This window comes from Pontibacter sp. E15-1 (assembly GCF_022601975.1).
In the GTDB taxonomy this organism is placed as follows: Bacteria; Bacteroidota; Bacteroidia; order Cytophagales; family Hymenobacteraceae; genus Pontibacter.
Genome location: NZ_JAKVIR010000011.1, coordinates 115,344 through 165,958 on the forward strand (window position 1 = coordinate 115,344; position 50,615 = coordinate 165,958).

49 protein-coding genes and 1 tRNA gene (1 of these 50 only partly in view) are annotated in these 50,615 nt (G+C 50.4%); 25 read left to right on the top strand and 25 right to left on the bottom strand.

The window, feature by feature from the left end:
• Positions 1–1,014, top strand: partial view of a mechanosensitive ion channel family protein gene (locus MKJ04_RS09455; RefSeq protein ID WP_241641371.1) — the 3' portion only. Its footprint begins 336 nt before the window's first position; the window shows 1,014 of its 1,350 coding nt (coding positions 337–1,350); its start codon lies beyond the left edge, outside the window; the stop codon is at positions 1,012–1,014.
• A 12-nt stretch (positions 1,015–1,026) separates the two neighbouring features.
• Here MKJ04_RS09455 and MKJ04_RS09460 read toward each other — a convergent pair whose 3' ends face one another.
• Positions 1,027–1,791, bottom strand: a complete 765-nt coding sequence (locus MKJ04_RS09460) for an oxygenase MpaB family protein (RefSeq protein WP_241641372.1) — start codon at positions 1,789–1,791, stop codon at positions 1,027–1,029.
• A gap of 145 nt (positions 1,792–1,936) precedes the next feature.
• Here MKJ04_RS09460 and MKJ04_RS09465 point away from each other — a divergent pair, with 145 nt between their 5' ends.
• Positions 1,937–2,203: a hypothetical protein gene (locus MKJ04_RS09465; protein WP_241641373.1), complete on the top strand. Its 267-nt coding sequence runs from the start codon at positions 1,937–1,939 to the stop codon at positions 2,201–2,203.
• 82 nt (positions 2,204–2,285) lie between these two features.
• Positions 2,286–3,020, top strand: coding sequence for an EcsC family protein (locus tag MKJ04_RS09470; RefSeq protein WP_241641424.1), 735 nt, complete (start codon positions 2,286–2,288; stop codon positions 3,018–3,020).
• A 27-nt stretch (positions 3,021–3,047) separates the two neighbouring features.
• On the opposite strand, the gene MKJ04_RS09475 is transcribed toward MKJ04_RS09470, so the two are convergent.
• Positions 3,048–3,905 (bottom strand): DNA/RNA non-specific endonuclease, encoded by an 858-nt coding sequence (locus MKJ04_RS09475; RefSeq protein ID WP_241641375.1) that lies wholly within the window; start codon positions 3,903–3,905, stop codon positions 3,048–3,050.
• 296 nt (positions 3,906–4,201) lie between these two features.
• On the opposite strand from MKJ04_RS09475, the gene MKJ04_RS09480 reads away from it, so the two are divergent.
• On the top strand, positions 4,202–4,528 hold the full coding sequence (locus tag MKJ04_RS09480) for a hypothetical protein (protein ID WP_241641376.1): 327 nt from the start codon (positions 4,202–4,204) through the stop codon (positions 4,526–4,528).
• A gap of 238 nt (positions 4,529–4,766) precedes the next feature.
• The gene (locus MKJ04_RS09485; RefSeq protein WP_241641377.1) at positions 4,767–5,597 is read left to right on the top strand and encodes a Cof-type HAD-IIB family hydrolase; all 831 of its coding nucleotides are present in this window, start codon (positions 4,767–4,769) and stop codon (positions 5,595–5,597) included.
• 19 nt (positions 5,598–5,616) lie between these two features.
• On the opposite strand, the gene MKJ04_RS09490 is transcribed toward MKJ04_RS09485, so the two are convergent.
• A complete protein-coding gene (locus MKJ04_RS09490; protein ID WP_241641378.1) occupies positions 5,617–7,053 on the bottom strand; it encodes a pyridoxal phosphate-dependent decarboxylase family protein in 1,437 nt (478 codons plus the stop codon).
• A gap of 287 nt (positions 7,054–7,340) precedes the next feature.
• Between MKJ04_RS09490 and pulA the strand changes: the two genes are divergently transcribed.
• Entirely contained in the window at positions 7,341–9,278 is a 1,938-nt protein-coding gene (gene pulA / locus MKJ04_RS09495) for a type I pullulanase (protein ID WP_241641379.1), read from the top strand.
• Positions 9,279–9,302: 24 nt separating this feature from the next.
• On the opposite strand, the gene MKJ04_RS09500 is transcribed toward pulA, so the two are convergent.
• Entirely contained in the window at positions 9,303–9,761 is a 459-nt protein-coding gene (locus MKJ04_RS09500; RefSeq protein WP_241641380.1) for a Crp/Fnr family transcriptional regulator, read from the bottom strand.
• Between the two features lie 4 nt (positions 9,762–9,765).
• Positions 9,766–12,507, bottom strand: coding sequence for an MFS transporter (locus MKJ04_RS09505; RefSeq protein ID WP_241641381.1), 2,742 nt, complete (start codon positions 12,505–12,507; stop codon positions 9,766–9,768).
• Between the two features lie 392 nt (positions 12,508–12,899).
• Here MKJ04_RS09505 and MKJ04_RS09510 point away from each other — a divergent pair, with 392 nt between their 5' ends.
• The gene (locus MKJ04_RS09510) at positions 12,900–13,370 is read left to right on the top strand and encodes a DUF4126 family protein (protein ID WP_241641382.1); all 471 of its coding nucleotides are present in this window, start codon (positions 12,900–12,902) and stop codon (positions 13,368–13,370) included.
• A 148-nt stretch (positions 13,371–13,518) separates the two neighbouring features.
• Here MKJ04_RS09510 and MKJ04_RS09515 read toward each other — a convergent pair whose 3' ends face one another.
• Positions 13,519–13,956, bottom strand: a complete 438-nt coding sequence (locus MKJ04_RS09515) for an acyl-CoA thioesterase (protein ID WP_241641383.1) — start codon at positions 13,954–13,956, stop codon at positions 13,519–13,521.
• Between the two features lie 252 nt (positions 13,957–14,208).
• A complete protein-coding gene (locus MKJ04_RS09520; RefSeq protein ID WP_241641384.1) occupies positions 14,209–14,646 on the bottom strand; it encodes a nucleoside deaminase in 438 nt (145 codons plus the stop codon).
• A gap of 397 nt (positions 14,647–15,043) precedes the next feature.
• On the opposite strand from MKJ04_RS09520, the gene MKJ04_RS22950 reads away from it, so the two are divergent.
• Complete coding sequence (locus MKJ04_RS22950) at positions 15,044–15,271, top strand: helix-turn-helix transcriptional regulator (RefSeq protein ID WP_410896818.1); 228 nt, start codon at positions 15,044–15,046, stop codon at positions 15,269–15,271.
• Positions 15,272–15,404: 133 nt separating this feature from the next.
• Here MKJ04_RS22950 and MKJ04_RS09525 read toward each other — a convergent pair whose 3' ends face one another.
• The gene (locus MKJ04_RS09525) at positions 15,405–16,115 is read right to left on the bottom strand and encodes a response regulator transcription factor (protein WP_241641385.1); all 711 of its coding nucleotides are present in this window, start codon (positions 16,113–16,115) and stop codon (positions 15,405–15,407) included.
• A gap of 41 nt (positions 16,116–16,156) precedes the next feature.
• A complete protein-coding gene (locus tag MKJ04_RS09530) occupies positions 16,157–16,405 on the bottom strand; it encodes a hypothetical protein (RefSeq protein WP_241641386.1) in 249 nt (82 codons plus the stop codon).
• A gap of 108 nt (positions 16,406–16,513) precedes the next feature.
• Here MKJ04_RS09530 and MKJ04_RS09535 point away from each other — a divergent pair, with 108 nt between their 5' ends.
• The 8 genes from MKJ04_RS09535 to MKJ04_RS09570 all read left to right on the top strand — a co-directional run bounded on the left by MKJ04_RS09535 (position 16,514) and on the right by MKJ04_RS09570 (position 23,742).
• The gene (locus tag MKJ04_RS09535) at positions 16,514–17,197 is read left to right on the top strand and encodes a peptide-methionine (S)-S-oxide reductase MsrA (RefSeq protein WP_262918069.1); all 684 of its coding nucleotides are present in this window, start codon (positions 16,514–16,516) and stop codon (positions 17,195–17,197) included.
• 114 nt (positions 17,198–17,311) lie between these two features.
• The gene (locus tag MKJ04_RS09540) at positions 17,312–17,695 is read left to right on the top strand and encodes a hypothetical protein (protein WP_241641388.1); all 384 of its coding nucleotides are present in this window, start codon (positions 17,312–17,314) and stop codon (positions 17,693–17,695) included.
• 248 nt (positions 17,696–17,943) lie between these two features.
• Positions 17,944–18,156, top strand: a complete 213-nt coding sequence (locus MKJ04_RS09545) for a hypothetical protein (RefSeq protein WP_241641390.1) — start codon at positions 17,944–17,946, stop codon at positions 18,154–18,156.
• 255 nt (positions 18,157–18,411) lie between these two features.
• Complete coding sequence (locus MKJ04_RS09550) at positions 18,412–19,431, top strand: endonuclease/exonuclease/phosphatase family protein (protein ID WP_241641391.1); 1,020 nt, start codon at positions 18,412–18,414, stop codon at positions 19,429–19,431.
• Positions 19,432–19,741: 310 nt separating this feature from the next.
• On the top strand, positions 19,742–20,122 hold the full coding sequence (locus MKJ04_RS09555; RefSeq protein ID WP_241641393.1) for a hypothetical protein: 381 nt from the start codon (positions 19,742–19,744) through the stop codon (positions 20,120–20,122).
• Between the two features lie 254 nt (positions 20,123–20,376).
• Entirely contained in the window at positions 20,377–21,543 is a 1,167-nt protein-coding gene (locus MKJ04_RS09560) for a sigma-54-dependent transcriptional regulator (protein ID WP_241641394.1), read from the top strand.
• 196 nt (positions 21,544–21,739) lie between these two features.
• Positions 21,740–23,083: an MATE family efflux transporter gene (locus MKJ04_RS09565; protein ID WP_241641395.1), complete on the top strand. Its 1,344-nt coding sequence runs from the start codon at positions 21,740–21,742 to the stop codon at positions 23,081–23,083.
• Between the two features lie 83 nt (positions 23,084–23,166).
• A complete protein-coding gene (locus MKJ04_RS09570; protein ID WP_241641396.1) occupies positions 23,167–23,742 on the top strand; it encodes a DUF922 domain-containing protein in 576 nt (191 codons plus the stop codon).
• 742 nt (positions 23,743–24,484) lie between these two features.
• Here the strand turns inward: MKJ04_RS09570 and MKJ04_RS09575 are convergent.
• On the bottom strand, positions 24,485–26,014 hold the full coding sequence (locus MKJ04_RS09575) for an FAD-dependent oxidoreductase (protein WP_241641398.1): 1,530 nt from the start codon (positions 26,012–26,014) through the stop codon (positions 24,485–24,487).
• A 214-nt stretch (positions 26,015–26,228) separates the two neighbouring features.
• Between MKJ04_RS09575 and MKJ04_RS09580 the strand changes: the two genes are divergently transcribed.
• The 6 genes from MKJ04_RS09580 (at position 26,229) to MKJ04_RS09605 (ending at position 32,058) form a co-directional block, all read left to right on the top strand.
• A complete protein-coding gene (locus tag MKJ04_RS09580; protein ID WP_241641399.1) occupies positions 26,229–27,290 on the top strand; it encodes a PA0069 family radical SAM protein in 1,062 nt (353 codons plus the stop codon).
• Positions 27,291–27,527: 237 nt separating this feature from the next.
• Positions 27,528–28,322 carry an FRG domain-containing protein gene (locus tag MKJ04_RS09585; protein ID WP_241641400.1) on the top strand — a complete coding sequence of 265 codons (795 nt, stop codon included), beginning with the start codon at positions 27,528–27,530 and terminating at the stop codon, positions 28,320–28,322.
• Positions 28,323–28,689: 367 nt separating this feature from the next.
• Complete coding sequence (locus MKJ04_RS09590) at positions 28,690–29,694, top strand: hypothetical protein (protein ID WP_241641401.1); 1,005 nt, start codon at positions 28,690–28,692, stop codon at positions 29,692–29,694.
• Positions 29,695–30,064: 370 nt separating this feature from the next.
• Positions 30,065–30,958: a transglutaminase gene (locus MKJ04_RS09595; protein WP_241641402.1), complete on the top strand. Its 894-nt coding sequence runs from the start codon at positions 30,065–30,067 to the stop codon at positions 30,956–30,958.
• Positions 30,959–31,100: 142 nt separating this feature from the next.
• Positions 31,101–31,175: transfer RNA gene (locus tag MKJ04_RS09600), tRNA-Glu, on the top strand.
• A gap of 466 nt (positions 31,176–31,641) precedes the next feature.
• Entirely contained in the window at positions 31,642–32,058 is a 417-nt protein-coding gene (locus tag MKJ04_RS09605; protein ID WP_241641403.1) for an integrase core domain-containing protein, read from the top strand.
• A gap of 668 nt (positions 32,059–32,726) precedes the next feature.
• Here the strand turns inward: MKJ04_RS09605 and MKJ04_RS09610 are convergent.
• The 5 genes from MKJ04_RS09610 to MKJ04_RS09635 form a co-directional block, all read right to left on the bottom strand.
• The gene (locus MKJ04_RS09610) at positions 32,727–34,487 is read right to left on the bottom strand and encodes a hypothetical protein (protein WP_241641404.1); all 1,761 of its coding nucleotides are present in this window, start codon (positions 34,485–34,487) and stop codon (positions 32,727–32,729) included.
• Between the two features lie 51 nt (positions 34,488–34,538).
• A complete protein-coding gene (locus MKJ04_RS09615; RefSeq protein ID WP_241641405.1) occupies positions 34,539–35,612 on the bottom strand; it encodes a DUF4297 domain-containing protein in 1,074 nt (357 codons plus the stop codon).
• Positions 35,613–36,013: 401 nt separating this feature from the next.
• On the bottom strand, positions 36,014–36,364 hold the full coding sequence (locus MKJ04_RS09625; RefSeq protein ID WP_241641406.1) for a tyrosine-type recombinase/integrase: 351 nt from the start codon (positions 36,362–36,364) through the stop codon (positions 36,014–36,016).
• Positions 36,253–36,564 carry a phage integrase N-terminal SAM-like domain-containing protein gene (locus tag MKJ04_RS09630; RefSeq protein ID WP_241641407.1) on the bottom strand — a complete coding sequence of 104 codons (312 nt, stop codon included), beginning with the start codon at positions 36,562–36,564 and terminating at the stop codon, positions 36,253–36,255. The genes MKJ04_RS09625 and MKJ04_RS09630 overlap by 112 nt, the downstream gene beginning before the upstream one ends.
• Positions 36,565–36,588: 24 nt before the next feature.
• On the bottom strand, positions 36,589–36,741 hold the full coding sequence (locus MKJ04_RS09635; protein ID WP_241641408.1) for a hypothetical protein: 153 nt from the start codon (positions 36,739–36,741) through the stop codon (positions 36,589–36,591).
• Between the two features lie 500 nt (positions 36,742–37,241).
• Here MKJ04_RS09635 and MKJ04_RS09640 point away from each other — a divergent pair, with 500 nt between their 5' ends.
• Both MKJ04_RS09640 and MKJ04_RS09645 read left to right on the top strand, forming a co-directional pair.
• Complete coding sequence (locus MKJ04_RS09640; RefSeq protein WP_241641409.1) at positions 37,242–39,671, top strand: TonB-dependent receptor; 2,430 nt, start codon at positions 37,242–37,244, stop codon at positions 39,669–39,671.
• A gap of 44 nt (positions 39,672–39,715) precedes the next feature.
• Positions 39,716–40,531, top strand: coding sequence for a hypothetical protein (locus MKJ04_RS09645; RefSeq protein ID WP_241641410.1), 816 nt, complete (start codon positions 39,716–39,718; stop codon positions 40,529–40,531).
• 239 nt (positions 40,532–40,770) lie between these two features.
• Here the strand turns inward: MKJ04_RS09645 and MKJ04_RS09650 are convergent, their stop codons facing one another.
• On the bottom strand, positions 40,771–42,327 hold the full coding sequence (locus MKJ04_RS09650) for a hypothetical protein (RefSeq protein ID WP_241641411.1): 1,557 nt from the start codon (positions 42,325–42,327) through the stop codon (positions 40,771–40,773).
• A gap of 169 nt (positions 42,328–42,496) precedes the next feature.
• Between MKJ04_RS09650 and MKJ04_RS09655 the strand changes: the two genes are divergently transcribed.
• Positions 42,497–42,688, top strand: coding sequence for a cold-shock protein (locus MKJ04_RS09655; protein ID WP_241641412.1), 192 nt, complete (start codon positions 42,497–42,499; stop codon positions 42,686–42,688).
• Positions 42,689–43,337: 649 nt separating this feature from the next.
• On the opposite strand, the gene MKJ04_RS09660 is transcribed toward MKJ04_RS09655, so the two are convergent.
• The 9 genes from MKJ04_RS09660 to MKJ04_RS09700 all read right to left on the bottom strand — a co-directional run bounded on the left by MKJ04_RS09660 (position 43,338) and on the right by MKJ04_RS09700 (position 50,450).
• Positions 43,338–43,535, bottom strand: coding sequence for a hypothetical protein (locus MKJ04_RS09660; protein WP_241641414.1), 198 nt, complete (start codon positions 43,533–43,535; stop codon positions 43,338–43,340).
• A 49-nt stretch (positions 43,536–43,584) separates the two neighbouring features.
• A complete protein-coding gene (locus MKJ04_RS09665) occupies positions 43,585–45,840 on the bottom strand; it encodes a xanthine dehydrogenase family protein molybdopterin-binding subunit (protein ID WP_241641415.1) in 2,256 nt (751 codons plus the stop codon).
• A gap of 21 nt (positions 45,841–45,861) precedes the next feature.
• On the bottom strand, positions 45,862–46,317 hold the full coding sequence (locus MKJ04_RS09670; protein ID WP_241641426.1) for a (2Fe-2S)-binding protein: 456 nt from the start codon (positions 46,315–46,317) through the stop codon (positions 45,862–45,864).
• A gap of 223 nt (positions 46,318–46,540) precedes the next feature.
• The gene (locus tag MKJ04_RS09675; RefSeq protein ID WP_241641416.1) at positions 46,541–47,038 is read right to left on the bottom strand and encodes a cupin domain-containing protein; all 498 of its coding nucleotides are present in this window, start codon (positions 47,036–47,038) and stop codon (positions 46,541–46,543) included.
• An 11-nt stretch (positions 47,039–47,049) separates the two neighbouring features.
• Entirely contained in the window at positions 47,050–47,907 is an 858-nt protein-coding gene (locus tag MKJ04_RS09680; protein ID WP_317246711.1) for an alpha/beta hydrolase, read from the bottom strand.
• A complete protein-coding gene (locus MKJ04_RS09685) occupies positions 47,862–48,134 on the bottom strand; it encodes a hypothetical protein (RefSeq protein ID WP_241641418.1) in 273 nt (90 codons plus the stop codon). Before MKJ04_RS09685 ends, MKJ04_RS09680 begins: the two co-directional genes overlap by 46 nt.
• A 2-nt stretch (positions 48,135–48,136) precedes the next feature.
• Positions 48,137–48,871 carry a carboxymuconolactone decarboxylase family protein gene (locus MKJ04_RS09690; RefSeq protein ID WP_241641419.1) on the bottom strand — a complete coding sequence of 245 codons (735 nt, stop codon included), beginning with the start codon at positions 48,869–48,871 and terminating at the stop codon, positions 48,137–48,139.
• A 43-nt stretch (positions 48,872–48,914) separates the two neighbouring features.
• Entirely contained in the window at positions 48,915–49,493 is a 579-nt protein-coding gene (locus tag MKJ04_RS09695) for a flavodoxin (protein WP_241641420.1), read from the bottom strand.
• A 495-nt stretch (positions 49,494–49,988) separates the two neighbouring features.
• The gene (locus tag MKJ04_RS09700) at positions 49,989–50,450 is read right to left on the bottom strand and encodes a nuclear transport factor 2 family protein (protein WP_410896819.1); all 462 of its coding nucleotides are present in this window, start codon (positions 50,448–50,450) and stop codon (positions 49,989–49,991) included.
• Between the last annotated feature and the right edge of the window lie 165 nt (positions 50,451–50,615).

A 50,615-nucleotide genomic window follows, 5' to 3' on the forward strand; every position in this document is an offset into this window, starting at 1 on the left:
GACACCATAGAAAAAAGCACGTCGATAGGTATGGCCAGCAAAGAGTCGGCCGACGAGGCGCTTGGCGCGCTGAGCAAGCTTTGGGAGAGCTTTTACTTCAACCTACCCAAGTTGCTCATCGCAATCGGCATCCTGGTGCTGGCTTGGCTCCTGACGCGGTTGCTGCGCATGGTCCTCCAGAAGACCCTGGGCCGCTGGCAAAGCTCCAATGCCATCACCACCCTCGTGCTCATTTCGGTATGGCTTCTGGCCATCGGCCTGGCGGTGAGCGTGGTGGCCGGCGACATCCGGGCGCTAGTCGGTTCCTTTGGCCTGATTGGCCTTGCCCTCTCCTGGTCGCTGCAAACGCCGATCGAGAGTTTCACCGGGTGGCTCCTCAACTCTTTCCAGGGCTACTACAAGGTGGGGGACCGCATCCGGGTAGGCGAGGTTTTCGGGGATGTATACCGCATCGATTTCCTGACCACCACCGTCTGGGAGATCGGGGCCCCGTACCAGCCCGGCTTTGTGCAGGCAGAGCAGCCCACGGGCCGCATGGTCACGTTCCCAAACAACGAGATCCTGACCGGCACCGTCATCAACCTGACCGGTGATTTTGCCTTTGTATGGGACGAGCTGAGCGTGGCCATTGCCAACGAATCGGACATGAAGCTGGCCATGGCGGTGCTGGAGCAGGTGGCGACGGGGCTCCTGGGCAATTACATGATGGAGCCCGCCCGCCAGTATGCGCAGTTGCTGCGGCGTGCAGGCTTGCAGGACGAGGTGGCCGAGCGCCCACAGGTGTTCGTGTCGTTGGAGGACTCCTGGACGAATGTCACGATCCGGTACCTTGTAGGCGCGCGCGAACGCAGAAAATGGAAAAGCGAGCTGACGTATAAGATAACCCAGGAGCTGTCAAAGGACGAGTATTTTGAGAAAATCATACCGGTATACCCCCGCCAGCAGGTGCAGTTCATCAGTCCGCAGGGCGTGCCTGTCGGCTCTTCCTACTTCAAAGGGCCAGGCGAAGCCTAAAGCCGCACTTTTTCAGGAGGGGATGGTATCGAGTTCTTTGATCTGCGCTTTATACGATGCGGGGAGTATGGCCGCTTTCAGGAGCCACGCCATCCGTAGCTTTCTGCTGAATTTATACAGCGCGAGCACGGGCGTGAGCAGCGAAACAGACCCTAGCCGCAGCATTTTGTTAACAGTGGCAGGCACCACCAACACCTGCCCTTGCAGCAGCAAGGCATACCGCACCAGCCCCAGGTGCTTGCGGTACTGCCGGTACAGGTCTGCGGTATAGGGGCCGTGGAGCAGGTTCTGCCGGAGGTGCTCTTCCCGCATCAGCAGCCAGTCGGGGTAGGTGGCCGGAAGCCCCGAGATGCCCATCCGGCTTCCCATTCTGTTGAAGACAGCAAACACCTCGATTTTTTCGGCCTCGGTCAGTCTGCGCTCCAGCAGCTCCTGCGACCGGATGGAGTAATCGATTAGCATAAAAAGCACATCGCGGTAGGCCCAGTCCGGAATGGCCATACCCCGGCTCGCCTCCACGCTGGCATGGATGGCCGCCATCTGGTCGATGGCGCGTTGGGCTCCATCCAAATCCGAGAACACGATTCGCCGGGCGTAAGCCACCGTCGAGAAAAGCCTGCCCAATGGGTCAGCCGGAAGCCTGCCGGTATAGTAAAGCCAGTCCACTGCCTTGTTTAGGGCGAACTCAGCAGAAGCACCGGCAAAAATAAAGAGAATAGTGTCGCTCTTGCCCCAAATCTCCCGTACCACTGAGCCCTTGTCTACAAAATAACGCATGCCTGTTAAACAACCTCCCTGCGTAAAATGTGCAATGCTTTTGAATAATAATTCTGTTGCCTCCCACGGATTTTGTTTGGGGCATAGGCATCCCGGCAGGTGCGTTTCCTGTAAGTGTAGTTGTACCTAACCTTGATATACCCCAATGACACAGCGCGACATAACCGACACCCAAGCCACAACCTGGACCTGTGTGCAGGCGTATGGCGGACTCACAGACGAGAAAGCCGAAATAGCAGCCTCACTCACAGAAACCGACTCCGGCCACGTGCCGGTTGTTTGCACCCCGAGTGGCGGCGCCCAATCAGTACGTATAGAATTGCCCAAAAACTGGCTGGAGGACACAACGGATGAGGCGTTGCTGGCGTCCATCGCTGAGGCCCAAACAACAGCATCGCAGGAACAGGAATAGCCTGAATAAGTGCGTGGCTAAAGAGCAAAATTCGTCTGGCCTACTACGCCCGTCTATCACATCAAACCCGACCGAAATGCGCATGCAAATGTATGAGGAACGTGCCTTACAGGAGTTGGCAGAATGGCAGCAGGACATGCAGCGGCCTCCCTCGCTGACCAGCAAGTTAACCAGCCGGGTACAGCAAAAGCTCAACGGGTATATTCCGGAGAAGGTGCACGCCCTGATCACTTCCACCATCAAGCAGATGATCCGGGGTGTGCTGTTTGGGGCTGAGTACACTACCCGGATACCCGAAAAAAGCTCCACCCTGTTGATAAAAGAGGCGCTTGTGCAGGAGCGCATCCGGTTTTACAAGCGTGCGGCGGCGGCTGAAGGGGGCATCACGGGGATGGGCGGAATTCTGATGGGCTTCGCCGATTTCCCCTTGCTGCTGGGGCTCAAGCTTAAACTGCTGTATGAGATTGCCGCCCTGTATGGCTACGATGTCGCGGATTACCGTGAGCGGCTCTACCTGCTACATGTATTCCAACTGGCCTTCAGCAGCCAGGAGCAGCGCGCACGGGTATACCGCCGGATGGAGCACTGGAACGAGAGAAAAGCGCACCTGCCCGACGACATCCACCAGTATGACTGGCGAACCTTTCAGCAGGAATACCGCGACTATATCGACATTCCGAAAATGGCCCAGATGATACCGATCGTGGGTGCACCGATTGGGGCGCTCGTCAACTACAAACTTCTACAGAAACTTGGGGATACGGCCATGAACGCATACCGCATGCGCTGGCACGATGAACAGCACCTGATCGGATAAAGCCGCCGGCTGGGCCTGTGTTCCGGGTCAGTTCGTAAACGGCCCTTCGTCCTGCTGGCTTTCCAGCACCTCCTCCAGCGCGTCGGGCAATGCCGAGAGCAGGTTATAGCCGGTTGCCTTCTCAATGGCGTCCACGGTGGTGATGTAGCTCGTCCAGTCATCGCGCACAGTCATGACGTTGGGCATGTTGACGGCGATGACACGCGTGCTTGTGTTGATGCGGGCCAGGTCATCGTTGCCTTCGGGCAGCACAACCAGCACTTTCCATACCCGGCTGGGCACCGTTATATGCCCGTTGTCTATTTTCTTCGCGGTGCCCTCGCTGCCGGTGCCCCCTACCCCATAGCTGCCCATCACCACATACACTTCCTGGCCCTGCGCCACCAGGGAACGGGTATAGTCTTCCATGCGGGCCCAGGTTTCGCGGTTCAGATTGGGAGCCTGCGGAATCATGTTGGTCATCAGAAAGGTGGCTGAGTTGTCGTCCAAGGTCTTGGTGCGGTCGGCGGAGGGCGCGTTGTGGCCCCGGTCGAACCCGCTGCCAGAATAGCTGGTGCTCGTCACGCGGTACCACCCCTCGGGCAGCGAGGCGTCGCTGCGGAAATTGTCCTGCCGGGAAGCATCGCCAAGCCATGCCGCGCTCACGTGCCAACTCACCCAATTGGGGGTGCCCCGGTCGCGGCTATACGACAGCACATACTGGGGCTTCAGGAGCAAGTAGTTATTATAGTTGGCTAAATCGGTGGTCGCGCCGCTGGGATTGCCCAGCAACAGTTGTTCCTCGGCTAAAGACTTGCGCGGAATAAGTTCGGTTTGCTGGCAACTGTTGCAACCAACCGCAACGACACAGACAAAAAGGAATTGATAGAGAAAACGAAATCGCATAGGACAGATAAACTAAAAGCCGAAGATATACCCATACTTCTAAACGCAGCCACAAAAGCCTTGTTATGACTTAATAAACGGGTTTAAACACCAACCGCCTTCCGCTCACTCTTCCTGAGGCGCACCCCTCCCTTTCGCTTCTGCCCCATCACAATTCGAACTAAAAAACTGCCTGCTCGATATGTATAATTTCCTGACGGATAACGCTTTTACCATTTGACAATCATACATGGCAGTTTTAGTGCTGCGGGTGGATATAAAAAATCCGTGGCGCACGCCTGCTCATCAGTCGATTGATGAGCGCTTGTTTAAATTTCTTTTTTTGGCAGCGAGAATTGTTCGGGGTGGGTTCTGACAAAGCTTTTTTTAAGCAGCAGAGCGACGGGATAGAGGCACCAAAAAACTGCTTCAGGTTCTATTTTGGACAATTTGCGACCCAAAAGATGAATTTTACCCAAGCTCTTAGTATATTGGGAGGAGCATGGATGCTCACTCATAAAAATTTAAACAGCACAGCTATGGGAAAGTCACAAGACTCCAAAAAAGAGGTTAAGAAAAAGCCTGCCAAAACCGAAAAGGAAAAGCGCGCCGCGAAGCAGGAAAAAAAGAAAGGCAAAGAGTAGCGTTTCGCTTGTCCTGCTTAGGATAGAAAACAAATGGGTATGGGGACCTGGCTTTAAACCGGCGGGTCCCCATACCTGTTTTTAGGCATGAGCCGGTATGCTTTCTGCTGGCATTTCCAGTTTGTCCCGGATTGGATGAAGCGTGTTTGCCCCGCACCGGTTTGCTTTAAATGGATTTATACCTTATTGTTGCCCTATAAACCCAGCATTGCGCTGAATTTCCTGAGATCACATCACGATGAACATAAACGCTATTTGCTCTGATATAGACGGCACGCTGCTGGATAGCCAGCGCGGCCTCTCTCCCCGTACCATCCGTACCATCCGCAGCCTGGAGAATAATTTTCCTGTGATCCTGGCCTCCGCGCGGATGCCCAGTGCCATGCGCCACCTCCAGGACGAGCTGGGCATCCTGCACCACCCCATGATCTGCTTTAACGGGGGCTACGTGCTCCTCTACAACGAGGGGGCTGACACGCCGGACGTGGTGGATTCGGTGCAAATCCCGCTGGCCACCTGCTTCGACATCGTGGCAATGGCCCAGGGCAGCGCTATCCATATCAGCCTCTATACCGAGGATAACTGGTATGTGCCACAGTTTGACCAATGGGCCGAGCGGGAGGAGCTGCATACCAAGGTCTCGCCGGAGGTTTCCTCGCTGCAAATGACCCTGGAAAACTGGCAAAAAGCGGATACTGGCGCGCACAAAGTCATGTGCATGGGCCCGGAGGACGAGATTGCAGCCCTGGCCGATAAACTGACACACAAGCTGGGCGACGAGATTTACATATACCGCTCCAAGTCTACCTACCTGGAACTCGCTCCGCGCTCCATCTCGAAGGCCACCGCGCTGGAAATGATCTTAAAAGCCAACTATGGCATTGCGATGCCCGAGGTGATGGCCTTCGGCGACAATTACAACGACATTGAGATGCTCCGCGCCGTGGGCAAGGGCATTGCCGTGGGCAATGCGCGCCCGGAAGTGAAAGCCGCTGCCGACGAGCTGACGCTCAAAAGCACGGACGACGGGGTTGCCGTGGCCATTGAAAAATACCTTCTGCAGAAGTAAGGCGCCGGGCGCTTTGCTCTTATCCTGCTGCCTGAACCACGGCCGCCTTTTCCTGTATATGCTGCAGCAGTTCATGCAGTTCCGTGGCGGTGGTAAAGGGGTTCATTAACGTGACGCGCAGGAAAAACCCGGACTTCAGGATGGTTTGCACAATATAAAACCGTCCGTCCTCGACCACAAGCCGCCGGATGGCCTGGTTAAGTTGCTCGGGGTTGTCCGCTGCACGAAGTCGGAAACAGACGATGTTGCACGCCGGCTCGTAGGCCAGCTCAAAGGCTTCGTCTGTGCGCAGGATGGCGGCCAGTTCGGTGGCCAGCCCATACAGCCGTTCGATGTTCTGCCGGAAAACATCCCGCCCGTGCGTTCTGTATATGGCATACACGTTCAGGGCCGACATGGCCTTGGTGCATTCAAAAGAGCGTTTTCCGCCGTTATACCATTCCTCAGACTCCTGTTCTGCCCAAAGGTATTGCGCCCGTTGTGAGAAGGTTTTGTACGCATCGCCGCTCCGTTTAAAGAGCAGGGCCGTGGACAGCGAGGGGGTCATCATCATCTTGTGGTAATCCACCACCACCGAATCGGCCTGCTCAATCCCGCTCACCAGGTGCCTGTATTTTGGCGACCAGGCCGCTGGTGCCCCGTGCGCCCCATCCACATGGAACCAGATGCCGTGACGCTGGCTGAATCTGGCAATCTCCGCGAGGTTATCGTAAGAGCCTGTCGAGGTGGTTCCCGCGCAGCCAATCACACAAATAATCTGCTTGCCATCAGCTTTGGCTTTCTCTAGGTATTCCTCCAGCAAATCGGTGCGCATCTGAAACGCATCGTTTACCGGCACCTTGATTACGCCTTCCTCTCCCATACCCATGATGCGCGCCGCCCTATCAACACAATAGTGGGCCTCCTCTGAGACCAGTACTGCCAAACTGCGATTCTCCGGATTGCCCTTGTGCCATACCTCCGTGGAATGTGCCCGTGCAGCCAGCAGCGCGGTCAGGTTGCCCAGCGAGCCGCCGGACGTGATAAATCCGGAAGCCTCGCCGCCGAAACCAAGCAGACGCGCCAGGTCCTCGGTCAGGATTTTCTCCAGCGTGTTCCCCACCATCCCCATCTCATATACCCCCATCCCCTGGTTCAGGAGGGCCGCCACTGCCGACGACAGGATGGTAACGGGTAGTGTGGGTGTTGTCTGGTGGCCCATAAACCGTTTCTGATGAATCTGCACCGAGTTGGCCATCACATCCTCAAAAAGGCTGAGCGCCGACTGCAGGACGGGCTGCTCAAAGTCGTCTTGCCAGTAAGCCAGTTGCGCTTCGGGCGCTTTCCACGGCATAACCCTGTCGCCCGGTTGGGCCGCAGTAGCCCCGGCGAGGTAATCAGAAATCATGTCGATGAGTTGATGCCCCTCGCTGCGGAAGCGCTCTGCGTCGAAGGCCTGCTCTAAGGTGTCTGCCATAGGGATGCGTTATGAAGTGTCACTGCAAAAGAACTAAATCTACTGATACGGGATATGATTTCCCGCCTGAATCTTCACAAATTCGGACGGAGTACTTTTTTGGCTTGAAGCGATAAGCGGCCACACCGCAAAACGCGGTTGCCTCAAGACCTCTGTCAATGCCATACAAATCGAGAATCACGCTTATTTCTTGCTAACGGATGAAAGACTTCACGATGGCTTGCCTTCAATCTGCCTGAATTCGTAAATCCGAAAATGCATAAATCCAATCCATACCTCTCTTCCATATGAGCATCTCCCCCACTGCAACACCGAAGCCCCTGAAAGGTTACGACGACTATCCTGTATACCCGGATGAAAACCTTTGGACCAGCTATACGCCTGCAGGCACCGCGTTTAAGCTGTGGTCACCGGTGGCCACGGAGGTCGCCGTTAATTTTTATGCTGAAGGCGACGGCGGGTCCTTGCTGGACAGGTTCATGATGGCAGAAAAGAAGGCGGGGCTCTGGCAGTTATACCTCACCAAAGACTTGCAGGGCCTCTATTATACTTACCAGACAAAAGTGAACGGGGTATGGCTAGAGGAAACGCCCGGCATTTACGCCACCGCGGTCGGGGTTAACGGCAAGCGCGCGATGGTGCTGGACCTGGCTTCCACAAACCCGGACGGTTGGGAGACGGACAGCGGCCCTGCCCTCGCCTCCCCCAATGATGCTGTGCTGTATGAGGTGCACGTGCGGGACCTGACCATATGCAAAAATGCCGGCAACCGGACGCCCGGCAAGTACCTTGGATTGGTGGAGGCAGGCACGCGCAACGCCGAGGGGCTGGCTACCGGCCTCGACCATATGAAAGAACTTGGCATCACGCATGTGCATTTGTTGCCCGTGTTCGATTTCTGCTCTATCGACGAGTCCGCCCTGGAGCGGCAGCAATACAACTGGGGTTACGATCCGCTGAACTACAATGTGCCCGAAGGCTCATACTCCTCCGACCCATACCACGCGCCTGTCCGCATCCGGGAGTTTAAGGCCATGGTGCAGGGCTTGCATCAGAGCGGGCTGGGTGTGATTATGGATGTGGTGTACAACCACACGGGTACCACCGACGACTCCAACTTTAACCTGGAGGTGCCGGGCTACTACTACCGGCATACAGGCAGCGGCGGCTGGTCCGACGCCTCGGGCTGCGGCAACGAGACGGCCAGCGAGCGCACCATGATGCGCAAGTTCATCATCGAGTCGTGCCTGTTCTGGGTACAGGAATACCACATCGACGGGTTCCGCTTCGACCTGATGGGCATCCATGACCTGGAGACCATGAACCAGCTTTCTGACACGCTCCGTCGCGTGAGGCCCGACATCCTGCTGTATGGGGAGGGCTGGACGGCGGGAGCGAGCCCGCTGCCCGAGGAGGAGCGGGCCATCAAGGCTAACACGTATAAAATGAGGCAGATTGCGGCATTCAGCGACATGCTCCGGGACGGGTTGAAAGGCTCTGTGTTTGATGCCCGTGACAAAGGCTTTGTGAGTGGCGCCCGGGGTATGGAGGAACGGATAAAGTATGGCGTTGTCGGCAGTATCCGGCACCCCGGGGTGCACGCCGACAAAAGTCCCTGGGCAGGGGCTCCCTGGCAGGCGGTTTCCTATGTGGCGTGCCACGACAACCAGACGCTATACGACAAACTGAAGGCCTCCACCGAAAAAGAACCGGAAACCGATATCATCAGCATGCACCTGCTGGCCAACGCTGTCGTGCTCACGTCGCAGGGCATCCCTTTCCTGATGGCTGGCGAGGAAATGCTGCGCACCAAGCGGGGCGAGCACAACAGCTACAACCTCCCGGACTATATCAACCAAATCGACTGGGCCTGGAAGACCGCGCATCCGGATGTTTTTGGCTATTATACCGCCCTGATCGCCCTCCGGAAAGCCCATCCGGCGTTCCGGATGCCCACCACAAGCATGGTGGCCGAGCACCTGCGCTTTGTTCCGTCAGCGCCTGGCTTTGTGGGGTACTACATCGAGGGCCACGCGAACAGCGACAGCTGGAAAAACATCGCTATTTTTTACAATGCGAACAAAACGCAGGTACGCGTCGAGCTGGAGGGGACATGGCAGGTGGCGGTGGCAGGCAGGTCCGTGCATGCGGAAGGGATGCAACAGGTGCACGGCCCCGTTTTGATGCAAGGCCTGTCGATGTTGCTGCTTTTTCAGGAAGACTAGGTATGGCCGCGTGTTAGCTATTAGCTATAAGGATGGCATGCTGGGGAAGGTCGCTTTTTGGGATGACACGCTTTTGTCGTCCATGATGCGGAGACGGCGGCAAAGGGTTTTTAAGATGCCTCGCAGCACTTCCACGTTGTTCATCATGATTTCGTAGAAGGGCTCCTGCTCCAGTTTCAGTAGCACGGTTTCCTCCATGGAGGTAGCGCTGGCAGACCGGCTTTCGGCGTCCAGCACCGAGAGCTCGCCCACAATGTCGTTATCTTCCAACACCGCGAGGGTATGATCGCCATCGTGCACCCGTATGCTGCCTTTGTATATAAAATACATGCAGGTTCCTTTGTCTCCCTTGGCAAACAGGCTTGTGTCGGCCTCCAGATACACCTCCTCCAATATCCCGGCAAGCCCCACCAGTTCCTGCTCCGGCGTGTTCCGGAATATGTCGGTAGAATGCAGTATAAGTACTTTCTCAATCAGTAGCATCGTCTTATTCGTTTAGCGTAGCCAAAACATACTCCCTGGTTTCCTGAAACAGCGGGTCTTCCGGCCCTGCCGCAGGTGCCAGGGCCTGCACGGGGAAGCCCCCGCTCTGTAGTCGCGGGATCATGTAGCAGGCCACCGACTTTGTCCATCCCCGAAAGCCTGCCTTGTTCTGCACCAGTATCTCTTCTATAATTTCTCCGGCCGACATTTCCCGCTGTTGGTACCGGTATACCTGCCCTTTGCCGATGTCCTGCTCCAACTCCATCAACATGTTAAGCCCGGTAAAGTACTTTTGCGGGATCACCAGCTCCAGCATTTCAATCGCGTTGTACACTTTCGCGTCGTTTCCCTGCGTGTAGAGCTCCATCACCCGTTCAATCCGTTTGCGGTCGTATACCAGGGCCAGGCCCTTGCACAGGGTCTGGATATCCTGGCGGATCTCGGAGCACACAGCTTCCTGAAGAGGTTTTACGGTGTCGTGCGCCACTAATTGCAGGTAATAGCTCGCTTTGAGCTGGCTCTGCCGCAGCAGGTGCAAGATGCGTTTCTTGAGCAAGCGCTGTGTAGCCCCTGATACGCCGGTTTTTTTCTGCCACAGGGCATCCAGTATTTCGGGCAGGTCTTCGTGGTTTTCCTGTACAAGCCGCTCCAGAAAGCCTGTCGAATAGTTTCCGCTCGTTTTGGAAGCCACTTTAATCAGCACCGACACAAGGGCTTTGGACAAAGCGCCTTGCCTGATTTGAGGTGCGGCAAACACAGGGTCGCCGTAAAGCAGTAGTGCCTTTTGCAGCGTAGCCGCAGCTTTGCGGCCCAGCCCTACCTGAACCGCCTGCTCCAGCAGGTGCAGATCCCTAACCTTGCCCACCCCCTCAAGGGCCTTTTTATACACAGCCGGTGTTTCGTCGTGGAGCAGGGTCTCGAGCACTTTCTCGTAGTCGCCGCGCTGGGTGTCGGCCACAATCTCAATGGCGGCCAGTTTGTCGGCTGTGTCGCTGCCATGGGCCATGCGGAGCAGCTCTCTCGCCACGACTGCGTCAGCGGCGTTTTCACGGCGAGACAGGAGCCCGGTGAGGGCCGCTTTTTTGTTTTCCTTGCTCAGGGTGTGCATCGCGGCAGTGTCTTCGGCTAAGCCGACAGGCTCAAACTGGTAAACAGCTTTTGTCAGCAGGGCCTGCACCATTTCGTCGGTCTCCTGCAGCAGTTGCTCCCGAAGGGAAGGCAGTGCGCTCTTGAGGTTTAGCTCCAATATGCGAAGGACCGCGTACTCCCGAAGCTCGCGCGCGCCGTGCTGCAGTTGCCGGAGCAGCAGCGCAGGCAACTCCGCATACCCCGACTGCTCCAGCAGGTGCAGCGCATGGATGGCCACCTTCGGGTCTTTGCTTTTCACTTTCTCCACCAACACCTCTTTTACAGACTGCTGGTGCAGAAACAGCTCGCTGCCCGTAAAATACCCTCTCCGGATCACGCTCTCCAGCGTGCGCCGGTAGGCGCGCCGCACCAAAAAGACACTCGCCCCCCACCCCAGAATCATAAAAAACAGCAACTGGCTCACGAGGGGTATGGCCAGGTGCTCGTGCCCGAAATACTGCAGGTAAACGATCAGAAAAACACCCACAAAGAAAAGCGCGAAAGGCAGCGTATACCCTTTCGCGATTAAATGCCCTTTGAGGCGACTGTGCGGGTGGAGCGGCTGAAACAGCACAAAAAACACCGGCTCCTGCAGCGTGGACCGCAGAATCTCAGATAAAAGCACCATCACCCCAAAGGCATACAGGTGCATTTCGAGCGTGCCGTCTGACAGCAGGATAAAGCCGACAACGGTCAGCATCAGCGCAGGGGCAATCAGCAGGCAGTTCGCAAGCCCCAGCCGAGCGATTACCCGACTGCTGAAAAGGACTTTAAACCCCAGGGCAAGCAGCCGCCCAAAGGCAAAGAACACCGCGATGAAAGTGGCCAGCTCATGGTCGGTGGTATAGCGACGCTTTATCTCCGACAGGAAGGTAAAATCGATAAAGGCATAGATGGTATAGGCCAGCAAAGACCAGAAAGCGATGTATAGAATGAGGCGATTGTGGAAGTAGCGCTTCACCACTGGCTGCCGCGAAGCTTTGTCGGGTGCGTGGGAGGCCATGTGGTGTAGCGCTATCATTCTGTCTTTGTAGTTGAACCTGCGCAACAGCACCAGCACCACGACAAAAGACAGAATGGAAACCCAGAGCAGATTGACCACTCCGATAAAAGGCACAAGGGCTGTAACAGAGAAATAGCCCAGCATCTTGGCAGGTATATCGCCCGCCCCCACGATGGAAAAAAGCCGCTTGCTCTCCCGCACATTAAACAAAATGGCCGCCATACCCCAGAAAGCATACCCGACCAGCATGTACACCACCATGTTCCAGACGGCAAGCAACAGGGGGAGTCCCTCAGAGGAAAAGAACGTGAGGGTTACCCAGTGCACCAGCAAAGACACCGCCGAAAAAGCCACTACCACATAGAGAAGCTTATCGGAAGCGAGCCGTTTCTCCAGACGGCTGTAGAGTAGATTGGCCACAAACAGAAAGCCTGCTGCCAGGATATATACCCTCGGGAAAACAGTGACGGGGTAGGAAGAGAGAATAAGAGTGAGCGAGCTGGTGAACAGGAAAGCGGTGCCGACACCCAGAAAATACTGCACCAGAAAGAGGTGACTGACCAGCTTTTCCTCGCTTGGCTTTATATTGAGCAACTGGTTTATGCGTCTTCTCATAAGCTTTGTGTCTATCTGGCAAAAGGATCTGGCACGCCAAAGGGTCTATTCCTGGCTTTGGAGCGTTCAGTTACACTCAATCATACTCTTAGTAGATACTACACTATTCAAATAAAATGTTGCACCCACGTGCTGCTTTGGCCAAAATAACTCATACGCTGTTGGCTGATAAAGAAGCATTTGCGCTGAAATTAGCATCCAGCTGTTGAGCAAGCCATCATGCCGGAACCTATACCTCCAACGCTTAATCCATGTTTAGCGAGTTGTCATATCGAAGCGAAAATTATACTGGATTGGATAAAAGAAAGGCTCACTGAACGTGTTGGCTGTGAATTAAAAATTGCAGCTATCCCTCTGACAGTTGCGTACAAAACAGTCAAAATTTATTTGCTATGAAAAAAATACTGTATAAAACCATGGCCTTGGGTGCCTTTTCGGGTATGCGCTCGATGGCGGGGCCGACGCTTGTCAGCCACTTTGTATGTAAAGACAAAAACAGCCCGTTAAAGCACACGCCTTTGCGACTATTGGGCAATGAAAATGTGGCCCTGCTCCTGAAAGGACTTGCCGGCGGCGAGTTGGTGGGAGATAAATTACCGAGCGCACCAGACCGTATAGCTGCGCCAAGTCTGGTTGTACGCGGTGCTTCCGGTGCTTTGGTGGGAGCTGCGGTATACCTCATGCACGACGGAAAAGGGTTGCATGGCGCTTTTGTTGGGGCTACGGCTGCCATAGGGGCCACATTTGCCAGCTTTTACCTGCGCAAGTATCTAAGTGAGCACACGAGCCTGGCTGACCCGATTCTGGGTGCCCTGGAAGACGCGCTGGTAGTTGGCGGCGGCCTGAAAGCGGCACAACTGTAAGAGTGGGTTTCATAAAAAATCCCCTTTCCGGATTAAATAGCTCTCGGTTTAACGAAAGTATTCAATCCGGAAGGGGATTTTTGTTTTCTACAGGCACTGCACACAGGAGTTGCAGACAGCCTAAAAAAGGATATATGGATGCAATGCCTTAGGCGGGCATCTCTTCGTAATCGATGCTTTTGGGCAGGTTACTGAACTTAAGCACCAGATCCTGCGGCAACACGGTAAGTTTTCGTTTCTCAACATCCAGCCAGGCACCGTCCACTGTCACAACGGCGGCCCTGATCCCGTCCTCGCGGTACACAATGTGCCGGATAGACCAACGTGAGCCATCCGGGCGGCTTTTAAAAAGCTCTATGGTTACTTTAATGTTTTCGTTAATCCCTACCTCGCGGAGGTACACCAGTTCTTCCCGAAACAGGATAGGCCCTACCTTTAATTCCTGAAAAACAGCGAAGTTAAGCCCCAGGCTGTCTAAGACAGCGATACGCGCTTGTGCTGCAAAGTCGGCGTAGGCAGAGTGACGCATGTGCATGTTGATGTCCAGGTGAGACCACATCACTTTCCCCTCGTAAATGTTATTCATGGTATTGGTTGGTTATGGTGTTCAGTTCACGGTTACCGGCCAGGAAGATGCCGATAGCCATTAAAATAAGATGCGGCTTTTCCCCTCTTGCCTCATCTTCACTTCAAATATAGGATAATCCACTAAAAATGTAGCGATTAGTCTCCACTAATAAGCTACAATTAGCCACAAGTGTTATTATGACTTTCTTTCGTTATACTGCCAGCAATATACATGCCGCAATGGGTGCGACAAATTATCGTCACGTATTCCCTAAACACCTATGTCCTCGTTCCAAACGGCAGGCTGCTCCCGGATAAATTTTTGCATCAGTTCGTAGCACGCCGCATCGTCTGTCACGGTCACCTCTACCCCTCTCTCGCGAAGCAAAGCCTCTTCTCCCATAAACGTCTTGTTTTCGGCCACGACCACCCTGGGGATGCCATATAGCAAAATGGCACCGGAGCACATCGGGCAAGGAGACAAAGTGGTATAAAGCGTGCAATCCTGGTACACAGCTGCTGGTTGCCTTCCTGCGTTTTCCAGGGCTTGCATTTCGCCATGCAGCACCACACTGCCTTTCTGCACCCGCGTGTTGTGTCCCTGCCCAAGTATCTTGCCTTGATGCATCAGCACTGAGCCAATAGGTATCCCCCCCTCGTCATACCCCCGCTGCGCCTCTTCAAAGGCCACTTTCATAAATTTGTCCATACTATTGATTTGATTCCTCTGTGGTCTATGCTTAAATGCTTAAGCGCTTGTTTGCATTTCGCTTTTGGAAGCCAAAAACGCGAAGGCAGATCCCTTGATCAATATTTTGCAGCCAAAAGGATGAATTTTAAACATGCGCTAAACTTAACATTTGTCTTTATCTTATACAATCCCCGCCTATGGTATTTAAACGCTGAAAAGCGTGTTTTTTACTGCCGACTAAACATGATATAACCTCATATCACCTCACGATTTTATGTAATCGCATCATTATCAATAAGAAAGTCTAAAAATCATCAAAAATGAGTATTGCCCTTTACGGCTTGTTTTTGGATATTTGATTATTGGTTAAACCATAAGTTGGCTTTTAATCACACCGAACCTTTAGGCTACCATTATGAAAATAGGCACTACTAACCCTGAGCCCTTCCCATTACTTAGCAGTAGAGAATGCGCTATTATAGCTTATTTCGCGGATGGGTATACCCCCGCTCAAATAGCAGATAAAACAGGCTTGACTACCCGGTCTGTATTGCAGCAATTGTATATTATGAAGCAACAGCAAGGCCTGCGGCATGTGTATGAACTGATCAGTTGGGCCTACCTGAAGGGTTTTTTGATATAGGAATCCGCATCTTAAAGGTATGGATATGCGCTTTCCATGGGTGCGGCAGCCAATATCAAACTGATTCCTTCATGCAAGTAAAGCATTGGAAAAGCACCTGCTCCCGATTCAGTCACTTATGCTATGGCAGGATTCAGATCAGGTCGAAAGACCGGGCATATTGCGTCAGTTCGTAAAAAGAGGTGGTAGCAAGCTTGGCTTTTATATTGCGCCGATGGGTTTCAATCGTAGTCACGGATATGGATAGCGCCTCGGCCGACTCTGCTGCAGTTTGCCCCAAGGCCATCAACCGGAGCACCTCCTTTTCCCGGTCAGACAGGCGGCTGAAAAGGCTGTAGTTTTTTCTCAGAAAGTTATTTTCCTCCAGCAGCCGAGACACTTTCGACGTGACATGGTGCAGCGGCTCAATCGGAAAGGCTGTCGTTACCGACAGCAAGGGCGCTCCGGTATCATCCCGCATCAGTATTTTAATGGTGCTGAAGTGCCACGTCCAGGGATGGCCCTTTTTAGTGCGCACCTGCTGGAAAAAGGAGACAATCTCGTTGTCATCGTTGTGCTCGAGCATCTCGATGATTTTTGGTACATACTCTTTGGCATCCTCCGGATTAAAGAATTCGGTATTATAAGCAGGCCCCATCTGTCTGATTTTTTTCAGCGTCGTGCCAAGCTCAATCTCCCCTCGCCTGGAGATATACTCCACGGCCATCTCTTTCTGAAAGTTATGGATGATCAAGACAATGGGCAAATCATCTGCCACGGCGGCGATGCTGCCGATTTTGTCCTTGATTTTTTGTTCTTGCTGGGGTGCAGAAGGCACGGCAGGTTGTTTGTGCGGTGTTTTCATAAGTTTGGCTTAAGAGAAATACACAACTATTTTCAGCAGAGTCAAGAAAGCACTTCCTTAATTTCATCTTTTTTAGCCGCATTTGCAATGCCACGTTCACTTATCCCTTCCAAAGAAACTCCTGTTCGTATCGCTTTGAAAATGCACCCCTCCATTTGCCAAACAAATTTCAAGGTCTTCATTAAATGGGTATTTAAACTATATTCCAAGTCAATATCGGTCTGACGTTCGGAAGTAATGTGCAACAGGGTCGCCAACTTATATAATACAGGAGGCAGAAAGCGTTTCATACACTGTAGCAGAAAACAGGTTAGAAGAAATTAAGTGAACGGGAAGATGCCTCATGCTAAAGGACCAATTTTAAGACCCTCCTAGAGCTGGCTTCGTAGTATAGAAACATGGATCATTCCGCTAATTCGTCTATTCCTACGCTAGATAAAGCGCACCCGCACGTTTTAGAAACCGCTACTTTTGCTATGGGCTGCTTTTGGGGTGTGGAGGCATTTTTTGGCAGCATCGAAGGCGTGGTGCGTACGCGCGCCGGCTATACGGGCGGCACAAAGCTTAATCCCACTTATCATACCCTGGGCGAACACATGGAGGCAGTGCAACTCGATTTTGACCCTTCGCAAATAACTTTCTCGCAGTTGCTCCAGCGTTTCTATCATCAGCACATTGCCGCCCGCCCTCCGTATAAAAGGCAATATTCTTCGGCTGTGTTCTATCATACCCCCGCCCAGCTGAGAGCAACCCAGGACTTTGCAGCACAACACACCCAGCAGGCAGCGGACTGGCGTTATACCCTGGTGATGCCAGCCTCCGCGTTTTACCTCGCTGAAGACCGTCATCAGAAATACAGGCTGCAGCGGCACAAGGCGCTTTTCGACGCTTTCTGGCAAATGTACCGGGGCTGGGAGGGCATTTTACACTCCACCGCCGCTGCTCGCGTAAACGGGTACCTGGCAGGGTATGGCAGTCGTGAGCAGTTAGAGAAAGAAATAATCCTCCTGGGCCTCTCTCCGGAGGCCCGCCAGATGCTCTGCCACCATGTAGCGTCGGTACAGAAAGCAACTTCACCGTAACACAGCACATGCATACCCTTATTCATATGAGATGTATGACTAGCCTGTACGATACAGATCCTCTTCTGTAACACAGGATATACCTACTCTTGCTACAAATCCGTATATAGGTATATGAAAAACTTATACCTACCTCTGTTTATTTTCCTGCTTGTGGGGCTAAGTGCTCCTCAGGCTAACGCGCAGGCTGCCAGGCAGCTACCGTCTAACCTGCAGGAGCAAGTAAATCAAAAACGCCTCATTAAGGCTGACTCCATGTTTAAGGTGCACGACCTAAGAGCCTCTGAAACCCGAAAGTCGCTGAAGGTGGCTGAGGCTGAACTGAAGTCGGCACAGGCAAACTACAAAGAGGCCAAACGCCGCGACAAGGAAGCCTCCAACGCAGCAAAGGAGGCAAAGAAAGCCTATAAAATGGAACAGAAAGCACAACAGGCCAGAGCCAAAGCCGAAAATCAGGCCTCGAAAGCGAGAGCGGCTTCCATTGAATCCGAACGCTGACATTCCGGCTGACAAGCCGTTATGGTGGGGCATCTAAACAGCAGCATCGGGGCCAATCTCCCGCGGCAGCCCGTTTGGATATATACCTTTCTGATTATTCCACGTACTAAGCGTACATTGCGCAGAAGTTAAATAAAGTTTTTGTGCGATAGGCTAAAATGACTTCGTTACGCCATTATCCATACCCTAGTGTGTATGCGCGCAGAGCGAGGTAATTTGAAATTATATATGAACATAAATTCTTTACTATGAAAAAGATTGTTTTAGGATGTGCTCTTCTGCTCGGATTTGCAGGCCTTGCAGCTTGTGAAAGCACAGAGAGATCGGATGCGACGGTTCAAGACAACAAGGTGGTTGTTGACCGTGATTCAGTTGCCACAGAGTATGAGGTAACCGAGACTGTGGTAGAGTACGATACCACCACACGCACAAAAACTGTGGATGCGGACCATGACGAATAGCACTAATCGCTAACGCCTGATTGTAAAGTAAACCGCATCCTCCAGAAAAGGGGATCGCCTGATCAACCCTCAGGCGATCCCCTTTTTATTTCCACTTGTGCGTACTCATACTTCCGAATAGTGTGATTCCGGGCGATAGCATGCTGCCCAAGTAGCAGCACTACACACCTCGCCTACTCACTGATTAAAGCCAAACTACCCCTCCTGAAGCGTTACATCATATACCAAATTGCAGCGGATGCGTTTAAACGGAACATGTTGATTTTCAAAAAAAGTATTTACTACATTGCCCTGGTATTGGGCACGCTGCTTATCCTGATCACGCTCCTGTCTCTCATATATGATGTGCGGTACTGGTATCTCAAGGCCCTGGATTTCCCTCGGGTGCAGGTTTTGGTAGGTCTTGTATTCTGCCTTGTGGCCTTTGCGTCCGTCAACCGGCTGTGGCGTACAGCGGCGTGGCTGTTTACAACCGGCCTGGTGACGGCTATCGTCTTACAAGGCTATTTTGTGTGGCCCTATACCCCGCTGGCTGCAAATGCGGTGGCCACTGCGAATGCCTCAGAGGTGCAAAAGAACAGGAGCTTCAGCGTGCTGCTGGCCAACGTGCTGATGAAGAACCGAAACGATACCGCGATGCTGCAGGCGGTTACTGCGGCTAATCCGGACATTGTGCTGTTCATGGAAACTGACGCCTGGTGGGTCAGCAAGCTCCGCCCGATCGAGAAACGCTACCCCTACACCGTGCTGCATCCCCTCGACAACACCTATGGTATGGCGCTGTATTCTAAACTGCCCCTTTCCCAGACCGAGGTTAAATTTCTGAGCCAGGAGCGCGTGCCCTCCATACATACCACCGTCACACTGCCTAACGGCACTTCCTTTCTGTTGCATGCCGTACACCCTGTTCCGCCTAAGCCCAGCAAGCACCCCGACAATGTGGGGCAGAAGGAAGAGGAACTGCTGAAAGTCGGCCAGATGGTGGCAAAGCGCAAGATACCCACCGTTGTGGCCGGCGACTTCAATGATGTGGCGTGGTCTAATACCTCACGGCTGTTTGGCACAAGCAGCAGGCTGGGCGATGTGCGCATCGGCAGAGGGCTCTACAATTCATTCGATGCCACATCCCCCATACTTCGCTGGCCCCTGGACCATGCCTATGTCTCTGAGGAGTTTGAGGTGCTGCGCCTCGAACAGCTTCCTAAAGTCGGCTCCGACCACTTCCCTATTCTGGTGGTGCTCACGCTAAAACAGGAAGCGGCAGCGATTCACTAAATAATTTCAAGATTATCGAGAAACACAGTCATCACGTATTATAATAAGCCTACCTTTGCAAATGATTACTTTGCCAGAAGTATAACTTACCCAAGCCGTTCCTCTTTTTATTTTTGCATCAAATCGGTCGTCAGGCCGGTTGCGCCTCAGCACCCCATGTTCACAATTTAAAGACTGCATTTAAAGCACATAGAGGGAGGCCAGGCTAAGAAACAGAAATTAAAGACAACTTACAGGGAACGTTTAGAGTACTATGCCTTCGGCTAACGCACAGTATATCAAAATTTTATCATTTACTAATTCTTATAGTATGGAGTGCATTGATTTACAAACCGGGTATATGTTGCTGGCTTTCCGGAGCCTGCAGGAAACAGACCGGGCAACAGCATTATTAAAGGTAAGGGGAATACAGGTAGCCTATACAGTGGCCCTGGAGGAAATAGAAGAACAGGAAGGTGCTGCTTATGTGAAGCAAATCCAGCAGAACGGGCAAAAGCTATACTGGAATTACAGCAACCAATCCTCAAGCAAGCTTTGCGACACGGCAAAGGCTTCACTCGGCTCCGCGCTGGGGCTGGCCAACGCCCTCAGCGGCGTGCCGTGTGACTACTTGCTGATTTACGAAAAAGAAAAACCGCACTTTGAGTCGCATAAGCCTGCAGTGGCGCAACCCGCCGTCCCGGTAAATTAGGTAAACATATCCTCCATTAAAGAATTTTCGCTTAGGCAAAGAAGAGATTTCACCTGGCGCCCCTCCCCCTATTCCCTGTATCCCTGGCTAAATTTTTAAAGAAACACATGTATCATCAGCGCCTGCTGGGCTGTCGGGGAGCTGCAGGCTGATCCGTATTGTATCGGGATAGGCGCTTTTGCGTAAAACCCTTCAACCGCCTTGACAAGCGGAGGATTTATCCCTATACTTATCCTGATAACATACCTATACCTATGCCCAAAGTATTAATTATAGATGACGAGCGGGCTATCCGAAGCACCCTGAAAGAAATTCTGGAGTTTGAGGATTACGCAGTGGATGAGGCCGAAGACGGCGAGAAAGCGCTGGAGCTGATCAGCAAAACGAAGTATGATGCCGTGCTGTGCGATATCAAGATGCCCGGCATGGACGGGATCGAGGTGCTGGAGAAGGCCATGAAAATCTCCCCCGACTCCCCTTTCATCATGATATCCGCCCACGGCACCATCGACACCGCAGTGGAGGCCACCAAGAAAGGCGCTTACGACTTTCTGCAGAAGCCACCCGATCTGAACCGGTTGCTGGTGACCGTCCGCAATGCCCTCGACAAGTCGAGCCTGGTGACGGAAACGAAAATCCTGAAAAAGAAAATCTCGAAGACGTATGAGATGGTGGGGAGCTCCGTTGCCCTGTCGCGCGTGAAGGGCGCCATAGAGAAGGTGGCCCCAACCGATGCCCGCGTGCTAATCACCGGCCCCAACGGTTCCGGGAAAGAGCTGGTGGCGCGCGCCATACATGAAAACAGCAACCGCAACAATGGCCCGCTCATAGAGGTAAACTGTGCCGCTATCCCAAGCGAGCTGATCGAGAGCGAGTTGTTTGGGCACGAGAAAGGCTCTTTCACCTCGGCCGTGAAACAGAGAATCGGGAAGTTTGAGCAGGCCAACGGGGGCACCCTTTTCCTGGACGAGGTGGGCGACATGAGCCTTTCGGCGCAGGCGAAGGTGCTGCGCGCCCTGCAGGAGCACAAGATCACGCGTGTGGGCGGCGACAAAGACATAAAAGTGGATGTGCGCGTGGTGGCCGCCACCAACAAAAACCTGATGGAGGAGATTGAGGCAAAGACGTTTCGGGAAGATTTATACCACCGCCTTGGGGTGATTCTGATCCACGTGCCCCCCCTCAACGACCGCCGCGAGGACATCCCCGACCTGGTGCAGAAGTTCCTCAACGACATTGCCAGCGACTACGGCAACAAGCCCAAGAGCATCACTCCTGCCGCCATCAAGTTTCTGCAGGAGCTGGACTGGCGCGGCAACGTCCGGGAACTCCGCAACGTGGTGGAGCGCCTGGTGATCATGAGCGGGCAGGAAATTACACTTGAAGACGCCCAGGCCTACGCCCGGCCCATCACGACGTAAGCAGGTTAGTTTTTTTATACTGCGCTAAAACCACCCGCTGCTCCTTCTGGCTGCAGCGGGTGGTTTTCGTTTATACCAATTGATTTGTCTGGGTGCGTTGCTGCCTCTTCTCCAAACAGCGCACAGCTGATTAATCAGGCCTTCATCCGAAGAAAAACAGTACTTTTGCGGGCTAATTACCTGAGTGTAGCTTACAATGGACAGCTTTACCTATAAACAGCATTTTTCACGGAATTTTACGCTTGCCTTCCCGGTGGTGCTTAGCCAGTTGGGCCATATCATGGTAAGCGTTTTCGATAGCCTGATGGTGGGCCAGATTGGCACGCTGCCACTGGCCGCAGCCTCGCTGGGCAACAGTATCTTCACGATTACGCTCGTGTTTGGCCTGGGCGTTTCCTACAGCATCACGCCCCTGATCGCGGCGGCCGACGGTCGCCGGAACTATACCCGCATCTCACTCCTGCTCCTCAACGGGCTTGTCTCCAACGTGCTGCTGGGCATCCTGCTCTTCATCGTGGGGTATGTTTTTTCGCCCTACATCACGCTGCTCAAGCAACCGCCGCAGGTGGTTGAGCTGGCCATACCCTACATCAGCATTCTTTTCCTGTCGATGGTGCCGCTGATGGTGTTTCAGGCATTCCGGCAGTTTGCAGAGGGGCTCTCGCTTACCAAGCAGGCCATGTGGATTTCGATCATCGCAAATTCTCTGAACATTTTGCTCAATTATATCCTGATTTTTGGTAAGTTGGGTTTCGAGCCAATGGGGTTGATAGGGGCTGGCTGGGCAACGCTTCTCTCGCGCATCGTGATGGCCATTATGATGGCGGGCTATGTGCTCTACGGAAAACGGTTTGATGTTTTCAGGCATTTCCTGCGCCTGCGCCACTTGTCTTTTATTCATATGTATCGCATCTTTAAGCTGGGCCTGCCAATCTCGGGGCAGATGATCTTTGAGATGGGTGCCTTCAGTTTCTCGGCTGTGATGATTGGCTGGCTGGGCGCCAAGGAACTGGCCGCGCACCAGATCGCGATTAACGTGGCCTCTGTTACCTATATGATGGCCAGCGGCATCGGCGCGGCGGCCACCATACGGGTAGGCAACCAGAAAGGCCTGGGCAACTTCCGGGCGATGCGCATGGCGGGCATTAGTAACCTCGTGATGGGCGTGCTGTTTATGGTGGGCAGCGGCCTGCTTATGGTGCTTGGCAACAAGCTGATCCCGATGCTGTACATCGACGATCCGGAGGTGATTCGCATCGCCTCTTCGCTGCTGATCATCGCGGCCCTGTTCCAGATCTCGGACGGGGTGCAGGTGGTGGGCCTTGGGGCGCTGCGCGGCCTGGAGGACGTTAAAGTGCCCAGCCTGATCTCGTTGCTGGCGTACTGGGGAATTGGCCTGCCGGTGGGCTATTACCTTTGCTTTAAAGCCGATTTTGGTGTAGCCGGCATCTGGGGAGGGTTACTGACCGGGTTGACTGTCGCGGCGGTGCTGCTCACGCTGCGGTTCCGTTCGCTGAGTAACCAACTAATGAAGCGGTAAGGCACAGAAAGCACGACCACTGCCCCGTTAACGCCTGTGAGCCTGGCCAGACCACAACGTTGTACTTGTAGCTGTGTTGATGTATGTATACCCTTTTATTGTTTCTGTCGCTTTGGACGGACATACTTTTTACGCTTCTTTTTCCGGCTAAACTCCCCGCCAGGGATGCCCGGCTTACCGCGCCTGCCGCAGCGGCAAGTATGGAGCAGGTGGTATGGTCGGCGGACAGGCGCCTGACCTGGGACGACTTTAAAGCGGTGCCGGAAGCTGGGAACCCGCACCATGCCCTGACGGCTGCCAACCTGGCGGTGAATACCAAATGCACCCAAAACAGTTTCACGTATCAGGTGAACTGCGTCTTTCTGCCCACCGCCTCATGGACGAAAAACACCCGATCCGGCAAACTGCTCCGGCACGAACAACTGCACTTCGACCTGACGGAGGTATACGCCCGCCAGCTGCGCAAAGAACTGGCACAGCTTAATTGCGCCAACCAAAAGGAGAAGCTGAAAGGAACAGTGCGTGATGTTTTCGCCAGATGGAAAACCGCGCAACAGGCCTTCGACACAGCCTGCGCACATGGCCTGAACAAAGCTGAGGAACGCGTGTGGGCCGCTAATATCACAAAACGGCTCCATGCCCTGGAGGCCTACAAGTGACGGTAATCCCACCATGTATAGCATTCACATGTGCTATCTCACCGAGGTCCCCTATTGCTGGGCCGCGTTTCCATACTGGGTATACATGTATACCATCAGGTATCATCAAACGGCAGCCTTGCAGCTTATACTACTATCAATTAGAATTTGCACAGTCAAATTTGACGTTACGCAAGAGAGCCGCACAGTTCGTAAAAGTCCCCCTTGGGGGTAGGGGCCCTCGACGAAGAAGGGGGCAGGGGGATGAGAGGCGGCCGGAATAACCTTTCGTGCTCTTGCTTGATGAGAAACAGCTTCTAAAATATTTCACAGTAGACTCTACGCAGGGGGTGTCATCCCCCTAACCCCCTTCAAAGGGTAGGGCTGTTAAGTTCTAAGAGTTGGTAGTGTGCCTTTACGTAAAGTTTCAAAACACCAAAATAACAATTCTCCCCTTGAGGGGAGTTAGAGGGGTGTTTACTCTTTGCGAAAAGTACTTTTTGCTGGCTTTACACCCCTGCGGTCCCCTCAAGGGGACAATTTTCGTTAGAACTTAACGGCCCTACCTTCAAAGGGGGACGAAAGAGGGCATGGCGTAACAGCAAGTAATAAACACTGCACGAAAATACTTTAATAAGCTAAATCCATTCGATAATGGTATTAAACACATCAGCATACAAAAAAGCTACTGCCGCTGATAACGGACAATAGCTTTTTTGTATGCTGCTACAGATTATGGCGCAGGTTATACCGGAATAAATGGCTATTCCACTTTATCCAAATCAGCGCTGGCAGGGCCGGTAATTACTTTTCCCAAGGGATCGAAGCGGGAGCCGTGGCAAGGGCAGTCCCAGGAGTTTTCTACATCGTTCCAGTTGACCACGCAGCCCAGGTGCGGGCAAATGGCGGAGTGCTTGTGCCGCACGCCATCCTGGTCGCAGTATACGGCAAGCTTCGTCATCCCGTCCCGAATAATGCGCCCAGTGCCGGGCATCACCTGCATCGGGTCCTCCACCTCACCGGGCGTCACGAAATCCTTGAACTGCGCCGCCACGTTCAGGTTTTGCTTGAAGTACTCCCCGGCCGATTTGAGGGGGCTGCGGCTTGGGTCGTATAAAGCTGTCCATGGGTTTTGGCGGTCCATGATCAGGTCGGTGAGCAGTATACCCGCAATGGTGCCATGCGTCATCCCATGGCCAGAGTCTCCGGTGGCGATATACACGTTGTTGGGATCACCCGGATTGCGGCCTATATACGCCAGCCCGTCTACAGGTTCAAACACCTGCCCCGACCACTGGTATACCACTTCTCCGGCAGACGGAAACTTGAGGCGCGTCCAGCGTTCCAGTTCCTGGAAATGCTTCGTCAGGTGTTGGTCCTGGCCCGTCTTGTGGTCTTCTCCGCCCACAATCAGAATGTCATAGTCCTCTTCGTCAGGGTTTCGCTGTAGCCGCACGTAATGATAAGGATCCTTCATGTCCCAGTACAGGGCATCTGGTATGTCGCGCTGGGGCACCTGCACCCCAATGGCGTAGGTGCGGTATGGGGCGAGCTTGGTGTGCATACTTACTTTGTTGGTCACGGGCGTGTTGGTCGCAATCACCAAATGGTTAGCCGACACGGCATGGCCGCTCTCCGTCACCACTGTGGACACAGCGCCTGGCTTGAAATCCACCACATGCGAGTTGGTAAAAATCTGCCCATCTTTCTCAAGGATAGCCCCTGCCAACCCAGCCAGGTACTTCATGGCATGGAAGCGGGCCTGGTTAGGATAGTGCAGGCAGGGCAGGGCTGTGAGGTATGGCGCAGGGCATTGTTTGCGGAGCACCACGTCATGCCACCCGATTTGTTGCAGCGCCTCCAGCTCCTGCATGAGCAGTGCCTCCTCCTCTTCCGTCGTGGCTACCAGGTAGCCGTCCACCCGGTCGAAATCACACTCTATACCGGCATCCTTGGCGATCTCCTCTATTTTGTCAATCGCCTGGGCGTGGCTCTGGCACGCCAGGCGCGCGCCGTCTTTCCCAAAGTGCTTGATCAGGTTATAGTACATATCGTCCAGGGCGTTGGAGAGATGGGCTGTGGTCCGGCTGGTCTCGCCCCCGCCAATGCTCTTCGACTCCAGCACGATCACGCGTTTCCCTTCCTTGGCCAGCAGGTATGCCGTTGTTAGGCCCGCGATGCCTGCCCCCACCACGCACACATCGCAGGTCAGGTTCTCGTGCAGCGCATGGGTGTTTGGTAAGGTGATGTTTTTTTCCCAGATGGGCAGCGTGGCCCCGGATTCCTGTTTCATAGTATCTTCGTTTTAGCACTTAACAGCGTCGGAACAGCCCTTTTGCAGGCTGCCACGCTACTGCATAGGATTACGGTGCGGCGGGGCTTATGTTACTGATGCCTCATCCCCCACCTGAAAGGAACAACATGCGCCAATTTCCCTGGAATAAACCCGTCCGCACATAACTAAATTTATTAGCAAACTAACTATATTAGCGAAAGCAAAACGGCATATGAAACCAGAAGCATATATAAAGGGGCGCGGAGCCCAGTATAACCCGGCGAACCCATACCTCAAACAGGAGTATGTGGCCGAGCATGTCGAGGGATTGGATGAGCCGATGCTATCGGATTCGAAGACGACCTTCCTAAAGGAGTTTCCCAAGAAGATCGTGAACAAGGTAGACAGCCCGGACCTGGGACTGAGTTACTCGTTGAACCCCTACCAGGGCTGCGAACATGGCTGCGTATACTGCTATGCCCGCAACACGCACCAATACTGGGGCTACGGGGCTGGGCTGGATTTTGAGCGGAAGATTATTGTGAAAGAGAATGCCGCGCAAACGCTGGCCCGCCAACTGGAAAGCAAGAACTGGCAGGTGATGCCCATTATGCTGGCCGGGAACACAGACTGCTACCAGCCGATTGAGGCCCGCAAAAAGCTGACGCGCCAATTGCTGGAGGTGCTGCTGCAATACCGCCACCCGGTTAGCATCATCACTAAAAACGCGCTCATCCTCCGCGACCTGGACGTGCTGCGGGAGCTGAACAAACTGGACCTGGTGCACGTGAACATCTCCATCACGACACTCGATGAGAAGCTCCGCCAAAAGCTGGAGCCACGCACGGCCTCGGCTGCGAAACGGCTGGAGGTGGTGCGCCAACTCAGCGCTGCAGGGTTGCCCGTAAACGTGATGGTAGCCCCGATTATACCCGGGCTCAACGACGCCGAGATACCGCGCATTATAGAGCAGGCCGCTGCGGCAGGAGCCTGCAATGCCGCCTATACCATCGTCCGGCTGAATGGCAGCGTGGGCCCGCTGTTTGAGGACTGGATCAGGCAGGCATACCCCGACAAAGCCGAGAAGGTGCTTCACCAGATCGCGGACTGCCACGGGGGCCAATTAAACGACAGCCGCTTCGGCACGCGCATGCGCGGTGAGGGGAAGTTTGCGGAGGCGATTGGCAAATTGTTCCGGATGAGCAAACACAAGTATATGGCCGGGCGCAGCACAAAGCCGTTTGACTACAGCCACTTCTGCCAGCGGGTCGGGAAGCAGCTGGGTTTCTTTTAGCCTCTGGAAACTGCCCATGTATGCGCGACTGTCGAAAAGCGCTTTGTGATCGGCAACCTTTTTTACGACATTGCCAAATCAGGTATCGTCACAACGCAGTAAAGCCAAAATGCTTTCAGCTGAGAAAAACAGGGTTCTGTAGGCTTGCACCCAGTGCATAGGTTGCGTAATGCTGTTGAAACCCAGGGCTGACAACGTAGTATTAGTGATCATACCGCGCTATAACAATCAACACCTATGGAAACCGGAAATGACATTGTCGTGAAAAGCTGGCTGGAGCTGCAGGAAGCGCTCTTCAAAGATAGCTGGGATGAACGGATCAGCCGCTTTCGGTCATCCTATGTATACCGGGGCAACTGGAACAAGGACTTTAACCTGAGCACCAGCCTTATGCGCATCGGCAGCCAGTACGACACGCTGGAGCCACACCTGCTGCGCAATTTTCGGAAGTACGCCCACAACAGCGCCTCTCCCGCCGGCGACTCCATCTGGAACTGGCTGGCAGTGGCGCAGCACCACGGGCTGCCCACCCGACTCCTCGACTGGACGTATTCCCCGTATGTGGCGCTGCACTTCGCGACGGCAGACATTTCGCAGTATGACCAGGATGCCAGCGTGACCTGCATCAACTACGTCAAGACAAGCCAGCACCTGCCGGAGGCGTTAAAAAAAGCGCTCGCGGATGAGGGATCCAACGTGTTCACGCCAGAGATGCTGGAGCCGGTGGCCCCGTCCCTGAAGTCTTTGCAGAGCTTTCAGCAGGAGGATTACGTGATTTTCCTCGAGCCCCCTTCCCTGGATCAACGGATCGTGCACCAGTATGCCCTTTTCTCCCTCATGTCGAGCGTGAAGGCAGAACTCAATACCTGGCTGCGGCAGCACCCCGACCTCTATTTCCGGGTGATCATACCGGCCTCGTTGAAGTGGGAGGTGCGCGACAAACTCGACCAGGCCAACATCACGGAGCGGGTGCTCTTCCCGGGCCTGTCGGGTTTAAGTCAATGGCTGAAGCGCCATTATACCCATTCCTGATTTTTCACGGAGTAATTTGGCAACCTATAGCAGACTTGCTGTATTTAAGTTATATTCAACTTTAGGTAAACAGCCGCGAATTGCAAAACTCATGACTGTTTATACAAGCACCTTAAAATCAATCAGCTATACCTACATCTGTTGATTTTAAGATCAAACAAAGAGCCTGTCTGGATTTCGCTTCCAAAAGGTGAAACTTATACATGCTCTCATATGAATCGGTACTTAAAATAATTTACTCAGCCAGTTAATGAAACTACCCCTATTCCGTCGAGAAAACCAGATGCGTTTTTCTTTTACCCCTCCTCAGCACCCTTTACATATAGCTCGTTCCAGTCGGGGAAGCCATTCACTCCCCATCCTGGCTATGCTCAGCGCCCTCCTGCTGACAAGCGCCTGCTCAGAAGACCGGAAACCAGCTAACACCGTAATGGCCGCCGAACACCGGGACAGCACAGCGACCGCCGCCCCTGCTTTGCCAGCACCAGACACCATGGCTTCCGCCGCTGAAACACCACCAGTCACTACCCCTGTAGCGGAAACCCCAACTGAAACCTATACCTACCCGGGGCCTAAACCGCTGGCGGGCGCTATACTCCCTCAAAAGCGCATTCTGGCATTTTACGGCAACCCTCTGTCGAAGCGCATGGGCATACTGGGAGAGTTGCCCCCTGAGCAAATGTTGCAGAAACTGGACGAAGAGGTGGCCCATTGGGCGAAGGCTGATTCGGCAACCCCGGTGCAGCCTGCACTGCACGCCATTGTGGTAACGGCGCAGGGCCAGCCAAGCGCCGGAGGAAAATACCGGCTCCGGATGACCCATAAGATGATAGACGACGTGCTGGATATGGCCAAGAAACGGGATGCCATTGTTTTTCTGGATGTGCAGGTAGGCCAAAGCACCCTTCAGGAGGAACTGCCCGCCCTGGAGAAATACCTGAAGATGCCGCAGGTTCACTTGGGCATCGACGCAGAGTTCTCCATGAAAAACGGCGGCGTGCCGGGTCGCAAAATCGGCTCATTCGATGCCGCAGACATCAACTTTGCCACGAGCTTCCTGGCCGATTTGGCAAAAGCGAACAATATCCCGCCTAAGCTATTAATCGTGCATCGCTTTACGCAAGGTATGATTACCAACTCAAAAGACATAAAGCTGCGCCCGGAGGTACAGGTGGTGATGCACATGGACGGCTGGGGCGGCCCGCCACTGAAAAAAGACACCTATCGCCGGTATATCAAAAACGAACCGGTTCAGTTTACAGGCTTCAAACTGTTTTATAAAAACGACACCAAGAAACCGCCCGGACGTCTCATGACTCCTGAAGAGGTACTGGCCCTGGATCCAAAACCAATGTATATCCAGTACCAGTAAGCGCATGGTGCTTGCGAGGCAGGATGCCCGCCCGGAAAGAAACCAACCGCATCAACGATGCACTATAGCCTGGCGGGCACCTTCCGCAAATGTGCAGGTATGTTTAAACGCCGTGTATACGCCTTGCCCGGAGGTTGAATAGCTAGTCTTGGAATGCTGAAATTATTTTTTGAAGCGTTATATTATCTCATAAACCCTTCACCCTTAACGTCTTTTGTTTTTTTATGTAGAAATAGAGAAATATCCTGCTTTTAAGGAGTAAAAAGGTCCGGAGTTTGCGTTGTAAAAGAACAAGGCTTTACCACATTTTGCTACTTCTAGTGCATGCAATGAATATCTAAAGCGTCTACACCCCAAAAACCTGGAAACCATGTTGAAAACGCTTACTACCTCTTCGCTGGCAAACTTTACAGTACGGTTCATACAGATCATCATCGTCTTCCCAATGGCCGTGCTGCTGAGTTTTTATATCCCCCCTTACAACTCCATGGACTATGAGTTGCACTTCCTGCTGTGCCTCCTCTTGTCTGCCGCTTTCTCTGTGATCGTGACCAAATACAGCCGCAAGCTGATCGTGCTTATGTTCATTGGCATCCTGGGCACCTTTGTTTACAACACGGCCTTTAAACAGGAGACATTTGAAGGCATCTACGACGATTACAATGCCCTGCTTGTAGATATGACCAGTAATCCGCACAAGGTATCTTACTTCAAGCCTGTGCGCGGTACCTACTTCCAGAACCAGCGCGTGAAGAGCGCCATGCAACCGACACACCCAAAGGTAAGGGCCTTCGCGGTAGCGAACTCAACCCGTTATTTTCATGATGAGTATTACCAGAAGTTCGGCAAGATGACCCGCTACTTCTCGCTTTTCAAGCACGTGCGCCTCAATTGGAAATATGTGAACGACCCATTGGGTATGGACTATTACTCCCCCCCTACTGAAAGCATGAACCTTCTGGCAGGCGATTGCGACGACTATGCCATCTTGCTGGCCTCTTCTGTGATGGCCATCGGGGGAGAGTCCCGGGTGGTTATCTCGCCCAACCATATGTATACCGAGGTGAAGGTAGGGGTTGTAGAAGACCTGGACAAGATCAGCTTCGCCATTCGCACCCTTTTCCCGGACGAGGTCGCAGGAGGCAAAATCCACTTCCACGAGACAGGCGATGACCTTTGGATAAACTTCGACTATACGGCTGCTTACCCGGGAGGCCCCTTTCTGGAGCCAGAGCTTTACAGCGTTATTTCCTTTGAGAAATAGTTTCAGCGGCGCATTTACATTGAGGTACGCAAATTTTTCTGGCTGCAAATCAGCGCATTCCGGCTAAACAGAGATATTTTTTATACTGTGATTTTGCATATTTAAAATCACCGGCTATATTTGCACCACAATTAGGCAGAACGGCCCGTTCGTCTAGGGGTTAGGACGCCAGATTTTCATTCTGGTAACAGGGGTTCGATTCCCCTACGGGCTACCAGAAAATCCCCTCAGTTAATTCTGAGGGGATTTTTTATGCGCTTCGGACACTAATACAGATTCCTATTCCTGTATCTATTATAAAGTGCCCGTCAGCAGCAGCTAAAGCATCCGCTTTTGCGCCCAATCTTTCAGGGGTCATTCACTACTCTGCAGCATCAGTTTGTACAGACTCAGGTCAATCACCAGCTTCTTCAATTGAAAGTACTCATCCTCCAGCTACTGTAGCATATTCAATTCCGACTTTCCTAAACCATCATTATTTTTCTTCCTGTTGTAGAAGGTGGTGGCGGATTTGAATTTTGACAAGCAAATGCTGCAGGACGTTCTGCGAAAAAAGTCTTAAAGCTGGAGCGTCCGGAACTCTCCAGTAACCACGAGTGCTGGTCGATGGATTTTGTGGCAGATCAGCTCTTCGACGGCAGAAAATTCCGGTGCCCGACTATAGTCGATAAGTATAACCTCCAGTGCCCAGGCATACAGGTGAGACAATCATTGAAGGGGAAGACGTGGTGGCCGCATTGGAAAGCATCAGGCAAGAGACTAACACACTGTCCAAACGTATACAGGTGGACAAGGGGAGTGAGTTTATTTCCAAGGCCCTGGATCGGTGGGCCTATGGCAACAAGGTGACACTGGACTTCTCCAGGCCCGGCAAACCTACCGACAATGCCTATATCGAGTCCTTCAACGGGAGCTTCCGAGTTGAGTGCCTGAACGTGAACTGGTACCTTTGCCTGGAGGATACAATGGAGAAGATAGAGGCCTGGCGGCAGGAGTATAATGGCTTCCGTCCACACAGTTCACTGGGTGACAAAACGCCGGAAGAGTGGATGCAAAAAAATATAGCAAAACCCGAATCTTCTACTTTTGACAGATCCTAAAAATGAGAGGAGGTCAATCTGATTACCTTTCCATTATCAATAATGATGTAAAATTGACTATCACTATTCTCTTCCGTCAAAAGGTAAAAAGTACTTGTACCAACCTTGTTTTTATCTCCTTCACAAGCTTTATATGAGTTAAGAAAACCTTTTTCTACTCGCTCAGTTTGGTGTCTTTATCAAGTGTCAATTGCTTGGTCTTAATATTCAGGTTAGCTTTACTGAATTCAATTTTGCCTACTTCCGGAACCCCGTCTACGCAATGTAATTCTATCCCATCCCAGCTGTACAGTTTTACATCCACGTAATTCCATGCCGGCGATAGTGCTCCACATTCGGAGTTCGGCTCAGTTATAGAGTTTGGTTCACCGAATGCTTTCAACAATGTAGATTCATATGACATTGTATTTATCCCGTTTACTGAAATCTCGTCATACCTAACTATGTCAAGTTACTGTGCATTAGCCTAGAAAGCAATTAAGTAAGAAAGATATTCTGGTTAACGTCATTTTCATACTTTAACTACCGTATAACAATTAGTATATGAAAAGTAGGTAATTTCGAAGCACGAAACTTTAGGTTAAGCACGAAATTTGACAAAAGCCAAAACCCTTGATTTTACAACTATCCCGCCTATTTTTTATATACTAACTGGTAGCAAATGGGTTTTATTTTCCATCGAATACTTTCTTTACTTTTTCATACTCTGATTTGAGCATTAATCTGTCATTTGTTAGAGTGATAACTTTGGCTTTTTGCTTAAATTGGTCAAGATGTTCATTCTCCATTGCACACAATAATATTTGTGTTTTTTTAGATGTTCTATTGGTAAGCAAATTTACTATTTTCTCATAATTCGTGTCAGATTGTTCTTGTTGATTAGGTGTGTCAATCACTAATGCAGATTTGACTTCGTTTCCATATTCTTCAACCATTGTAAAAATGCTTAAATAGTATGCTAATATGGCTCTTGAACCCTCAGCAGCTCCACCTTCTTTTATTACTTTATTATAATCGAGGGGCGAATCAATTGAAGAAATATTAACTGCTTCGGCATCTAATAATTCTATATAATCAGAAAAAATTGAACTGAAGGAATTGTTAATCTTTTCTATATCTTCAATAGTAATTAAACCCTTTTGTTCTTTACCTATTTTCCTTATGTCCTTTTTGAGTATGTCTACAGAATTAACTTTTTGAATTTTATCTTTTAATACATTCTGTTTGATTGAATTACCAGCAATGTTTTCTATGATTTGATTAAAATTAATATATCTATATTCTATTGCATCTCCTTTTACAGAATTCTCACTCTTTATATCTCGAGTAATTGGATGTTCTTCATTTATAACATATTTCTCATTTATTTGAAGAATGCTTTCTCTTGCCTTATTTAAGTTAATATTAGCATTACTAAGTTTTTTGGTAATCTTGTCAAGTTCATTTAATATCGATTCTAATTGATTCTCCGCTTGACTCTTGTCCGTCATTATTGAAGTTCTATTTATAATCGAATTCTCGTGGACAGTCCCACATAATGGGCATTCGACTTCATCTTCTTCTATATTTTCAATTGTAAATTTGTAATCTTTATCGAGTTCTGAAATGATTTTTTCAGTAATTATTTGTTGCTGCTCTAGATATACTCTATCACCATTTAATGAGGTTAATTGACTAAGTATTTTCTCCTGTTCTTCTAGTAAATTTTTTAAATCGACTTTAATTTCTTCAGTCAATACTTCGAATTTTTTTGCTTCAATTGTGGCGTTGGTAATATGTGGAATATATTCCTCTACTACTTCTAAAGTTGTTTCAATTCTTTCGATTTGAGCCTGCACAACATTTTTCGTTTCCTTCTTTTCAGCTTTGTCACTTTCAAGTTCAAAATGTTTAGGCGTAAGTAACCCTACGTGGTACTTTATGATTGTACTTCGCCAGTTGGAGAATTGTTCTAATTTTTCAAAGTTGTCCCAAGCTTTTGACCAACTTCTTTTTTTGTCAATATAAAAAGGTAAAAAATAAAATGCCGGTGGTGGGGTTTCCATTAATCCCGTACTGCGATTTGGAAGAAGAGCCTTGAATTCCAAAATCTCAGCTATTTTTTCAGAGTATTCTCCAGTTATCTTTTCGTAATCAACAAAATTACTCTCATTGATTTTTAGAGAAACTTGATTTTTGTATCGTTTAACAATATAATTTCCAGTAGCAACACTAAATTCTACAATAGTTTTGCTATCGGTTTTACTCCAATTTGTATCTAAAGTTGGTTCACATCCAACGCCCCAAAACAATAGTTTAACCAGTGTTGATTTCCCTACACTATTATCAACTGCCGTTATTAGATTCAAAGTTTCGCTGAATTCGAACTGATTTGCTGATTTTGTTGAATTTGATAGAATCAGCAGACGTTTGAATTTTAAGTTTGGCATTTTTGGCTGTTCTTAGATTTCTAATTAATATTTTAAAATTTTCTTTACTCATTATGACATCATTATATATTCACAAATTATTGCACTTTTAATCTCTAAATCATTATTAAATTGTCTTATAAGTTTTTTAGGAATTTCATTTCTTACATTTTCGATTAATTTATCTAAAACATCAACTCCTTTATTGATATTTAATTGAATTTCATCAACTAGAAACTTAGTAGTGTCCATTTGAATAGTGCTAGTATTACTTATTCTTTTTGTTCTATATCTATCGAATGAGCGTTTTAATACTTTCGAATTAATAGAATTTAATCCTATTTCTGAGCATATCGCATGAAACTCAACTTCAACTTTTGTTTCGTCTTTAATCTTAGTAAATGAATTAATAACTTCCGTAACTGTTATAGATGTGAGAGCTTTATTAGTTAATAAATCATTCCATTTTGTAAAATCATAAGTAACTTTTCCTTTTCGGTTAATCTCATCAATCAGTAATCGGTATATCTCGACAGGACTACAATGAGAACTAGGAAATAAATTAGATACTAACTTTGCAATTGAGGCAATTAAATCATTTTGAAAATTCTTTTCAGATAACTCAGGTACGATAAATTGAATATTAGATGGTAATGATGAAATACCCATTTCGTTTTTTATAGCATCCTCTAGTTCCTTAAATTGAGCATCCGATAAGTCATCTAATGTTATTTTATTGAGGCTTAAACCTTCATCCTTGAGAGTGAGTGAAAAGTTATTTAGAGCCACCAAGTTTAATTCTGTTATTCTATCCTTAAATGGTTTTTCAAAACCACTACTTATAAGTTTACCTAATACACATTTTTTGTTCTTTTTTTGATGAACCAATTTATGTGCTGTAAAGCGTCCTTTTGTAGTTTTAACTTGATTAAATTCAAATTTAGCTTTTAAAGCATCTAATGAGTCACTTACGACCACATCTTCGTGAAGTTCTACGAAAACAGCATATTCATTGGCTTTAATGTGGTCGTTTAATATCCGATACAAAGCCCAGTGATATTGATAAGAATATTTCTCAAACGTTTCAGAACCTGCCTTTTCTCGTTGAGCTGCTAGAAGTGGATTTTGATTTGTTTTAACACTCATTGTTCTGGATGGTTGTTTTTTTACCTTGCTGCTAACTACTGTACAATAGGAGTGCCCTCTCCTACTTTCTGCACTATGTGTGGAGTGGTGTGGCTGTTTTTTTGAGGTAACTTTAAAGATGTAGCAGTCATCTTTACTCTAGCCATAGCGAAACACTAATATAGTATACTTCTACAAATTATCAAGCGGACTCACAATTTTATCCAACGCATATGTGGTCACGTGGGTGTAAATCTCGGTTGTTCTACTGGAGCGGTGCCCCAGCAGCGTTTTTATATACCGCAGGTCCGTGCCCTACTCCAGCAGGTGCGTCGCGAAGGAGTGCCTCAGCGTATGTGGTGTAACCTTTCTCTACACGCCCGTCGTCTTCATTCTGGCCCAGAACACACTGCAGATGCTCTCTACTGTGTACTGCCCGCCCGTCTGCCCCTCAAACAGCCACACTTTGGGCTTATATTGCTTGTAATACGCAGGTTCTCCAAAAGCTTCTGCGAGAGCAATGTGGTGCAGTTTTTCTTCCCCTTGTCCCCGCATAAATAAAGCAGGTTCCTGTCCGAGCGAACATCCGTGATCCTTAGGTTAATCACCTCCCCAATGCGCAGGCCACCCGCGTAAAGCAGCTGCAGCATGCAGCGGTGCTTCAGGTTGTCAGTGGCCTCCAGGATGCGCTTGACCTCCTGCTTGCTGAGCACTGTGGGCAGGAGGTCGGGTTCTCGGGCCGCTCCACGTTGTTTAGACGAACCTCGTGGCACCTCAGCACCCGCTGGTAGAAGAACTTCACAGCATTTATACTCTGGTTCACAAAAGAACATGAATAAGTGCCCGCCTGCACCATCTGCCTGTGGTACTGCTTGATGTCCTCGGTAAAGGGATTTACAGCTTCCAGGCCTTTCTCCCTATGGCTGTTCAAAAAGCGCAGCAGCAGGCCATGGTAGGTGCGTGTGGTGTTCATGGAGTAGTTGAGCAGGAACAGTTTTTACAGGTAGCCGATCGGGCAGGTGAGGTAGTCCGATCCCTTCACAAAGGTTTGCTTACAGAGCCTGCGCAGCAGCACGATGTCGCGCACCTCCAGCTCCTGGCTCAACCACAGCCAACTGATACCCTCCATCTCCTCGGCCAGCGCCTGCATGTGCTGCCCAACCTCGGGTATGGCAAAGTACTTCTGCGCCTTCTGCCAGGTGGCACAGTGGCACTGCCAATAGCAAGTAAAGAACCCTACTATTTTGAAAAGAAAGCTGAATGAGCGTGCTGTTGTCGTGCTGTCTGGGCTGAAGTGGTACGATGAACAGTTCTGTTACAACCTATGTCATTAATCGGGAACAATTCCCCTTTGGCTATCAGCAAAGGCTTCACCACCTAGCGCTTTGCCTTGCTTACTTAAGAAATTAAAATTTATACTGAGGGCATTTTCTGATTTAAGACACTAAGTTATAATGCCTTACGGTGATGCATCCTGTTGTAAGTCTAAAGCGACGTATACTAGAAACCATACGCAGCCCGAGCAAATCTTATTTCTGCTACACAGAGTTTTTGCGGTGCGCTTTATACTGAAATTCTATTTCATTAACAGTTGTAAACATTCATGCAGGAGGCCTGTAGTTAATGCATCACTCGTAGCCATCTAAATTTATGAGATTTATACTTTTGCTTGTGTTTCTTTTGCCAATGCTGGCCTTTGCCCAAACAGGTTTGATTACCGGTACGGTGCGTGACCGTAATACCCAAGAGCCCTTAATCGGTGTGTCAGTGCAGGTAGTCGGCAGCCAGCTAGGCACAGTAACCAATGAGAAAGGCACTTTCAGAATAGAAAGCTTACCAGTGGGCAGTTACACAGTGCAAAGCTCTTACATTGGGTATCAGCCTCAATCGAGGTTTAACATCAATGTAACGGTGGGCAATGTCCAGATTCTGAACTTTGAGATGGCACCCGCTGCCAGCGAGCTGCAACAGGTGGAGGTGGTAGCAAACCGCAGGCAAAGTGCTGCTGTAGCCGATCTGGTTACGCCGCTTTCGGTGCAGAGCCTGACGACAGAGGAAATCCGTAGCAACCCTGGCGGCAACTTCGATATTTCTAAGGTGGTGCAGGTGCTGCCTGGCGTTGCTACCAATGGCGCTGGGGGCGGCGGCCGCAACGACCTTATTATACGCGGGGGCGCACCAAATGAAAACGTGTACTACCTCGATGGCATTGAGATTCCACTCATAAACCACTTTACCACACAGGGCAGCGCTGGCGGAGCAACCGGTATACTAAACGTTTCTTTTATAGAAGACCTGAAAGTAAGCTCTTCGGCATTTGATGCGCGCTACGACAATGCCCTGGCATCTGTGTTTGAGTTCCGGCAGCGCTACGGCAACCCCGAGCGTTTCTCTGGCAATGTGCGCCTGAGCGGCTCAGAGTTCGCCACTACCTTAGAAGGGCCTGTGGGAGCAAAAACGACTTATCTGGTATCGGCGCGCAGGTCGTACCTGCAGTTCCTGTTCAAGCTGCTCGATCTGCCCATCCGTCCTAGCTATTGGGACTTTCAGTATAAAGTAGACCATAAACTGAATGATAAAACCTCTCTCTCTTTTATAGGCGTAGGTGCCATTGATGATTTCTCGTTTGGGGTACCCCGCGAAAGCACACCGGAAAATGAGTATATCCTGCGCTCCGTTCCCTATATCAACCAATGGAATTATACAACAGGTGTAGCTTTGAAAAGGCTCGTGAATGATGGTTACGTGAACCTGGCCCTGAGTCGAAACGCCTTCGACAACGCCTTAACCAAGTATGAAGCCGCCGAAGAAGGAGAAAACCAGAAGCTAACGCTAAAATCTGGCTCCCGCGAAACGGAAAACAAGCTGCGCCTGGACGTGAACAAGTATATAAACGGCTGGCGATATGCCTACGGCGTATCGGGGCAGTACGCGCAGTTTACCAATAACATTTACAGCGTGATCCGAAAGGAGCTGCGCGATGAGCAGAATAACCTGCTGCAGCCGGGCATTACGTTAGACTACAACTCCAACCTTGACTTTTTCCGGTACGGAGCATTCGGTCAGGTGTCCAGATCGGTGCTGGATAACAAACTGGGGCTATCGCTGGGTATCCGAACCGATATGAACTCCTTTACCGAAGACGGAAACAACCCCTTGAAAAAGCTATCCCCGCGCCTGGCTGTCTCCTACTTGCTCAACGATAAGTGGACGATCAACGCTTCGTCGGGTATTTACTATAAATTGCCCATTTACACCGTTTTGGGCTACCAGGAAGATGGCAGGTATCTAAATAAAAAGGCCGATTACATTCGGTCTATTCATTACGTACTGGGCACTGAGTTTCTGCCCCGCCAGGACCTGCGCTTTACCCTTGAGGGCTTCTATAAAGACTACAGCAACTACCCAGTGTCTGTCCGGGATGGAATTTCGTTGGCGAACCAGGGCGGTGACTTCGGCGCTATCGGCAACGAGGCAGTTGACACAAACGGCAAAGGCAGGGCGTATGGAGCAGAGTTCTATCTACAGAAAAAGCTAACAGGCACCGTGTTTTCTGTACTATCTTATACCTATGTGCTGAGTGAGTTTGCCGGACTGGATGGACGGTATGTTTCCAGCGCCTGGGATTACCGCCATCTGGTGTCGGGCTTGTTGGGCAAGAAGCTACCGCGTAACTGGGAGTTCGGGGCCAAGTACAGATATTCAGGGGGTGCGCCTGCCACGCCATTCGACCTGGATGCATCCCGCAGAAATTACGCCTCACTGGGTGTGGGTATACTGGATTACTCCAGGCTTAACTCCGATCGCCTGCAGGCTTTCAGCCAACTCGACGTGCGCATCGATAAAAAGTGGAATTTAAACCGCATCACGCTTGACCTTTTTCTGGATGTGGCCAATGTGCTGGTCAGCAACACTCCGGGCTACGATCGTTATACTTTCCAGCGCAACGACGACAATACTGGTTTTGCCACCACAGATGGGAACCCGCTGCGCACCGACGGCAGTAATGCCATTCCGGTAGTCCTAAAAAACACCGACGGAAACCTGGTGCCTACATTGGGCTTTATAGTTGAGTTTTAATCACTTGCATAAAGTATAATTTTTTAGAACACTGCCCCTACCCTATGACAAATGTAAAGACGCTGGCAGTACTGAATGCCCTGTTTTTCCTGCTGCACCTGGTGCCGTCGCAGCTAACGCAGTTGAAGCTTATCAATACCCAAACCATTGGCGATGTGTCGGATAACTACCCTACACTCTTTACCCCTGCCGGCATCACCTTTTCCATTTGGGGGGTCATCTATCTTGCACTTTTCGCCTTCTGTATATATCATTTGGTTAAAGCATATAAAGAGCCGGCTGAGCATGAAGCCAATGCGGACCTGCAGCGACTAGGGTATTTATTTATGGCCAACAACCTGGCAACTGGCGTCTGGACCATCGCCTGGGTAAACGAGTGGCTGCTTGTATCGGTGGTGCTTATACTTATTCAGCTGATAACGCTAGTAGCTATGCACCTTCGGCTGGGCATATTTGATGTAGGCTGCTCTGCAGCCTCGCGCTGGTTTACGCAGGTGCCACTCAGTTTATACTTTGGCTGGATCATTATTGCCACTGTTGCCAACATAAGCGCTGCCTTGGTTGGTGTAGGGTGGGACAGTTTCAATCTGAGTGCTGGGTTTTGGGCCACTTTCATGATTATCGCTGCTACTTTAATCGTTGTGTTTGTCGTCTATGCCAGGTCAAATCCTGTAGTTGGTTTGGTAGGGGTGTGGGCACTATACGGGATTATTTTAAAGCACCGTGAAATAAACGTTGAGGCAAGCCCGCAGATCATCACTACGACATGGATCGCTTTGGTAGTAGTAGCGCTGGTGGTAGTGGTTGTCTTTTTTAGAAATGTAAATAGCAGGCGGAAAGGGGCCTTTACAACTCATTAGATTCGCATAAGAACAACGTCTCTATCAGCTATGCGATCCTGGAACAACCTCTACCGAAACTCCGGACTGTTATTACGTAGAGGAAGAGCCACATTCAAACAACCAAGTTGTGATTTACAAAATCAGGATAAAAATATTATCCTGATTAACCACCCTACCCCTCTTCAGAGCAGATAAGACCAACTTGAGGTTCTAAATATAAATGTCGGTTTCACTTACGACTTACCAAACCATATAAGCTATTTATTAGCGGTAAGCACATGCTGCTGTGGGGTATGCTTGTGCAGGTAAGCATTCGGATCATGCGCGATGGCCCCTTCCGGAAGCCACTGCCACCAATAGCCCAGGTCTTTTCGGATAATGTTACTGTAGAAAGCGGGCAATTGCTGTGATTCTCCTTCAAAATACTTCCTGAAACCGACGTCCTCAACCAGGTTTTTGCGCACCTTCCGGAAGAACCGAAGGCGGCCATACCCTTCCGAGGAAACAGCGCGCATCAGGTTCATCCACTTCGCTGCACTACCGGACGAGGCCATGAAACGCCGGTAAATTGCTTTATTGGAAAAAGTATAGGCTGTCAGATCAATCACTTTGTCGTAGAACTCTACCCAGCCATAGTTTTTCGGTTTAATATTCATGGCCAGGTGATTGTTGAGAAAGTGAAACGGGAAAGGCAGCACCCTGCCTTCGCGTTGGTACTCCAGGTTGAGCGGAGCCGCTTCTCCAAAGGCGCTTAAAAGTGAATAGCCGGGGAAAGCCGCTGGTGAGAGGTCCACAAAACGCTTGGTAAGCTCAAAGGGCTCCTCCCCCGCATCGCTATCCAGCCCCAGCACAAAGTTTGTCTGCACATACGGCACATACTGAAACATCATATTGATGTGCTCTGCGATGCGGCTTACCTTCTCTTCCCCCACAGCGCGTGAAGTTCTTGACTTGTTTCCCAATTCATACCACGATTCTACACCGGGCAACAGAGCCTCAAACCCATTGCACTGCAATACCTTCAGGTGCTCCTCAGTAAGTATTGAAAGGCTGCTTTCCGCAAAAAAACGAAAGCTTCTCAAAGGAGCGGCCGAGGCGATGGCCTCCATGTTGGCATCGAAGCGCACGCCAAAATTGGGGTCGTGCCAGCCAACGGTGGGCTTCTTAAACTTTGTCAGCAGAAATTGCAGGTCTTCTTTGATGACGTCAAAACCCAGTGGCTGGTAATCCACGGTGGCGTCGATGCAAAAGGGACAGGTATAGGGACAGCCCACGCTCCCGAGCATGGGCACCATCTTAAGAAAAGGGGCTTTCCTTAGCGTAGGCTCCATAAATTTCCACCGTTCTTTTACCCCCGGCAGGAGCGCCGGCTGCCGATCCGCAGAAAGGTGCTTCCCTTCGGGCTTCTGCGGGCTGCAGTCCTGAAGCACATCTGCAATAGTGGATTTATGCGTGAAGCCCAATACGTAATCAAAATACTTGACAGCGTCGTCGGGATAACAGCGGGCATGAGGGCCCCCTAACACGGTTACGGCGCCCTTGGTGCGGAAATAGTTGCTGAGGGCATAGGCCAGCAAAGCCGCCTGGGTGAAAGAACAGATAAAAACAAGGTCCACTCCTGTGGGCAGTTCTTTCTGCAGATTTTCCTGTCCCGTATAGCAGATCAGTTTCACGTCATGGCCTTCCTGCTCGCACCAGGTAGCCACTACCTGCGGCATAATACTGGCCAGATTGGCATGCATCACCCTGGCCCATAAGGTACTGCTTGGGCCTTTACTTACCAGATCAATGACACCGATTTTTAATTTTTTCAAGCTGACTTATATTTAAATAAATCATTAAAAGATTCTATAGTAGTTATTTAACGGAAAGGGCTGATTATCGGACACAGAATTATATTGTAAAATAACTACAGCAAGTTGCAATACAGAATGAACGTATGTTGCGCCGCATATGTAGTGGGTGTATAATAACAAATACCATATGAATAACGGAACAGTAAAATTCTTTAATGACCTGAAAGGGTTCGGGTTTATCAAAGAAGCAAATTCAGATCAGGAGTACTTTGTGCACGTTTCTGGCCTTGTAGATGAGATCAGGGAAAATGACGAAGTATCTTTTGACCTGCAGGAAGGAAAAAAAGGACTTAACGCTGTAAATGTAAAGCGCGCTTAGTCTTCAGCATAAACTCACGGAAAAGCCTTACTACACAGTAAGGCTTTTTTTATGGGTACATGTTTTCAGGTGAGCTTTAGCAAGTTCGATAGCCTTTGACAAAGGTAGCAAGAAGCTGATTTCTCAAATCATGCTTTTTAAGAAGAATAAGATTAACCATTTTAGTACCAGTCACTTATAGTTTAAAGACACTCCTATACGTATACTTTACCAGGAAACAGAACAATGCCTGCCACTATGGAAAATGTATATCCTGAAGGTTCAACAGTTTTTGCCAGATCAGCTCCTGCTCTCCCTTTAAAAGTAAGACGCTTTGCAAAACGCATTTATTATTGTACCGACCCGGCCAATCCCCTGGCTAAGGACCAGGTTTTCTATGAACGAGAGTTGATGGAACATCAGACGAGTACCAGCAACGTCTGAATCTCCGCATCACTCATATCGTAAAGTATTTCCTCTAAACCTATGGGTATATGGTTAGATAATTCTACTCTACGGACTACACAAAAGGCCTCCAGTTAACACTAGTGGTCTTTTGTTATTAATCTCGAGCACTATTTGGATCCCGTAAAACCCACTTATACCCATATAACGTTCTTTTTCATACCTCTCCTTTATACCCCATTTACATGAAGTGCCTCGCTTAAACTTACTGTTTCAAACTGTCGGTTGCCACGACTGATGTATCACTCATCATGACGCCGATTGGATTTGTTGAATCTGATGTTGGTGGCGGGGTGGTACTGTTGATAGTCGCGGTGCTATCTGGATCAGTAGAACTTCCACCACCGGTTCCGCAGGCCATCAAACCACCTATTAATGCGAGGGCTACTAAAATCTTTTTCATAGTATGTCTTCTATATTTTCCGAGCTATACTTCCTCAGAATAGTCTCGATTAAACCAGTGGCTGATTACCCTGAAGAAAAGGCTGGGTATATTCCCGTTTGCCTGTTGCCTTATACAATGCATTTGCCAGCGCACCAAAAATGGGCGGAAATAACGGTTCGCCCAGGCCAGTGGGGTCGGCCTCGCTTTTCACGAAATGAATCTCAATCGCTTTCGGGGCTTCGCTGTGCCGGATCATGCGGTAAGTATCGAAATTCTTTTTCTGAGGTACGCCCCCCCGGAAGGTCATCTCGCCATACAGGGCATTCCCGATCCCGTCGATAATTCCCCCTTCCCCCATGTTGGTGGCTGCGTCAGGGTTCACCACAACGCCGCAGTCAACGGCAGCAAATACTTTTTCCACGATGGGCTTGTTTTCACGCATCGACAAATCAACCACCTCCGCGACGTAGGTATTATGACAGAAGTAGGCCGAAACACCCCGGTGCGCTCCGCTATTTCCCTTCTCCCAGTTCGACTTATCGCGCACCAGTTTCAGCACGCCGGCATAGCGTTCCGGGTCATAATCGTTTTGCTCGCCTACGGGTTTGGTCTTGGCGCGGTCCAGAAGCTCCAGCCGAAACGCGATCGGGTCCTTACCTGCAAGTTCTGCCACCTCATCCAGGAATGACTGCTCAGCACCACCCAGGAAATTTGACCTGGGCGCCCGAAATGCCCCAATGGTGATATTGGAGTTCAGCTCCCATTCCTCGGCCAGGTAGTTGTCTACAGCGCCGGCCGGAAAGCGGTTTTGGGCGAACCCAAGCGGGCTTTCCGGAATACCGCCTGCTTTCACCTGATAAGCAATCAGGTTATTCTGGTCGTCGAGGGCGGCTTTGTAAGTGGCCGTGTACGTGGGCCGGTAAATCCCATACGTCATATCATCTTCCCTGGTGTATACCAGCTTGACCGGGGCATTCAGCTTTTGGGAAATAGTCGCTGCCTCCACCAGATGGTGGCCGTAAGCCCTTTGGCCGAAACCGCCTCCCATCCGGGTTAATTTGATTTGGATTTTTTCTCTGGGCATTCCCAGTCGGGCTGAAAGGGCTTGCATAATGAACTCCGGTGCCTGGATCGGGCCGACTATCTCTGCATTCTCTGCGGTAACGTGGGCAAAACAATTGACAGGCTCCATGGCATTGTGCGCCAGGAAAGGAGCCGAATAGGTTCGCTCAATTACTTTGGCTGCTTTTTTAAAAGCTCCCTTAGGGTCTCCGTCCTGGCGAAGCACTTTCCCGGGCTTTTTGGCCATTTCCGCCATTGCAGTCTGATGGGTTTCGGTGCTTTCCAGGCCAGCGGGTATCGTGACGGATTGTTTCCCGCCCCTGCCTGCTATGACTACTGTCGTGTCGGCAATTTTTTCCCATGCTACTTTTAAGGCCTTCTTGGCATTCAGCACCTCCCAGGTGGTATTGCCCACCACTACCACCATCTCCGTGAAAGTGGTGGTGTCAAAACCGTTTCGTTCGTAATCGTCGGCCAGGGTTTTGATGATAAACACATCCTTGATGCCTGGCATGGCTTTGGCCGCGCTATCCTCCACCGACTTCACTTTCAGGCCGAAGGCAGGCGGATGGGCAACCATGGCAATCTGCATCCCCTCTCTTTTGTAATCCAAAGTGAACAAAGGCTTTCCGGTCACGATGTTCAGCCCCTCCACGTTCTTTTTAGAGTTGCCGATGATCTTGAAATCGCTCACTTTCTTCAAGGGTACCTCTTCTGGCACCGGAAGGCCGGCTGCCTGGGAGGCCATTGCGCCATACCCCGCTTCTTTGCCGCTCGCCTTGTGGTATAGGACCCCGCTTTTGGTGGTGATCTCGCTGGCCGGGACCTGCCAGGCTTGTGCCGCCGCCCCAATGAGCATATGCCGGACGGTAGCCCCTGCCGTGCGCAACGGTTTCCAGGCCATCTGCATGGCCAGGCTGCCCCCGGTAAACTGGCGCTCAAACCGCTCCGGGAAGAAATCAGCCTGCTCCACAATCACGTCTTTCCAGTCTATGTCCAACTCTTCGGCTAGCATCATAGGTAGGGAGGTTTTGACATTCTGCCCGAATTCCGGGTTAGGCGACATCAGCGTTACTACTCCGTTGTCACCGATTTTGACATAGCTGCTGAGCTCAAACCATTCTTTAGGCAGCCGCGACGTCTCTTCAGTAGATGGCTTGCACCCGGCCAGCCAGCTAAAGCTTAACATCATACCTCCGCTTGCCAGGGCAGAAACCTTTAAAAAGGCTCTCCGGTTTATCGTTCTTTTTACTTGTGTCATTTGCTGGGAAGGTTAAGGTGGTTAAGACTGAGCGGCTGATTTGATGGCCGCTTTGATACGCATATAGGTCGCGCAGCGGCAGATGTTGCCGTTCATGGCCGATTCGATTTCCTTATCGTCAGGGTTTGCAGTGCGTTTCAGCAAGGCGGAGGCGTTCATGATCTGCCCGGCCTGGCAGTAGCCGCACTGCGCCACATCGTGCTCCAACCACGCTTGCTGTACGGGGTGGTCGCCGTTTACTGACAGCCCCTCGATGGTGGTGATAGCCTGATCGCCTACCGCCGAAACCGGAAGCTGGCAGGAGCGCACCGCCACATCGCCTAAATGGATGGTGCAGGCTCCGCACTGGGCAATGCCGCAGCCGTATTTCGTTCCCACCAGGTTCAGGTGGTCGCGCAGTACCCAAAGCATCGGTGTGTTGGGATCGACATCTACCGTTTGCTTTTTCCCGTTGATTTGTAGGTTGATCTTTGCCATCATACTGTTAAGTTAAGTAAGAGCATGTTTAAATTTCATTTTTGGAAGCGAAAAATGTTCAGGAAGGGTTCTGACGAAGCCTTTTTATCGCCACATAGCAGCGCTATGGGGCGATAAAAAGGCGAAGTCAGGTTCCTTGATGGACGTTTTGTAGCCCAAAAGATGAATTTTAAACACGCTCTAAGTCTAATATCCATATTTATAAGCGGAAAAGGTAACAAGTTCAAAAGTTCTTGTGCCTGTTGTACTCTTCATCCGTTACCGGCTCCAACCAAACTGTCGGTCCGTTTTCCCTTCCTGTAATAGCGATTTGTATAAACTCGCTATCTGCACTTGCTCCGTGCCAATGCGGTACATCTGCCGGGCATTTCACCACATCTCCCTTAACCAGAACTTTCTTTGGGCTTCCTTTCTCCTGGTAATAACCTTCTCCATCAAGCGCCAGAATTATTTGTCCGGCCGGATGCGAATGCCAGTTCGTCCTTGCACCAGCTTCAAAGGTTACACTTCCTAATGCGTTTTGGTTGATACTATCCGATTGTACCAACATGGTTAAATAGGCATTGCCATTAAAGTTTTTGTTTTCAATCTTATCACCCTTCGGAAAAATGGTTTCTTTGCTTGATTCCATACCTGAAGTATGCGCTGAATCCTGTTGCTGCGCACAGGAAGATGTCAACACCCCAGCCAGGAAAAAAACAGCAAGATTTTCAAACTTCATGAGGCTAAACTTTAGAGGTTCTCTTGATAAAAATCAACCAGCTTATCCACCGCCTGCGCCACATATTCAGGTTTCCAGTACGTTTGGATATGCGTGGCGCCATCAATAAGGAATAACTCCTTCTGCTTGGCGTTCGTGGCTTTATTGTAGGCATCCTCCGTCATATAGTATGTATCGGCTTTGCTTCCTGCAATCATCAGTAATGGCTGATTTATCAGGTCCATGTTGGTGCTGGCATCAAACGTCATCAGGTCCATCAAACTACTCATCGTATACCTGAAGGTGGAGTTTGGCTGTGCGTGCGTTCTGTGGTAGTAATAGTGGCCTTCGCGATAGAGCTCATACGGCATTTTGTCTGCCATTTCATCCGTTATCTCTGTGTTGGCCGCATACAGCACTTCCCCTCCGGCTGCTTCCAGTGCCCTCGCTTCTGAGGCTTGTTTCAAGCGTTCCTGGATAGTTGAAAGTTGTGAATCCTTGAAACCGTTTCGCCTCACGACACCCGAGTTAAACATGCTTAAGGTGGCAACTGCTTTAAAGCGTTTGTCGGCCTGGGCGGCCTTCAGAGAGGACCCTCCACCACCACATATACCGAGCAATCCAAGTCTTGACGTATCCACACCTTTATACCGGGAAATAAAGTCGCCCATGGCATGGATATCCTCAATCCGGTGTGCGGGTTTATCTACATTGCGAGGCATACCGCCACTGGCACCCTGATAAGCTGCATCAGCCGTGATGGTGATATACCCCAGTTCTGCTAATCGCTGGGCATACAGGCCCGCTACTTGTTCTTTTACGCCTCCGTTGGGATGCGCGATGACTATTGCCGGATATTTCTGCCTTGCATTGTATTTGGCGGGGTGTATACATTTGCCGCTATGGTAATCTCGTCAATTTTATAGGTTACCGGATGGATGTTTACCTTTCCTTTTACATTTTCGGTAATGGCTCCGGCATATACCAAGGTATATGGATTTTGGAGCTGTGCCTTTTGAGTGGCCTGCGCCTGCCCCCTACTCACAGTTACTATTGACAATGCTAATCCGATGATTAATGATAAACTTTTCAAGTTATGAATTTTAACCTCATCCACTCTTAGCGGCTTTTCAGTACTTCATCCAGCACAGCCTGGGCCGCTTTCCCTTCGTTTTTTCCTACAGTGGATGCTATGATGCCAGCGAATTGCCGCAACTGACCAGGTGAATAGCCAACATTCAGGCAAATGTTAAAATGTCCTCGCAGCATAGGCTCCACGCCACCCATACTGCTGAGCGCCGATATAGTCACCAGTTCTCTTTCAGGGTAGCTCAACACATCGCGCTCAAAAATATCGGCAAAAAGATGCTCTTTAAGGAAAACCTCTATTTCAGGCGAGAAGGCCGCATACCCTGTCTTAGGTCCATCTTGCGGCGTTCCTGTTAAGTCACCCAAAACCGCCTTTCCCCTTTCATACCTGCTTCGCTCATCCCTGATCGGGGAGGCTTCTGGTCCCCATTCATCGTGGATGCCTTTGGCCTTGCGCTCATCCAATACGGCCATCAAGGTTTGAAGTCCGCGGATACTGCGGGGAAACCCACAGTAAGCATACAGATGGACAATTGCCTCTTTGGTCTCGTTGACGGTTAATCCTGCATCCAGTCCCTTGTTCAGCGCAGATTTCAGGTGTTGCAGTTCGCCTTTGGCCGTGTAGGCCGCTATCGGTATAAGGCTTTGCTGCTCCTTTGTCAGGCGCTGATTTTGAGGAGTTTCATTTTGTGCCCAAGTTTGGTAAGTTGAACCGAGGGTAAGGACAGCCAAACAGAGAAGATACTTGAAAGTGAATATTTTCATTTCTTTTTTTCGTTCATGAATTTAAGCTGGTCCCGGTGATGGCTTACAGTACCTGTATGCTTTGTAGCCACTCGATTACCTCGGTCCGGGCTTCTGCTCTTTTGTCTCCCTTGATCGCCAGGAGTATGCCGTCTCTTTCCAACCCGCCTTTCATGGAAAAGCCTTTCAGTATGTTGGCATCAGGGCACAAGTCGTTTACCGTCTCAAAGCTGCTTCCTATACCGTACCCGCCATTGGTATTGAAGGGAATCACTGTTTTGCCGCTTAAATCGTAGGCGTGCAAAAAGCTTTTCATGGGGGGCGGTAGCTGCATGTCCCAGGTCGGGAAGCCGAGGAACACCGTGTCGTAATCCTGGATGTTCCCTATTTTAGTCTTGAGAGGAGGCAAATACCCCGTTTCGTTTTCGCTGTGCACCTGCGCCACGATGGCTTTGTAATCCTCCGGGTATGGCGTCTCCAGCTCCAGCGCTACCAGAGTGCCGCCTACCTGCTCCTGTATGATTTCCGCAATAGCCTTGGTGTTGTTTGTCCGCGACAGGTATACAATCAGGATGTTTTCATGCTTTAAGGCTTCCTCGGTTTCAAGGGGGGGACTTTGTGCATTCGAACAAGCCGATAGCATACATACCGCTGCGCTTACCATTACCCAAAACCTTGCTATCCTTTTCAACATTAGTCTATTCGCCTCTCTTGTAAAGGTCCAAAGAGTAAAGGATACTTGTTGTAGACAGATTACTGAAATTCCTACCACTATTACTGATCCAGTTCTTTTTCCTTTAACCATTTGGCCAAAATACCCCATGCGCAATCGGGTCAAAGGTGCCGGGAGCCGTCACTACCGTGCCCCACCGCAAAGCTGCCTTGTTCCTGAATCACCAGAGGCTCCTTGCCTGTGCCCTCTTTCATGGATACACAGCCTGCCATACTCACAGCGGCGATCAGGTATAATAGAGTACAGTAGATTTTACGACTTAGTATTTCCAGGCGATCAGATATTTTCCCGGCTAGTAGTCTCTTTTACAGCTCTATGGCGATTGACTTCTATAGTCTGCCACAGCCTGCCCTCCATTCATTCAAACCATTGCTAGCACCTTTCTGTGGTATGGTTATGACCTTACTAATGCCGAATGCTATGCGTATCCCGCACACTGCTGAATGTCAGGTCCAACAGTTTCCAGCCATCCGCTTGCTTTTTATAGACTTCGGTAACCGTAAATTCATTCGACACCTCCTGGCCCCGAACCACAGCCTGTAATGTAATGCGGTTCCAGAGGATGGCTGTGTCGTCAATAAACTCTACCGCAACATCATGCACATCGGCATTTTTGTACCAGATACTTCCGGATTTAATGATCTCAAGCTCCTCGTCTTTCTTCCAGGTTCCACTCATGTGCACAAACTTTGACTTGTCGTGGAAGAGCGTGGCGAGTTTGTCCACGTTTTTGTCTGCCATCCATTGCCATTTTTCTTTGGAAAGCGCCCGGAGTTCTTGCTCTGCGTTGGGCCCAACCGTTGTGGTTGTGCTAAGGTTGTTTTGTGAGAGGTTATTTTGGGAAGCGCATGACCCAAGAACGCTCATGAATAAGAAGAGTCCGATAATTGATATTCTCATTTGGTTTGTTGTTACTCCCATTACCTTTAAAAAAGGGGACAGAAAATGGTTTTTCACTGTTGCGTTTTCAAAGGATATTTTATGGAAACCCAGTTGGCAAAGGTGCAGGCAAAAGGTCTGGATATGCAAGAG

What these genes read in the sequence shown, in the direction of transcription:
- MKJ04_RS09665 (WP_241641415.1), bottom strand. Translation starts at nt 45,840, where the DNA reads ATGACACAAGTAAAAAGAACGATAAACCGGAGAGCCTTTTTAAAGGTT.
- MKJ04_RS09505 (WP_241641381.1), bottom strand. Translation starts at nt 12,507, where the DNA reads ATGAGAAGACGCATAAACCAGTTGCTCAATATAAAGCCAAGCGAGGAA.
- MKJ04_RS09460 (WP_241641372.1), bottom strand. Translation starts at nt 1,791, where the DNA reads ATGCGTTATTTTGTAGACAAGGGCTCAGTGGTACGGGAGATTTGGGGC.
- MKJ04_RS09565 (WP_241641395.1), top strand. Translation starts at nt 21,740, where the DNA reads ATGGACAGCTTTACCTATAAACAGCATTTTTCACGGAATTTTACGCTT.
- MKJ04_RS09580 (WP_241641399.1), top strand. Translation starts at nt 26,229, where the DNA reads ATGAAACCAGAAGCATATATAAAGGGGCGCGGAGCCCAGTATAACCCG.
- MKJ04_RS09645 (WP_241641410.1), top strand. Translation starts at nt 39,716, where the DNA reads ATGACAAATGTAAAGACGCTGGCAGTACTGAATGCCCTGTTTTTCCTG.
- MKJ04_RS09590 (WP_241641401.1), top strand. Translation starts at nt 28,690, where the DNA reads ATGCTCAGCGCCCTCCTGCTGACAAGCGCCTGCTCAGAAGACCGGAAA.
- MKJ04_RS09520 (WP_241641384.1), bottom strand. Translation starts at nt 14,646, where the DNA reads ATGGACAAATTTATGAAAGTGGCCTTTGAAGAGGCGCAGCGGGGGTAT.
- MKJ04_RS09695 (WP_241641420.1), bottom strand. Translation starts at nt 49,493, where the DNA reads ATGCTATCGGCTTGTTCGAATGCACAAAGTCCCCCCCTTGAAACCGAG.
- MKJ04_RS09540 (WP_241641388.1), top strand. Translation starts at nt 17,312, where the DNA reads ATGAAAAACTTATACCTACCTCTGTTTATTTTCCTGCTTGTGGGGCTA.
- MKJ04_RS09640 (WP_241641409.1), top strand. Translation starts at nt 37,242, where the DNA reads ATGAGATTTATACTTTTGCTTGTGTTTCTTTTGCCAATGCTGGCCTTT.
- MKJ04_RS09660 (WP_241641414.1), bottom strand. Translation starts at nt 43,535, where the DNA reads ATGAAAAAGATTTTAGTAGCCCTCGCATTAATAGGTGGTTTGATGGCC.
- MKJ04_RS09700 (WP_410896819.1), bottom strand. Translation starts at nt 50,450, where the DNA reads ATGAGCGTTCTTGGGTCATGCGCTTCCCAAAATAACCTCTCACAAAAC.
- MKJ04_RS09675 (WP_241641416.1), bottom strand. Translation starts at nt 47,038, where the DNA reads ATGAAGTTTGAAAATCTTGCTGTTTTTTTCCTGGCTGGGGTGTTGACA.
- MKJ04_RS09555 (WP_241641393.1), top strand. Translation starts at nt 19,742, where the DNA reads ATGGAGTGCATTGATTTACAAACCGGGTATATGTTGCTGGCTTTCCGG.
- MKJ04_RS09530 (WP_241641386.1), bottom strand. Translation starts at nt 16,405, where the DNA reads ATGAAACGCTTTCTGCCTCCTGTATTATATAAGTTGGCGACCCTGTTG.
- MKJ04_RS09485 (WP_241641377.1), top strand. Translation starts at nt 4,767, where the DNA reads ATGAACATAAACGCTATTTGCTCTGATATAGACGGCACGCTGCTGGAT.
- MKJ04_RS09635 (WP_241641408.1), bottom strand. Translation starts at nt 36,741, where the DNA reads ATGCAGGCGCTGGCCGAGGAGATGGAGGGTATCAGTTGGCTGTGGTTG.
- MKJ04_RS09535 (WP_262918069.1), top strand. Translation starts at nt 16,514, where the DNA reads ATGGATCATTCCGCTAATTCGTCTATTCCTACGCTAGATAAAGCGCAC.
- MKJ04_RS09480 (WP_241641376.1), top strand. Translation starts at nt 4,202, where the DNA reads ATGAGCGCTTGTTTAAATTTCTTTTTTTGGCAGCGAGAATTGTTCGGG.
- MKJ04_RS09630 (WP_241641407.1), bottom strand. Translation starts at nt 36,564, where the DNA reads ATGAACACCACACGCACCTACCATGGCCTGCTGCTGCGCTTTTTGAAC.
- MKJ04_RS09465 (WP_241641373.1), top strand. Translation starts at nt 1,937, where the DNA reads ATGACACAGCGCGACATAACCGACACCCAAGCCACAACCTGGACCTGT.
- MKJ04_RS09610 (WP_241641404.1), bottom strand. Translation starts at nt 34,487, where the DNA reads ATGCCAAACTTAAAATTCAAACGTCTGCTGATTCTATCAAATTCAACA.
- MKJ04_RS09500 (WP_241641380.1), bottom strand. Translation starts at nt 9,761, where the DNA reads ATGCTACTGATTGAGAAAGTACTTATACTGCATTCTACCGACATATTC.
- MKJ04_RS09515 (WP_241641383.1), bottom strand. Translation starts at nt 13,956, where the DNA reads ATGAATAACATTTACGAGGGGAAAGTGATGTGGTCTCACCTGGACATC.
- MKJ04_RS09655 (WP_241641412.1), top strand. Translation starts at nt 42,497, where the DNA reads ATGAATAACGGAACAGTAAAATTCTTTAATGACCTGAAAGGGTTCGGG.
- MKJ04_RS09615 (WP_241641405.1), bottom strand. Translation starts at nt 35,612, where the DNA reads ATGAGTGTTAAAACAAATCAAAATCCACTTCTAGCAGCTCAACGAGAA.
- MKJ04_RS09470 (WP_241641424.1), top strand. Translation starts at nt 2,286, where the DNA reads ATGCAAATGTATGAGGAACGTGCCTTACAGGAGTTGGCAGAATGGCAG.
- MKJ04_RS22950 (WP_410896818.1), top strand. Translation starts at nt 15,044, where the DNA reads ATGAAAATAGGCACTACTAACCCTGAGCCCTTCCCATTACTTAGCAGT.
- MKJ04_RS09475 (WP_241641375.1), bottom strand. Translation starts at nt 3,905, where the DNA reads ATGCGATTTCGTTTTCTCTATCAATTCCTTTTTGTCTGTGTCGTTGCG.
- MKJ04_RS09670 (WP_241641426.1), bottom strand. Translation starts at nt 46,317, where the DNA reads ATGGCAAAGATCAACCTACAAATCAACGGGAAAAAGCAAACGGTAGAT.
- MKJ04_RS09595 (WP_241641402.1), top strand. Translation starts at nt 30,065, where the DNA reads ATGTTGAAAACGCTTACTACCTCTTCGCTGGCAAACTTTACAGTACGG.
- MKJ04_RS09560 (WP_241641394.1), top strand. Translation starts at nt 20,377, where the DNA reads ATGCCCAAAGTATTAATTATAGATGACGAGCGGGCTATCCGAAGCACC.
- MKJ04_RS09545 (WP_241641390.1), top strand. Translation starts at nt 17,944, where the DNA reads ATGAAAAAGATTGTTTTAGGATGTGCTCTTCTGCTCGGATTTGCAGGC.
- MKJ04_RS09585 (WP_241641400.1), top strand. Translation starts at nt 27,528, where the DNA reads ATGGAAACCGGAAATGACATTGTCGTGAAAAGCTGGCTGGAGCTGCAG.
- pulA (WP_241641379.1), top strand. Translation starts at nt 7,341, where the DNA reads ATGAGCATCTCCCCCACTGCAACACCGAAGCCCCTGAAAGGTTACGAC.
- MKJ04_RS09490 (WP_241641378.1), bottom strand. Translation starts at nt 7,053, where the DNA reads ATGGCAGACACCTTAGAGCAGGCCTTCGACGCAGAGCGCTTCCGCAGC.
- MKJ04_RS09570 (WP_241641396.1), top strand. Translation starts at nt 23,167, where the DNA reads ATGTATACCCTTTTATTGTTTCTGTCGCTTTGGACGGACATACTTTTT.
- MKJ04_RS09525 (WP_241641385.1), bottom strand. Translation starts at nt 16,115, where the DNA reads ATGAAAACACCGCACAAACAACCTGCCGTGCCTTCTGCACCCCAGCAA.
- MKJ04_RS09550 (WP_241641391.1), top strand. Translation starts at nt 18,412, where the DNA reads ATGTTGATTTTCAAAAAAAGTATTTACTACATTGCCCTGGTATTGGGC.
- MKJ04_RS09575 (WP_241641398.1), bottom strand. Translation starts at nt 26,014, where the DNA reads ATGAAACAGGAATCCGGGGCCACGCTGCCCATCTGGGAAAAAAACATC.
- MKJ04_RS09510 (WP_241641382.1), top strand. Translation starts at nt 12,900, where the DNA reads ATGAAAAAAATACTGTATAAAACCATGGCCTTGGGTGCCTTTTCGGGT.
- MKJ04_RS09690 (WP_241641419.1), bottom strand. Translation starts at nt 48,871, where the DNA reads ATGAAAATATTCACTTTCAAGTATCTTCTCTGTTTGGCTGTCCTTACC.